Consider the following 47,744-nt stretch of genomic DNA (forward strand, 5'->3'; position numbering starts at 1 on the left):
ACTGTCATGCCCACACCCCGCCGTTCGCGCCGACGGTCACTCCGGACCGGGTTGACACGCCCCGCCCATCGGATGTCTCGGGCCTGGCGGCCCTGTGCTTCGGGTCGGGTTGCCACCGAATGACATGGTTACCAACAGCGAGAGCGACCTACCCGATCGCCACCATCAGGTGTCCCTGGCCTGCCGCAACCGGTCCAACGCGTCGTTGACCAGGCGACCGAGGTTTCCCAGTTCGTACAACATCCGGCGACGTTCGTCGTCCTCCCAAGCCTTGATGGCCGCCCCGAGATCACCCGATCTCCCAGCAGTGATGATGATCTCTTGGCCGTTGACTCGCTTCGTGGCCGCATCGCCCAGGATGACCCAGCCGTACACGATCACGTCCCCCGAGCGGCCAGGACCAGGTCAACTACCTTTTCCGGTTGCTCCTGCCCGACAGCCTGAAGATCAGAACCGTTGCGGATGGACACCAGGTAACACCCTGAGCGCGGCCCTATGGTCACCGTGATATCGCGCCACCCCCGAGGGTCGACCACTGTGAGTTCCGGTGGATACCGCTTCACCCACGTCCGGTAATCAGGTCGGTTGGGCCAGGTAGGGAAGTCAGTATGGTTGCCATAGAGCCCGAGACTGATCGTGCTGTGACGGCAAGCGCGGATGCCATGCTCGGCGAGAAGTCGTTGCACGACAGCCAGAGCCTTGTCCTGGCTTTCCGCTGTAGCGTCGGTGATCACCTCGCCGGACTCGTCGCTACGCCGGTTTTTGCTCTGCTCCTCTGCTTCGCCTTGCGTCACCCTCATAACACCCGTCTTTCCTCTCACCAGCGTGCGCTCTTTGGGTTCCTTATGGTTCCGACCCGTTTCTGAGAGCACCAGCAAGGGCATCGCTTACAGCGATAGAGGTACTAGGGGAGAGATCGCTCATAGCGATACGCTCGTTCGGTGGATGTGCGGACTTTCCCCGAGGCCCTTAAAGCGATCATGGAGCAGCAAGGGTGGACCCAGACCGATCTCGCCCGCGAGCTAGGTGTTTCCCAGGCATGGGTCTCCGAAGTGCCCCGAGGTCAGAAGGACACTGGCATGGCCAAGGCCATCAAGTTACTGGCACGCGTAGGCTGGGAAATACGCATATCTCCCAAAGTGGAGGAGTCCGTGGAACGCAGGGAATTTCTGGCAGCCGCCGCATCCGTTATCTTCGTCCCCTCTACCAGCGCGAATCCCTACCAGGACGCCAATTATGTGAACACACTGGCTACATCGCTTGCCCGTAGTCGGTATGAGCTTGGCGGAATTCCGCTTATGTCGCGTGCGTCAAGCCATATGCAGCACGTTGACCGAGTACTAAAGGACGTCAACGAACGGCCCTTACAAAAAGCAATCTCCGAACTTATGTACCAGGTCACTCTCGTTCTGTATGACGCGGGGAAACTTTCCCAGGCCGACCGGACCGGTGGGATCGCGCTTGACCTCGCACTCCGAGCTCAGGACTTCAAGAGCCAGGCCCGCGCGTACGACAGCCTGAGCCGAGTCAGTCTCTATCGAGGTGACCACGCCCGAGGGGTGACCTACGCCCAGCGAGGATTGCAGGTCCCGGACATCACCAGTAGCCAGCAGGCATCTTTGAACATGAGGCTTGGGCGTTCCCTGGCGCTCATACCAGAGCAGAAAACAGCATCCAGGGACGCGCTCGATCGCGCGCTCAACATCGAAGGACTTTCTCCCTTCGGGGAGGCTGCCTTAGCGGGTGACGTCGGCATAGGACTGAGCCACCTTCGCGAATACCGGGAAGCTGGAACGCTTCTGAACGAAGCAGCCAGCACGATCGGGCAATGGTCGCCACTTTTCCGGGCTCAATACCTGGGGCGGCAGATACAAACGGCAATAAGAGCTTCCGACCCGTCTTTCGCAGCTGACCGGATGAACGAACTGGCGCGAGCACTCCCGTTCGTCGCTTCGGCAAGAGTCAACAAGCGGGTGCATGAAATACTCCGAGCGTCCCTCAAATGGAACGCCACCCCAGAAATACGGCAGGCGCGCGAACACCTGCAATCCATGATTTTCCCCGAAACCCCACCGCCCGCCGCGTGACAACGGGCTTCATTGTGCTGCCTGTTCTTTGGCGATCCTGCGGGCGGTGGCGATGCGTTCCCGAGCCACTTCGGCCCAGAAGGGTTCGCCGTTCCGGTAGCCGCTTCCGGCATAGCGCCACTCGGCCAGGGTGACGGTGCTCCCGTCGGCCGGATCGGGCAACCCGAGGAGCGTCCGAGCTTGCGCGGCGCGGTAGTCGGCACGGGTCCGGCGGAGTTGGCCGAGGGTGGTGGAGTAGTAACGGCTCTTGGTGGAGAAGTGGCCCCGGTAGCCCAGCATGTGAGCCCATTGCCGCAGCGGGATGGATCGGTATTGAGGCAGGCGACTCAGAGCGAAACAGGTGTAGATCATGCGCCGGGCGTGTTCGGTCACGGGCAGCCGGGTGACGTCTGCGACATCTCGGATGCGTCGATCCACCGTGCCCGCCGATTCGGCTCCCTTGGTCGCGTACTTGGCCACGTACGACGCCACCCGCTGATCACTCACGCCGTCCAGATCGGTGGAGACGAAGACCGGCCGCACGTCGAGCTGATCCCCCCAGCGCAGCAGGACCGGAGGCGGAGCATCCGGCGGTTGTTCCGAGGCAGGCACGACGACCTGTTCGGCGGCGTGCCGGATCGCGACGTCCAGCAGTGAGACGGTCACCCAGTCCGGCGGAGGAGATGTAGGACCGTCCGGACCGTCGAGGCGGATCACCGCGTGGAAGTGGACCAGGCCGCGCGCTTGGTACTCGGCGACCTTGGCATACGACAGGCGCAGCACCTCACGCAGATAGGCCCGACGCACACCGAGCAGACGAGCCAGGGCAGCCGGGAGCGCTTGAGTGAAGCGGCGCCACAGCTCTCCGGCGTGAGCGTTCCACAAGACCGCGCCCTGGTAGTCGTAGCAGTCCACACAGAGCGGCTGTCCCACGTGTGAATCCTTACGATCGTGGCGCCTGCCGCAGCCCTCGTGACGGCCGTGAGGGCACATCGGGGAGCCACGGCGGGGACGGCACGGCAACGGCTTACCGTTCTTGCCCGTGCGGTGAGCATGAACCGCGCCGAAGGAGGGGGCGGTGAAGGTGGCGAACACCCGGGGGTGACCGCCTACGTCCTCCGGGACGCCCTTGCCGCCGCGCAGGCCGGAGATGATCAGGTGGTAGGTGTCGTCCTTGTAGACCGCCGAGCAGGCCGCACAGCGCGACGCACGACGGTTACCGCAGGCGGTGAGCAGGAACCCGGTGGGTTCGTCGGCCGTCCGGTAGACGTCGAGGATCTCACCGGTCGCGCCGTCGAAGGTCAGGCGTTCACCGTGCAGGCGGACCGGTTGGGCACAGCCACCCGTGGCGTAGACCATGCGTTGCCACCGGGTGAAGTCCGGCATGGCCGCCCGTTCGAGCGCGGCCCTGATATCGGGTGAGAGATCAGGGATCACGCGCCATCCCTCCCATGCTCGGTGGGAAGCGTGGGCACGGCTGGCACGTCATCCGTGTACTGAAGGCCATGAATAGCGGCGATACGCTGCCATCTCTCGGCAGACCACCGGGGCGATTCGGCGAGTTTGCGCTTGCACCACTCCTCGGCAAGCGCGGCGTACGGTCCCATTTCTTCGGGTACCAGCAGGGGCCTCCTTTCCTCGACGGAAGCCATCCACCACATCCGGAGACGACGAAAGCACCAACGCAGGGCACGCCGAGACAGGTCACGGCGTGTAGAGCGATGGTGCTTTCAGCGAGAGGATCTTGGAGTGTTTGTATGCGACGACTAACAACCGGTGAGCGCTGCCAGGTCTTGCGGCCTACCGCTGGGCCGGGGCCCTCCAGCGGAACGGCTGATCATATTTTTTGCCCGGTGGCTTTCTTGCGCTCGAACTGTCGCGGCCGGTTTCTCGCTTGCTTCGGAGTGATCAGGAGGCTGGGGGAACTGTTCAAGGTCTACCACATATGCAACGGGTAGCAGCAGTTCACGGTTCCCTTTGCGTAGCTTCGCCAGCCGTCCCTGTGAGTCCGTAGACGTCCACAGGAGTCCATAGATGTCCGTCAGTTCGCACCAGGTAGACGCAATGAGTAAGGGATCTGTGCCCCTTCGGTAAGGAGCACAGATCCCTTGACGTTCCAGGACGTCTAGGACGTCTTGACTACCCTTCGCGCCAGACAGGTACGAGAAGATCGGGATTGAACGGCACCCTTCCCAGTCGTCCGCTCGGGAGAACGATCACCGCATGCAGTACTTCGCGAATATGCGCACGCTTCAGTGAGATCGGCATTCCCCCCTCTTCCACGGGAAGGTACCAACGCCGCCGTAGATCGGCGATGTCGATGGATGACCGGCTCTGCCGACGTTCCAAACTAGCCGAGAATTTCGCCTTCTCGGATCTCAGACGTCGAATTTCTTCTTCCAGTCTCGGAAGAACACGAAAATAATGATCGTTTGAGAAATTTCCGGCAATCCATTTGTCGGTCAACTGCTCCAAGCGTTCAAGAGCGTCTTTGTACTCGTTTTCGTGAGGCCACGAAGTGTCTTCGGGTTGAACGAACCGCGCTTCCTCCATCTTGCCGAGAACGAGTTCCGAGATGAAGTAATCCACCACATCCCCCCGGCGTCCTACACCAGAACAACCACCCACGGACGGCGCCTGGCAGACATATCTGAAAGTCTTCCCGTCCGTATAGTTCTTCACTCTCAACCGAGTGTTACAAGCCCGCCCGTCCTCCCTGGGCTTTCCGCACCGCAAGATTCCAGTGAGCAGATACGAGGGGTCACGAAAGTCACGAGGCAGATCACCGATTACGCTTCCCTTCGCGTCAACGAACTTACCGATACGGGCGTCCAGTATCTCTCGAACCGCCATCCACTTCTCGGGAGAGACGATCCTTTCCCACTGGCCGACGACAGGATCCCCGTTCTCGTCCCGCACCAGCTCTTTGTCCAGTTCGCGGTAGCCGCAAATTCGAGGATTCGAGATCACCACTCGAACGCTACTCGGCTTCCAGGGGTTGCCCTGGGTGGTGAGCATCCCTGCCCGGTTCCATTCAACCGCGATAGAGGATAGCGACTGACCCGCGATGAACCTGTCAACAGCATCACTACAGAACTTGGATTCAACGGGGTCGAGGGTGCGCCCGTCCTTCTTCCACCCGAATCGCCTGGGCCCGCCGACCGGAATGCCTTCTTCCGCTCGACGGCGATGAGACTGCCGGGTGCGACGCTGTATTCTCCGTACTTCCTTCTTCGCTTGCACGGCCGCCGTGAGCCCGGATGCTTCGACGTCTTCGTTGTACAGGTCAAGAACTCGATCTTCATCGGCGTAGACGAACCCGTCGTTGTACGTGAAAGCTTCGACGAAACGTTCGTAATCGCCAGGGCGCCGGGTGAGCCGGTCATCCACCCAGACGACGACACCCCGAATCGGAGTTCCGTCGCTCAGTTGCCCCGCGTGGAGCGCCTTCAGCATGGCCTCGAACTCGTCGCGGACAACCGTCACTTTGGATGCTGACTTGTCGTTGTCCGTGAACTCGTGAACTATCGTCCACCCGTGCTTGGCCGCCGTCCTCCGATTGATCTTGTGCTGATCCTTCACCCCGTGCCTGTCACGAGCCTTGTCGGCGGAGATGCGCGCGTACGAGACGACAGGTACATAGCCGGGATCCAGCGGGGCGAGCTTGACCATGACGATCCTCCGGTTGCCCTTGAGCGTATGTTCTAGCACAACTGCTGGATCGGCAACTGGGAGGGCGAGGACTCGCGCAGCTGCTGGCTGCACGAGGACCTGGCCGACTTCAACACCGAGAGCAAGGTCGTCCAGGACTACCTGATCGACGTCTACAACAGGTACATCGACATGGGCGTGGACGGTTTCCGTGTCGACACCGCCGTGCACGTCCCCCGCGTCACCTGGAACCGACGGTTCCTGCCCGCGATCCGCGCGCACGCCACCGCGAGGTTCGGCGCGGCCAAGGCCAAGGACTTCTACGTCTTCGGCGAGGTCGCCGCGTTCGTGCACGACAAGTGGAACCGCGGCTCGGTCAACCACTCGGCGCAGTTCTACACCTGGAAGGAGCGAAAGCAGTACAGCGCCGACGACGTCAAGGCGGCCATCGAGCAGTACGACCACGAGAACCTGATGGGCACCGGGAACCAGCCCGTCAGCACCAACGCCACGCTGAACGGCAACACCTACCACGCGCCCGACCACAGTGCCTTCTCCGGCATGAACGTGATCGACATGCGGATGCACATGAACTTCGGCGAGGCCTCCAACGCCTTCCACAACGGCAAGGACTCCGACGACAGCTACAACGACGCCACCTTCAACACCGTCTACGTCGACTCCCACGACTACGGCCCCAACAAGTCCTCGGTCCGCTTCGACGGCGGCACCGACGCCTGGGCCGAGAACATGAGCCTGATGTGGACCTTCCGCGGCATCCCGACGCTCTACTACGGCTCGGAGATCGAGTTCCAGAGGGGCAAGAGGATCGACTGCGGGCCGACCTGCCCGCTCGCCACCACCGGCCGCGCCTACTACGGCGGCCACCTGGCCGGGTCGGTCACCGCCCCGGACTTCGGCACCGTCTCCGGCGCCACCGGCGCGGTGGCGCAGACCCTGGACAAGCCGCTGGTCAGGCACGTGCAGCGGCTCAACCGGATCCGCCGGGCGATCCCTGCGCTGCAGAAGGGCCAGTACTCCACCGAGGGCGTCTCGGGCGACATGGCCTTCAAACGCCGCTTCACGCAGGGGGCGGTGGACAGCTTCGTGCTGGTCTCGGTCTCCGGCGGGGCCACGTTCACCGGCATCCCGAACGGCACCTACGTCGACGCGGTCACCGGTGACACCAGGGTCGTCACCGGCGGGACGCTGACGATCGCACCCGGCGGCAAGGGCAACCTGAGGGCGTACGTGCTCTCCCTGCCCGGCAACCCGGCCCCCGGCAGGATCGGTGCCGCCGGGCCGTACCTGAAGTAGACCCTTCACCGCTGATCCACCCCGGGCCGTCCCCGGGCCGGAGCGGATCGACCCGGGCCGGTCCGCCCGACCCGGACCGGACCGACCTGGACCGGACCGACCTGGACACCGTCCGGCCGGTCCGGCGGGTCAGCCCAGGCGCCAGACCCGGACGGTGTCGTCGCCGCCGGCGGTGACCGCGACGGGACGTCCCTTCAGGTCGGCCACCGCGGCGCCGAACACGTTGTGGTCGTGGTCCTTGAACGCCTTGCCCGCGCGCTCCCCGGTGTCCAGGTCGTGGACCCGCGCGGTGGAGTCGTTGCTGCCGGAGACCACGACGGTGAGCGAGCCCACCCGGCCGACGGCCAGGGAGTAGACCCAGCCGGTGTGGCTCAGGATCGGCGGGCGCGCCTCACCGCCCCCGGCCGCGTCGTCGATGTGGATCTCCTGCGCGCCGCCCGCGGAGAGCACCACGAGCCTGCCGTCCAGCTCGGCCGTGGTGACGGCCGAGACCTGGCCGCGCTGGACGAGGATCGTCTCACCGGCCCCGCCGCGCAGCGGCCAGCGGCGCACCGTCCCGTCGCCGCCCCCGGTGAACACAACGGGCTCTCCGTCGAGCACGGCGGCCGCCAGGCCGAACACGGGCGCGGTGGAGGCGCGGCGGGTCCTGCCGATCGCGGCCCCGGTCCTCAGGTTCCACACGCGCAGGTTCCCGTTCCGGCCGCCGGTCACCGCGACGGGCTCGCCGTCGAGGTCGGCCACGGTGACCGAGAAGACGCTGCCACCGGTGGCGACGGGCCTGCCGATCGCCTTGCGGCTCGCCAGGTCCCAGCGGCGCAGGGTCCCGTCGTCACCGGCCGACACCGCGACCGCCCTGCCGTCCAGCTCGGTGACCGCGACGGACCGCACCCAGTCGGTGTGCCCGGTGAGCGTGGCCAGCGGCTTGCGGGTGGCCAGGTCCCACAGCCGGACGGTGCGGTCGTTGGCGCCGGAGACGATCACCGGCTCGCCGTCCACCCGGGCGACCTGCACCGTTCCCACGTCGTCGCGGTGGCCGCGCAGCGGGCCGCCGACGGGGGCGCTCTTCCAGTCCCCGGTGATGGCGGTGGGGGTGGCCGCGGGGGACGCGGACCCGACGGGAGAGGGTGAGGCGTCGGCGGACGGGGAGGCGTCCGGCGAGGAGGAACCGTCCGGCGAGGGGGTGCCGGAGGCGGAGACGGTGCCGTCCGGGGAGCCGGACAGCACCACCGGGGTGGGATCGGCGGCTTTCTCCCCGGTCCCGGCCATCAGGGGCGGGAGCACGAAGATCCCGGCGGCCGAGACCACGGCCGCCGAGACGGCGACGGCGGCCCCGATCAGCCACGGGCGCGACCGTGCCGGACCGCCCGGACCGCCCGGCGCGGTCGTCTCCGGGGACCCCGCACCGGGATCACCCGGGGACCTCCACTCCCGGGGGCCGGCGCCCGGTTCGAGCGGGGAGACCCCGGCATGCGAGGGCTGCGGGAACGGCCCGGACGGGGCCGGCGCGGACTGCGCGGGACCGGGCGGGAACGGCGCGTCCGGGGCGGGCTGCGGGAACGGCCGGGACGGCGGGCCGGACGGGGGCGGGGTGCCCTGCGGGGACGGGCCGGCCTGCGGAGGCGCGACGTTCCGCGAGGGCGGTGCGGCCTTCGGGGCCGGGAGCGTCGGGTCCGGGGCGGGCGACGGGGAGGCCACGGCGGACGGCCCGGTGCCCGGGGAGGGCTGGCGGATCAGCCGGAACAGCAGGTCCGAGGCGACCGGCCGGTCGGCGGGCGCCTTGGCCAGGCAGGCCGCCAGCAGCGGCCGCAGTCCCTCGGGGACCTCCGACAGGTCGGGCTCTGCGGTGAGGATGCGGTGCAGCACGGCCGGAATGCTGTCCTGGCCGAACGCCGGGCGGCCGGTGGCGGCGAACACCATCGTCACGGCCCAGCTGAAGACGTCCGAGGGAGCGGCGGCCGGCCGGCCGTGGATCTGCTCGGGCGACATGTAGGTGGGGGTCCCGACCGCGCCGCTGGTCTGGGTGAGCGTGGCGTCGAGCGCCTTGGAGATGCCGAAGTCGATGACGCGCGGGCCGTCGCGGCCGAGCAGCACGTTGGCCGGCTTGAGGTCCCGGTGCACGATGCCGGCCTGGTGGATGGCGACGAGCGCGGTGGCGGTGCTGATCGCGATGCGCTGCAGGGCGGCGCCGTCGCGCGGTCCCTCGTTCTCGACGGCCTGCTGCAGCGACGGTCCCTCGATGAACTCGCTCACCACGTACAGGTGGTCGCCGCTCTCCCCCGCGTCCAGCACCCGGGCGGTGCAGAACTCGGCGATCTGCCGCGCGACGCTGATCTCCCGCTGGAAGCGGGCCCGCGCGACCGGGTCGGCGGCGAACCTCGGGTGCAGCATCTTGATCGCGACGTGCTCACCACCCGGGTCGCGGGCGAGGTAGACCGCACCCTGCCCGCCCTCGCCGAGCCTGGCCTCGATCGCGTACGGACCGAGGTCGGTGGGATCTCCGGGCCGCAACGCCGTGCCGGCCATCGTGCTCCTCCCCCGGCGCGCCCCCGCCCGGATCCGATGGGATCCGCCCGGCGGGTCCCGTGCCCCGCGGTCCGCGGCCGGGGAGCGCGCCACCCCGCGCGACGTCTTCCGCGAAAGAGCATGCCATCACCGGCAAGGTACGCCAAACCACCCACACGTCACCCGTCCCCTTCGGGGGCAGGTGACATGGCGTGCCCGGTGGTGCCGGCCGGTACCGGAGCTGATAGGGAGGATGAACTCACCGACGGAGGTAACACCATGATCTGGTGGCACGTATATCCCCTCGGCTTCCTGGGAGCCGAGGCCGAGGCGCTGCCCGCGTCCGCGGCCCCGGTGCCCCGGCTGGCGAGGCTGGAGCGGTGGCTGGACCACGCGGCCGATCTCGGTTGCGACGGGCTGGCCCTGGGGCCGGTCTTCGCCTCCGAGACCCACGGCTACGACACCGTCGACCACTTCCGCGTCGACCGGCGCCTGGGCACCGAGGCCGACCTGGTCGCGCTCGTCGGCGCGGCCTCCTCCCGGGGGCTCGGCGTGCTGCTCGACGGGGTCTTCAACCACGTGGGCCGGAGTTTCGCAGCGCCGCCGGGCTGGCTGAGCGGCGGCACGTTCGAGGGCCACGACCGGCTCGCCGAGCTCGACCACGGCAACCCCGAGGTCGTCGACCACGTCGCCGGCGTCATGGCGTACTGGCTGGAGCGCGGCATCGCCGGATGGCGGCTGGACGCGGCCTACGCCGTGCCGGTGGAGTTCTGGCGGAAGGTCACCGACCGGCTGCGCCCGCGCTTCCCGGACGCGTGGCTGGTGGGCGAGGTCATCCACGGCGACTACGCCGCGTTCGTGGAGAAGGGCGGCCTCGACTCCGTCACCCAGTACGAGCTGTGGAAGGCGATCCGGAGCTCCCTCAACGACCGCAACCTCTTCGAGCTGGCCTGGGCGCTGGACCGGCACAACACCTTCCTGGAGACGTTCGCGCCGCTGACGTTCGTCGGCAACCACGACGTGACGCGCATCGCCAGCAGGCTCGACGACCCCCGCCACCTCGGGGCCGCCCTGGCGGTCCTGTTCACGGTCGGCGGCGTGCCGTCGGTCTACGCCGGCGACGAGCGGGGCATGCGGGGCGTCAAGGAGGAGCGCGCGGGCGGTGACGACGCGATCCGCCCGGCCTTCCCCGACGACCCGTCCCTGCTGCCCGCCCTGTCGCCCGGCGGCGAGGAGGTCCACCGGCTGCACAGGGAGCTGATCGCCTTCCGGCGGGAACGCCCCTGGCTGGCCAGGGCCCGCACCACGGTCACCGCTCTGACCAACACCGCCCTGTCCTACCGGGTGAGCGACGGCGAGCGGGCGGTGGAGGTGACCGTCGACCTGGAGGACGAGCCGTCCTGGTCCGTGCGGCCCGCCTGAGGGCCCGGCCGCCGAGGCTTCCGGCCCCGTCCGGACTGTGAGATGGTCCGGATCATCACTTCTGCGGGCCGGACGGCCGTCCTGCCGCCGGTCCGCAGGTCCGGTCGGCAAAAGGAGTGACATGTACTTGTTTGTTTCTCGTTTAGGGGGAAGACGGAGCGCACTCACTTTCAGGAAGAGGGCGAAGATGCCTGTTTCACGAGCAGGGCGTGTGGCCGCGGCGGCGATGCTGGCCGGTTCTCTGGCCGCGTGCGGAGGGGTCGGGGCGAACAAGGGACCTGCCGAGGGGAGCAGTGGTTCCGGGGCGTCGTCCCTGACCACCATGGGGTTCGGTCTTCCCGACGAGATCGCCACGGTACGGGTGGACGCCTTCAAGAAGGCGTACCCCAAGGTCAACGTGACGATCAACCAGGGCCAGTTCAACGAGCAGGCGTTCCTGTCGGCGGTGGCCTCGGGCAACCCGCCGGACGTGGTCTACCTGGGCCGCGACCGGATCGGCGGGTACGCCGCCCGCGGGGCCATCCAGCCGCTGGACTCCTGCATCAGCGGCCAGTCGATCGCGACCGACGACTTCTACCCGGCCGCGCAGCGGCAGGTGCGCTTCGCCGACAAGTGGTACGCCATCCCCGAGTTCTACAACTCGATCGTCCTGCTGGTGAACAACAAGGCCGCGCGTGACGCCGGGGTGGACCCGGCGAGCATCGACACCTCCGACTGGGACGGGCTGGCCCGGCTCGCGAAGAAGATGACCCGGATCGAGGACGGCAAGATCGAGCGCTTCGGCTTCTACCCCAAGCTGCCGGAGTTCCTGCCGCTGTGGGCCAAGGCCAACGGCGCGGACCTGCTCAGCGAGGACGGCCGTACCGTCAACCTGGACGACCCGAAGGTCGGCGAGGCGCTGGAGTACGCCACCGGCCTGGTGGAGTCGCAGGGCGGGTGGAAGAAGCTCAAGGCCTTCACCGACACGTTCGACTACTTCGGGGAGGGCAACCCGTTCGCCAAGGACCAGATCGGCGCGATGCTCACCGAGCAGTTCGTGATCAGCGCGATGGCCGGGGTCACCCCGGACGCGGACATCACGGTGGTGCCGTTCAAGGACCGTCAGGGCAAGCCCGTGAACATGGTGGGCGGCAACGCCTGGGTCATCCCCAAGGGCGCGCGCAACGCGGACGCGGCCTGCTCGTGGATCAAGACGATGACCGCGGCCGACACCTGGGTCGCGGCGGCCCGCGCCCGCGCGGACAAGCGCGCCAAGGAGGGGAAGGTCAACATCGGCACCTACACCGGCAACGCCAAGGCCGATGAGGTGATCTTCTCCGAGGTGGTCAAGCCCAGCGGCAAGAAGGCCTACGACGACGCCGTGAAGACCATCCGCGCCGTGCAGGAGGCCGGTTTCGTGGTTCCGCAGTCGGCCGCCGCCGCCGAGTTCAACACCGCCTGGCAGGACGCGGGCACGAACGTGCTGCAGGGGCGGCAGAAGGCGGCCCAGGCCCTGGCGGAGGCGGACGCCAAGGCGCAGAAGGCCATCGACGAGGCGCAGCCGTGAGCCGCCGTCCGGGCACGCCCGCGGGGGGCCGGCCTTGAAAGCCGCGCTCTCCCGCCCGGAGACGCGCTGGGCGTACGTCTTCGTGCTGCCCTGGGTGGTCGGCCTGCTGCTCTTCCAGCTCGGGCCGATGGTCGCCAGCCTGGTGCTGTCGTTCACCGACTACGACCTGATCAGCCCGCCGCGGTTCACCGGCCTGGACAACTACGCCACGATGGCGCAGGACCCCAAGGTCATACGCGCCATCGGCAACACCCTGTTCTACACCGTGCTGCACGTCCCGCTCTCGATCGCGCTGGCCCTGGGGCTGGCGCTGATCCTGAACCGCATCACCGGCCGGGCGGCCGGGGTCTTCCGGACGATCTTCTACCTGCCGTCCATGACCCCCCACGTCGCCGTGGGCGTGCTCTTCCTGTTCCTGCTGAACGGCCAGGTGGGCATGGTCAACCAGTTCCTGGCCCTGTTCGGGGTGCAGGGGCCGCAGTGGACCAGTGACCCGGACTGGATGCTGGCGGGCATCGTGCTGATGTCGCTGTGGAACCTCGGCTCCACCACCATCATCCTGTTCGCCGCGTTGCGCAACGTCCCGGCGGAGCTGAGCGAGGCCGCGATGATCGACGGGGCGAGCACGTGGCAGCGGTTCCGGTCGATCACCCTGCCGATGATCGGCGGGGCGCTGTTCTTCGTGGTGATCGTCAACACGATCGCCTCGCTGCAGATGTTCGACCAGGTCTACACGATGTACTTCGGCAACACGCAGGCCCAGAACTCCTCGGGCGACGCCGCCCTGTTCTACGTGATCTACCTTTTCCAGCAGGCCTTCCAGTACCTGCACATGGGTTACGCCTCCGCGCTGGCCTGGGTGCTGTTCCTGGTCATCGCGATCATCACGGTGATCCAGGTGAAGGTGGGCAACCGGCTGGTGTACTACGAGGCCGAGGAGCGCAGCCGATGACCACCCTGCAACAGGCGCCCCCCGCAGCCGAGCCGGCCGCGCCGGCGCCCGACGACGCCGGCAGGCCGACCCGGAGGATCTTCTTCCTGATCGTGCTGGCCGTCGCCTCGGCGATCCTGATCTACCCGTTCGTCTGGCTGGTCTCGGCGTCGCTGAAACCGCGCGACCGGACGTTCAGCGACCCGTTCCTGCCCTGGCCGTCGCCGTTCCAGCCGGAGAACTACATCTCGGTCTGGGACGCCGCGCCGATGCTGACGTGGCTGGTGAACACCCTGGTCGTGGGCGTCGTCGCCGCCCTGGCGGTGACGCTGTCGAGCGCGTTCGTCGCGTTCGGCTTCGCCTACTTCCGCTTCCCCGGCCGGGGCCTGCTGTTCGCGAGCGTGCTGGGCACGATGATGCTGCCCGGCGCGGTCACGCTGGTCCCGACGTACCTGATCTGGAACTCGGTGGGGCTGACCGGCACGCAGGTGCCGCTCTGGGCGGCCAACCTGTTCGGCTCGGCGTTCTACATCTTCCTGCTGCGCCAGTTCCTGCTGGGCGTGCCCCGGTACGTCTTCGAGGCGGCGCGCGTGGACGGCGCCTCGTACCTGGACCTGTTCTGGCGGATCGCGCTCCCCCTGTCGCGGCCGGCGCTGATCATCGCGTTCGTCTTCGAGCTCAAGGCGAGCTGGTTCGACCTGATGAAACCGCTGATCTACCTGCAGGACCCGGCGCTCTACACGCTGCCGAGAGGGTTGAAGGCGGTGGTCGACCAGTTCTACCAGGGGGGCGACCCCAAGTGGGAGATCGTGCTGGCCGCCAGCGTGATCACCACGCTGCCGCTGATCGCGATCTTCTTCCTGGGTCAGCGGTACTTCCTGCAGGGCATCGCCACGACCGGCCAGCGAGGGTGAGACCCGGTCCCCGCCCCGCGGGGACCGGCATCCGGGCGGGATCTCCCTCGGCCCCCGCGCTCCGGGCCGCGCGCGGGGACCGTGCCCCCCCTCCGCCCGGAGGGAACCGGTCCGCCCGGAGGGGACCCGTCTGCTCGGAGGGGACCCGTCCGCTCGGAGGGAACCGGTCCGCCCGGAGGGGACCCGTCTGCTCGGAGGGGACCCGTCCGCTCGGAGGGAGCCGGCCTCGGACGCGCGTCGGGCGGCTCCACCGTCACGGTGGAGCCGCCCGAGGCGGCCGGTCGCGTGCCGGGCGGCGGTCGCCCACCGCCCCGGCGCGCCGGGCAGTCGCCGGTGAGCGTCAGTCGCTGGTCAGCGCGTCGAGGAGGTCGCCGACCGGCGCGTCCGGCAGGGCACGGGCCACGTCGGCCAGCGCCACCATCCCGATGAGCGTGTGACCGTCGATCACCGGCAGGCGGCGCACCTTGTGCGAGGCCATCGTGCGCAGGATCTCCCGGGCGTCGTCGTCGGCACCGATGGTGACGGGCTTGCCCTCGCCCAGCTCGCCGGCCAGACAGCTCTTGGGGTCCTTGCCCTTGGCGAGCACCTTCACCACGATGTCCCGGTCGGTGAGCATGCCCTGGAGACGGTCGTCGGAGCCGCAGATCGGCAACGAGCCGACGTCCAGACGGGCCATCTTCTCGGCCGCCTCAAGTACGGTCTCCTCGGCCTGCACGCATTCGGCGCCCGCGGTCATGATCTCTCGTGCGGTGGACATGGTCGCTCCTTTCTCTCGCTCCCCCGCCCTGACGGGCGGCTGTGACGGGTTCGCCTACCCGTGCTTCCGACCCCGACACATCGGCGGTGAAGGCGTGAACGAACGATCACCTACGGTTTGACGACGCCCGCGGAACCGGCCGTGCCCCGCCCCTGGTACGGGGGCATGACGTGTCGCCGGGACGCGGGAGCCCGTCCCGGTCTCGTGTCTCAGGGGACCTGGAAACCGGCTTTCGTCAGCACGTCCCGGCCCTGTCGCGACAGCACCAGGTCGACGAACCGCCCGGCCGCCTCGGGAGCGGCCGCGGAGGAGAGCGCGGCGACCGGATAGTCGTTGACCGCTTTCTCCGCCCCGGGGAAGTCGATGCCCCTGACCCTGCCCGCGGCCGCCAGGACGTCGGTCCTGTAGACCAGGGCGGCGTCGACCTCGCCGAGCTCGACCTTGGTCAGGGTGGCCTTGACGTCCTGTTCCAGGGTGACCGGGGTGACCGTGAGACCGGCGGCGTCCAGGACCTTGGCCGCGGCGGCTCCGCAGGGCACCTGCTCGGCGCACAGGGCGACCTTCACCTTCGGGTCGGCGAGGTCCGCCAGCTCGTCGACCCCGGCCGGATCATCGGCGGGGACGGCGATCTGCAGGCGGTTGCGCGCGAACGTGACCGGGGGCGCGGCGGTCGGCGAGGCGTCGGTGACGGTCTTCATCGTGGCCGGGCTGGCGGCGGCGAAGACGTCGGCCGGGGCGCCCTGGACGACCTGCTGGGCGAGGGTGGCACTGGAGCCGAAGTTGAAGCGCACCGTCGTCCCCGGGTGCGCGGCCTCGAAGGCCCTGCCCAGCTCGGTGAACGTCCCGGTCAGCGACGCGGCGGCGAACACCGTCAGCGTCGTGGCACCGTCCCCCGAGGGGGCGGCCGGGTCACCGGCGCCGCAGCCCGCCGCACCGGCGGCCAGGGCGAGGGCGAGCGGTGCCGCGAGCGCCCATCGGGCGAGACGCCCGGCCGTCACGCGGCCTCGTCGATCCGGAACGTCGTCACGAACCACCACGATACCGTCGCAGATTCCGGAGGGGAAAGGCGAACTCCATGGCAATCATGATGGGATAGGTCCTTTTCCCATCGCACCTGAGGATCGCGTCGAGGTCAGGGCCCCGGGCATCCTTCGACGCTCGTCCGGCACCCGGGCCGGCACCCCGGACCGACAGACCGACACCCCGGACCGGCACCCCGGACCGGCACCCCGGACCGGCACCCCGGACCGGCACCCTGGACCGGCACCGTCAGCGACCACAGGCCGGTGACGATCCGCCCGCCCGCCCGGCGGCCGGGCCGCAGCAGGCGTCCCCGCGCCAGGCCTCGCGGCCTTCCTTGACCGCCACGGCCGCGATCACCAGGGCCGCGACCGGATCCGCCCACCACCAGCCGAACAGGCTGTTGGCGGCCAGGCCCACCAGCAGGACCGCCGACAGGTAGGTGCACAGCAGCGTCTGCCGGGAGTCGGCCACCGCCGAGAGCGACCCGAGTTCGCGACCGGCCCGGCGCTGGGCGTACGACAGCAGCGGCATGATCGCCAGGCTGAGCGCGGCCAGGATCAGCCCGGGTGTGGAGTGCCCGGCCTGGTCGGCGCCGAGCAGGGCCCGGACGGCCTCGACGCCGACGTAGGCGGCCAGCGCGAAGAACGAGAACGCGATGACGCGCAGCGCGGCCCTCTCCCGCCTCTCGTGGTCCGCGGCGGAGAACTGCCAGGCCACCGCGGTGGCCGAGGCGACCTCCACGACGGAGTCCAGGCCGAAGCCGATCAGCGCGGACGACGAGGCCAGGGTGCCGGCGGTGATGGCGACGGCCGCCTCGACGACGTTGTAGGTGATGGTCGCGGCCACCAGCAGCCGGATGCGCCGGGTCAGCACGGCGCGGCGGGCCGGGGCGGGGCCGAGGGAGAGGGTGGCCATCAGCAGCAGCCCTGCCGCCCGGCGTCGGCGCAGGTGCGCTCGGCGTCGGCGGCCACCGCGACGACGGCGGTGCGCAGGTCGTCCAGGGCGTGGCCGAGCCGGGCGTCGGCCAGCTCGTAGCGGGTGCGCCGGCCCACGGGGACGGCCACGACCAGGCCGCAGTCGCGCAGGCAGGCCAGGTGGTTGGACAGGCGGGTGCGGGAGATGCCCAGCACCTCGGCCAGCTCGGCCGGGTGGGCGGGGGCCTGGCGCAGGGCCAGCAGGATGCGGCAGCGGATCGGATCGGCCAGCGCGCGTCCGAACCGTACGAGCACCTCGATCTCGGGGGCGAGCGTCAGCATGACCGCATGGTACATGGAATCCTGAATTCAGGAAATCCTGTACATCGATTCCGATCGCCGAAGGGACCGGCGGCGGCCGGAGCCCGCCCCAGGGACGACCGGCATCGAACGGGCCCGCCCTGCGAGGTGACCGGCACCAGGCCGGGAACCCCCTCCCCCGCACGATCCCGGACGGTCCCGCACGGTCCCGCACGGTCCCGGACGACTCCAGGACGACTCCAGGACGGTTCTGGTCGACTCCCGGACGGATCACGGTCGTGGTTCGCGGTCGCCTCTCTCCGCCGCCGCCACCTTCGCGGCCGCGTCGCGGAGCAACCCGGGGGCCAGCAGGCGATGGACGGCGGACAGCGGGGGCCACACGACCCGGCCCAGGGGCAGGTCGTAGCGCACGAAGGTCGCCAGCGACACCCCGCCGTCGGCCACCCGTACGAGAAGGTTGCCGCTCAGGAACCAGGAGGCGGCCTCAAGGCGGACCCAGTCGTCGCCGCGCCCGCCGATCCGCCATCCGGCCACCGTGTCCGGCGACCGCCTCCGGTCGAGCCGGAGGCCGAGGAAGCCGCGCCAGATCAGCAGCTCGGTGGCATCGGGGACGTCGCCGAACATCGCCCGGGCCCAGCGCTCCGGCGTCGCCTCCACGGTCGTGGCCAGGACGAAGTGGTCGGCATAGTTGAAATCGGGTAACGAGCTGAGAGCTTGGACGGATGCGGGGACGTCACGCGTCCCCATGACACTGCCGACGACCATCTCACGGTCTCCATTCACATATACGCCACCGTATAAAATGAGGGTAACCCCGTTTATACGGTGGCGTATATATCGCCTAGAGGTGAGGTGGGACACATCGTGGGAGCGACGCGCACACCCCGTGACAGGTGGGTCGAGGAGGGGCTGCGCGCCCTGGCCGACGGCGGCCCGGACGCCGTCCGCGTCGAGACGCTGGCGAAGAGGCTCGGCGTCACCAAGGGCGGGTTCTACGGGTTCTTCGCCGACCGCGCCGCGCTGCTGACGGAGATGCTGGACACCTGGGAACGGGAGAGCACCGACGAGGTGATCGACCGTATCGAGCGCGAGGGGGGCGACCCGAAGACCAAGATCTACCGCGCGGGCGTCCTGACCTTCTCCGACGACCGCCTGCTGCCCATCGACCTCGCGATCCGGGACTGGGCCCGGCGCGACGAGGCGGTCGCCGAGCGCCTGCGGAGGGTGGACGACCGGCGCATGGCGCTGCTGCGCGAGCTGATCGGCACCTTCTGCTCCGACCCCGACGAGGTCGAGGCCCGCAGCCTGCTGGCCTTCTGCGTGGCGATCGGCGAGCACTTCCTCGCCGCCGGCCACGGCGACCGGACCCGGGCCCAGGTCCTCGCCCGCGCCGCCGACCTGCTGCTCGACCGCCCCGGCGAGCACCGCGGCCGCTGACCGGGACGCGCCTGCCCAGGGCCCCGCGTGACCGGCCCCCGGCGACCGCGGTTGACCTCGAGTCCGGTTGAGGTTGCATCCTGAGGCCGATACCGGCCGAACAGGGGAGAACGTCGTGCGCGCGGTGTGGTTGAAGGAGTTCGGCGGGCCCGAGGTGCTCGTACCGGGGGACGCCCCCGATCCCGTCCCGGGGCCGGGACAGGTGCTGATCGACGTGGCCTACGCCAACATCACCTTCGTGGAGACCCAGTTCCGGTCGGGCGGCCCGGCGCCGTTCACACCGGAGCCGCCGATGATCCCGGGCAACGGCGTCGGGGGCGTCGTCGTGGCGGCCGGTGAGGGCGTCGGCCCCGAGCTGGTCGGCCGCCGGGTGGTGACCTCCACGGGCGGCTCCGGCGGTTACGCCGAGCGGGCCGCGGTGGACGCCGCCGGGCTCTTCGCCGTTCCCGACGGCCTGGCACTGGACGACGCGGTCGCGATCCTGGCCGACGGGCGTACCGCGACCATGATGATCCGCGCGACCGCCCCACGCCCGGGGGAACGGGTGCTGGTCGAGGCGGCGGCCGGAGGTGTGGGTTCCCTCCTGGTGCAGCTCGCCGCGGCGGCGGGCGCCACCGTCGTCGCGGCGGCCGGGGGCCCGCGCAAGACCGGGGTGGCCCGCGACCTGGGCGCCGACGAGGTGGTGGACTACACGGTTCCGGGCTGGACCGACGGGATCGCCCCCGTCGACGTCGTCCTCGACGGGGTGGGCGGGGACATCGCCCGGGCCGCCTTCGAGCTGCTGGGCCCGGGCGGGCGGATGGTCAGCTTCGGGCTGGCGAGCGGGGAGCGGGCCGGCATCGGGGAGGAGGCCGCGGCCGCGCGCGGCGTCACGCTCGTCCAGGCGAGGTTCACCCCTCCGCTCATGCGCGAGTGCACCGAGAGCGCCCTCGCCGAGGCCGCGGCCGGACGGCTGAGGCCGCTGATCGGGCAGCGCTTCCCCCTCGACCGGGCCGCCGACGCGCACGCCGCCATCGAGTCGCGCGCGAGCGTCGGCAAGACCCTGCTCGAGGTGCGCTGACCGCCCGGGACCGGGACGATCCCGCCGTCGCCCACCGTCGCTCACTGTCGACCGGTGCCGTTCAGCGCAGGACGACACCGGACGACGCGGGACGGGACGACAGCGGGACCGCCTTCGGCCGCTCACGGGGCCGCGACCGAAGGTTCAGATGACCGATGCACTTTTGTAGTAGATGATCGTCCTTCGGTGGCTATGATCACTTCTTGGTAGATATGACCGGACGGTGGGCAGGCAACCGGTCAGTGAGCCGAATCGGCGTCCGAGCAGCCGGTTTCTCGGCGACGGGGGAAGGAGCCCGCTCCGGTGGGAAAACTTGATCTGAATCGTGAGGCGCTGGCCAAGCTGCGCGTCGCGGTGAACACCCAAGGGGGAAGGCTCGCCGCCGTCGGCGACGACTTCCCGGCAAAGGGCGGCGCGAGCTCGTCGATCTTCGGGACCCTGGCCGGCGCCCAGGAACTGGCCGCCGCGATCGGCCGGGTCGAAGCGCACGCGGACGGCGAGCTGGGAACGGTGAAGAGCCGCCTCGACGGCGTCGAGCGGGCCCTCGACACGATCGAGAGCAACGTGACCGCGGCCGAGCGGGACACCACGAGCAGCCTTCCGGCCATATGAGCGCCGTGGACGCCGTGGCGGCACTGCCCGGGGGGCAGGCCCTGGCCGCGCTGGCGAAGAAGACCGACGGAGACCCCGGTGCGATCCGCGCGATCGCCGCCCGGTGGCGCAAGGCGGCCGGCTCGTCCACCGAGCCGTTCGCGCTCCTCAACAAGGCGGTCAAGCAGGTCGACACCGCCTGGAAGGGCGCCTCGGCCGACGCCTTCGTGGCGTACATGCGGCGGTACGACAGCGCGGGCACCTCCCTGCGGGAGGCGCTGGGCGACTGCGCGACCTCCCTGGACACCGCCGCCGGTGCCGTCGAGACGGCGAAGTCGAACGCCGAGCGCGTCTGCGGCGAGCTGGTGGCCTGGGTCGCGGAGTACCGGCGCGTCAACCCGCACGCCACCGAGGCACAGCTCCAGCCCGGTATCGGCCAGCAGGTCCAGGCGGCGACGTCCCTCGTGCAGGGGTACGTCGACTCGGCCGAGACGGCGCTGTCCACCGCGCGGGGCGAGATCGAGAAGCACCTCGGCGACACCACGCTGTTCTCCGCCATCCCGGCCGCGGGCGACCAGGGCTTCGTCCCCGGCCCCGGGCACACCACCCGGTGGGTGCCGGTGCCCGAGGACGAGTTCCGCACTACCACGCTCGCCGGTACGGAGAACGGCTCGCAGGGCGGTAACGGCAGCGGCAGCGGTAGCGGCGGGCAGGGAAGCTGGCAGGGCAACGGCGGCGGATCGTCGTCCGGCGGTTACGGCGGAGGCGGCGTCGGCGGAGGCGGTGGTGGCGGTGGTGGTCAGGCGATCCCGTACACGGTCACCGGCAACGGCACCGGAGCCGACATCGTGGCCGCCGCCAGGAGCCACCTCGGCAAGCCCTACGTCTGGGGCGCCGACGGGCCCAACGCGTTCGACTGCAGCGGCCTGGTGCACGTCTCGATGAACGAGGCGGGAATCAAGATCGGGGACAACACCGCCGCCGGGTACCAGGCGAGCGGACAGCCGATCACCGGCCCTCCGCAGCCGGGCGACATCGTCTTCTTCGGCAACCCGGCGACCCACTGCGCCATCTACATCGGTGACGGCAAGATGATCGCCGCCCCGCAGACGGGCGACGTCGTCAAGGTCCAGACGGTGGCCGGCGCGTCGCCCATCAGCTACCGGCGCTTCGCATGAGCGCCCGTACGGGACGCGCACGACCTCGCAGGAGACCCGCGCGGCTGCGCACGGGGCCCGCACGACGATGACCGACATGAACGCCGTGGCCGCACTGCCCGGCGGTCAGGCGCTGGTGAACCTCGCCGACAAGGCCAAGGGGGACCCGGCCGCGATCCGGGCGATCGCGGCCCGCTGGCGCAGGGCCGCCCCCGGGGTGGTCGCACCGCTCGACGCCCTCGGCTCGGCCGTCACCGGCGTGGACGCGGCGTGGAACGGCTCCTCGGCCGACGCCTTCGTGGCGTACATGCGCAGGTACGGCCGCGCGGGTGACGCGTTGCACGACGCGCTCACCGGCTGCGCCACCTCGCTGGAGACGGCCGCGGGCGCGGTCGAGACGGCGAGGAGGCACATCGGCCAGGTCTGCGACGACCTGCTGGCCTGGGTCGCGGAGTACCGGCGGGTCAACCCGCACGCCACCGAGGCACAGCTCCGGCCCGGCATCGGCCGGCAGGTCCAGGCGGCGACGTCCCTCGCGCAGGGGCACGTCGACACGGCGGAGACCGCGCTGGCCACGGCCGCCGGTGAACTCGGCGAGCACCTCGGCGAGGCCGTCCCCGGTTTCGCCGGGATACCCGCGGCGGGCGACGAGAAGTTCGTCCCCGGCCCCGGGCACACCACCCGGTGGACGCCGGTGCCCGCGGACCAGATCAGCCCCGCGCTGCACACCGGGGGCGGCGGCTCGTCACCCGGTGGCCCGTCCATCGGTGGAGGCGGTGGAGGCGGAGGCGAGAACGCCGGGGGCACCGGGAGCGCCGGTGGCGGGGGCGGTGGCGGCTACGGGCCCAGCGGGGCCCCGCCGCCGGGCGGTGGACCGGCGCCCGAGGGCAGGGTCGCCGAGTGGATCCACCAGGCGGTCGAGATCCTCAAGGCCCAGGGCCTCCCGGCCGAGAAGATGAACGTCGACGACATCTGGATGATCATCAAGCACGAGTCGGGCGGGGACCCGCACGCCATCAACCTCTGGGACTCCAACGCGGCGGCCGGGCACCCGTCCAAGGGCCTGATGCAGACGATCGACCCGACGTTCTCCCGCTGGGCGCTCCCCGGGCACGGCGACATCTACAACCCGGTGGACAACATCATCGCCGGGGTGCGGTACGCGATCGAGCGGTACGGGTCGGTGTCCAACGTGCCCGGGGTGGTGGGCAACAAGAACGGGTCGGGGTACGTCGGCTACTGAGCCACCGCGTCTCGCGACCACTGAGCCACCGCGTCTCACGACCCGGCCGGGACGCCGGCGAACCGGACGGCCCTCCCGTGCCGGGGAGCTCAGGCCGGGAAGAACCGGGCCGGGGAGCCCGGACGGGGCGGAGGCCGTGTCGCCGGCACGGACCGGGGTCCGGCTACGGTGTCCGGGTGCAGGCGGTCATCGCGGCTTTCGTCCCCATATGGTTCATCGGTGCCCTCGGCTGGCTGGCCGCCCGGTCCGGACGGGTGGGGCCCCGGGTCCAGGAGGCGCTGACGGCGTTCGCGTTCACCGTCGCGATGCCCGCCGTGCTGTTCACCACGCTCAGCCGTACCCCGCTCGACCGGATCCAGCCCGGCCCGCTCCTCGCATTCGCGATCAGCACCTTCACCGTCGGCCTGCTCGCGTTCGCGCTGTTCCGTGGCGGACCGTCCGACCGGGTGATCGGCGCGATGTCCTCGGCCTACGTCAACGCCGGGAACCTCGGCATCCCCGTCGGCCTGTACGTCCTGAACGACGCGACGTTCGTGGTGTCGGTCCTGATGTTCCAGGTCCTGCTGGTCTCTCCGCTGATCTTCCTGGGCCTCGGGGCCGGGGGCTCGTCCTTCCTCGCCCCGCTGCGGACACCGGTCGTGGTGGCCTCGTTCCTCGGCCTGGGCATGTCGGCCCTCGGACTGCGCCTGCCCGATCTCGCGCTGAGGCCCCTGGAGATCCTCGGAGGCGCCGCGGTGCCCCTGGCGCTGTTCTCCCTGGGCATGTCGCTGAACGGCTCGGCCGTCTCCTGGCGCACGACCGGGCCCGCGGTGGTCCTCAAACTCCTCGCCCAGCCGCTGGTGGCCTTCCTGGCCGGGCGTTTCCTGCTGCGCCTCGACGGCCCGGCCCTCTTCGCGGCCGTCCTGTTCGCCGGGCTTCCCACCGCCCAAAATACGTATGTCTACGCCGCCGAGTACGGCCGTCCCACCGAGCTGCCCCGCGACGCCATCCTCGTCTCCAGCGTCCTGTCCCTGGGCACCCTGTCCGTCATCGCCCTCCTGGGAGCCCGCTGACCCCGCGACCCGTGCCGCACCGGCCTGCCAGGGCACCGCTAGAGCTCGCGCAGCGGGAGGCGTACCCGGAAGGTGGCGCCGGTTCCGGGGCGGGAGTGGACCGACACCTCGCCGCCGTGCGCCTTCACCACCGCCTCGACGATCGACAGCCCGAGGCCGGCTCCTCCACCGCCGGTGCCGATCCCGCGTCCCTGGTCCACCCTGTGGAAGCGCTGGAAGACCAGAGCCGCGTGCTCCTCGTCCACCCCCGGCCCCTGGTCGGTGACCTCCACCACCGCCCGGCCGTCCGCCACCGCGACGCGTACGGCCGCCGGTGACCCGGCGGCGGTGTGGTGCAGCACGTTGGCCAGGAGATTGCCCATCACCTGGCGGAGCCGGGCGACGTCACCGGTCACCCAGACCGGTCCGTCGTGGTCCAGCGACAACGGCCGATCGGGATCGACGGCCAGGGTGTCGGCCACCGCGTCGGCGGCCAGCTCGGTCAGCTCGACCGGTGCGCGGTCCAGCGGGCGGCCCTGGTCGAGGCGGGCCAGGAGGAGCAGCTCGTCCACCAGCGCCCCCATCCTCGTCGCCTCGCCCTCGATCCGGGTCATCGCCTTCTCCAGGTCGTCCTGGCGTACGGAGGCGCCGCGCCGGAACAGCTCCGCGTAGCCTCGGATGGTGGCGACGGGGGTGCGCAGCTCGTGCGAGGCGTCGGCGACGAAACGGCGCAGCCGCTCCTCCGACGCCTGCCGCTCCTGGAAGGCGTCCTCGATCTGGCCGAGCATCGCGTTGAGCGCGTCCCCGAGCCGTCCGACCTCGGTGCCCGGCGGAGCCGTCTCGATCCGCCGTCCGAGGTCGCCCGCGCCGATCGCCGCCGCGGTCTCGACGATGCGGTCCAGCGGGCGCAGGCCGCGCCGGATCAGCCAGGCGGCCAGCACGGTCAGGCAGGCCAGCCCGACCCCGGAGGTGCCGATCAGCACGAACGCCACCCGTTCGGACAGCTCGTCGCTGGCGGCCACGAGCCGCCGCGTGTCGCCCAGGGCGAGCAGGCGCGAGTCGCCGGGGCCCCGCCAGTCCTGGACGGCGCCGAACGTCGCCCCGGCGACCAGGCCCAGCGCCAGGGCCAGCAGGCCGACCACGGTGGCGACCAGGCGGGCTCGCAGCGACATCAGTCCCCCCTGGGCAGGCGCAGGACGTACCCGACGCGGGGCACGGTGTGGATGAGGGGCGGATCGACCATGTCCACCTTGCGGCGCAGGTAGCTGATGTAGGTCTGGACCACGCCGTCGTTGCCGCCGAAGTCGTACTCCCAGACGTGGTCCAGGATCTGCCGCTTGGTCATCACCCGGCCGGCGTTGGCCGTCAGGAAGCGCAACAGCTTGAACTCGGTCGGGGTCAGGTCCAGCAGGGTCCCGCCCCGTCGCACCTCGTAGGCGTCCTCGTCGATGACGAGGTCCTGGAAGCCCAGCCGGCCCCTGCCGGGCTCGGCCCGGCTGGTGCGGCGCAGCACCGCGCGGATCCGGGCGATCAGCTCCTCCAGGCTGAACGGCTTGGTGACATAGTCGTCGCCGCCCACCCTCAACCCGGCGATCTTGTCCTCGGTCGCGTCCCGGGCGGTGAGGAACACGACGGGGACCTCCGCCCCGGTCGCCCGGATCCTGCGGCACACCTCGGTGCCGGGCACGTCCGGCAGCATCACGTCCAGCACGACGAGGTCCGGGCCGAACGAGCCGGTCATGGCGACCGCCGCCGCGCCGGTGGCGGCGACGGTCGTGTCGAACCCCTCGTACCTCAGGGCGGTCGCGACGAGATCGGCGAGAAAGGGTTCGTCGTCCACGACGAGGATGCGGCTCACCTGTCCAGTCTGACCGGTTCGGACCGGAGGATCCCGTCCTCCCCGGCGATTCACAGAAGCGTCTAAGAACGGCCCCACCGCGACTGAAGATCGTTTCGCTCCACTGGGCGTCATGGAGAAACTCTCGGCCTTCGTCCTGCGGCACAGGGGACCGGTCGCCCTGCTGGCGCTGCTGGCCTTCCTCGTCGGCCTGGGCGCCACCCCCATCGCCGTCCAACGCCTCTCCGAGGAGTACGCCCACCCGGGCATGCCCGCCTTCGACGCCAATCAGGAGATCGTCCGGATCTACGGCAACGGCGGCTACCAGCGGCCCTTCGTCCCCGTCGTCGTCCTGCCCGAGGGACGGCGCGCCGACACCGACAGGGGCGCGATCGGCCGCGCCTACGCCGCGATCACCGCGAGGCTGCCCCGGGCCCGCGTCGTGTCCTACGCCGACACCGGTGACCCGCGACTGGTCGGCACCGACGGGCGGACCACGTTCGGCCTCGTGTACCCCGGCACCTACTCCGACGGCAGCCCGCCGGGCGGCGGGCTGGGTGAGACACCCGACGAGAGCCCGGTCATCGTGGCGGCCATGACCCCGCACCTGCCGCCCGGCAGCACGGTGCACGTCACCGGGCTCGACACGCTCGCTCCGAGCGTGGACGCGGGTGGCGTGGACGTACCCGCCAAGATCGGCATCGGCGTGCTCGCCGCGGTGGTCGTGCTGTTCCTGGTGTTCCGCTCGATGCTCGCGCTCGTCCCCGTTCTCGTCGCCGTTCTGTCGATCTTCGTGTCGTTCATCGTGATCCTCCTGCTCACGCTCGTGACGACGGTGCACGACGTGGCCCTGACCACCATGCCGCTGCTCGGCCTGGGCATCGCGGTCGACTACTCGCTCCTGCTGGTCGCCCGCTGGCGGGAGGAGCAGGCCGCCGGCCACCGCGGAGACGAGGCGGTGCACCGTGCCATGGCGGGCGCCGGCCGCGCGGTGCTGTTCAGCGGCGCGGCGGTCGCGGTCGGGCTGGTGACCATGGTGGTGCTGCCCGTGCCGTTCCTGCGCAGCCTGGGCATCGCCGGCATGATCATCGCAGCGGTGAGCGTGGCCGTGACACTGACCGTGCTCCCGGTCCTGCTCGCGCTCAACGGCCGATGGCTGGACCGCCGGGCCGCGACGGACCGGCGCTTCGCCCGCGAAGCCGACGCCGGGCGGGCCTGGTCGGCCTGGGCACGCGGCGTCGTACGGTGGCGCCGGCCCGCGGCACTGCTCTCCGGCGGTCTGCTGCTGGCCCTGTCGCTGACCGCGCTCGGCGTCGACCTGGGCCTGCCGGAGAGCCGGAATCTGCGCACGTCCGGGCCTGGCCACCAGGGCCTGACCGCGCTCGCCCGGGCGGGTGTCCCGGCAGGGGCGATCACCCCGTTCGACGTCCTGGTCACCGGTGATCCGGCCGCCGCCGCCGAACGCATCGGACGTGTGGAGGGCGTGGCCACGGTGCTCGCACCACGGACGCCCGCGTGGCGACGCGACGGGACCGCGGTCGTCGCGGTGCTGCCCGTGGCCGAGAACGGCACCCCGGCCGGCGAGGCCACCGTCACCCGTGTCCGCGCCGCCGCCGGGAACGACGTCCGCGTGGGCGGGAACGCGGCGCAGAGCATGGATTTCCAGAGCCACGCCTACGGCGCGTTCCCGTGGATGCTGGGCCTGATCGCGCTGGTCACCTTCGTGATGCTGGCGCGGGCGTTCCGGTCGCTGCTGCTGCCGCTCAAGGCGATCGCGCTCAACCTGCTCTCGCTCGGCGCGGTGATCGGCGCGATGGTGCTGCTGTGGCAGTTCGGCTGGGGCACCCGGGAGATCCTGGACGTTCGGCCCACCGGCTCGATCGGTGAGTTCGTCCCGCTGACGATCTTCGCCTTCCTGTACGGGCTCAGCATGGACTACGAGGTGTTCATCCTGGCCCGGATGCGCGAGGAGTACGACAGGACCGGCGACACCCACCGGGCGGTCGTCGCGGGCGTCGGCCGCACCGGACGGCTGGTGACCTCGGCGGCGCTGATCCTCTTCATCTCGTTCGCGGCCCTGGCCATGACCCCGGAGCTGGACGTCAAGGTCTTCGCCAGCGGCCTGGCGCTCGGGATCCTCCTGGACGCCACCCTCGTACGCGGCGTCCTGGTCCCCGCGGTCGTGGCGATGATGGGCCCGTGGAACTGGTGGCTGCCCGGCTGGACGGCCCGCCTCCTGCGTGTCGCTCCCTCGCCGCTGCGGGAGGAGGCCCCCGATCGCGTCCCGCGGCCGGTCGGCTGACGCACCGGCACAGCCGCGGACGGATCCGGCAAGGTCCTACGGGGCGGGGACCTCGGGGTCGGCGGCACCGCTCCTGCGGAGCCGCCGCATCTTTCCGGTGGCGATCACCTCGACCACGACCTGGTAGAAGCCGGCGACCGACTCGCCCTCCTCCAGACCGCCGCGGAACTGCTTCTCCACCTTCGAGAACGGGAAGATCGTGCTGCCCTCGGGGAGGACCACGCCCCATCCGTGATCGTCCGACCAGTCCCAGCGACCCCCGGTGGCGGCGACGATGCACTCGCCCAGGAACGAGCCGAGCACGCTGATCATCCCGCGGGACCCCTCCGGGTCGAAGCCCGGCCGGGACCGCTGCCGCTCGATGAAGCCCTCGACCCACTCGACGGACTCCCGGTTCAGGCCGAAGTCCACGTCGCTCACCGGCCCGAGCTCCTCGATGGCGAGGTCGACGTTCTCCTTGATTCGCGAAAGCTCCTCTGCACCCACCCGAGGATGATCGCACCGGCCGTGACCCCGGGCAACGCGATATCCGCTCAGGCGCCGCCGGGCGGCTCCACCAGCCGGACGATCTCGCGGGGACGTGATTCGCGCTCGTCGTAGGCGATGTCCAGCTCCGCCGCCTGTACGGCGGTGAACGAGGCGGCGAACGCCTCCTCGGACTCCCACCGCACGAACGAGACGACCGCGTCGTCGGCGTCGTCGGTCAGCCAGCACTCGGCCGAGAGGCATCCCGGCCCGCGCCGGAACTCCTCGGCGACCCGGCGGACGCGTGCGATGAACGCGTCGCGGTGGGCGGCGTGCGGATAGTGGTTCGCCAGCATGGCGACCTTCATGAGGATCTCCTTCGCGTCTCCCGGCACCGGGGCGTGTCCCGGATCGGGCGATCTTCTATGTTGAGCAACATAGATTATGATTGTTAGCACAGAAGGAGGTGGCGTGACAACGCGACGAGAGCGGACCAGTCACGAGAGCCGCGAGCTGATCCTCACGGCGGCGTCGGAGCTGTTCGCCGAGAAGGGCTACAAGCGGACCACGTTCGTCGACGTGGCCGAGCGGTCCGGGATCAGCAGGGGTTCGATCCCCTGGCACTTCGACAGCAAGGAGGGCCTGCTGCTGGCGGTGTTCGAACGCGCGGCGGCCCTGATCCGCACCGGCCTGACCGAGGCCCCGCAGGAGACCGGGGACGGGCCCGACCGCCTGACGCGGAGCGCCGACGCCCTGTTCTCGCTCCCCGCCACCAGGCTCTTCGTCACGCTCCTGGCGGAGGCGCTGGAGCCGGACTCCCCCATCCGCGACCGCTACGTCGAGCTCCACGACACGCTGCGCGACCACTGCAGGCGGGGGCTGGAACGGATGCCGCTGCCGGACGGGACGTCCGCCGAGGCGCTGGCCGTCGCGGTCATCGGCGCCGGGATCGGCGTCCACCAGCAGTGGCTCCTCGCCCCCGACCGGGTCGATCCCCGCGCGGCCCTGGCCGCGCTGCGCGCGCTGCTGGCGGGAACGGGGCCCGCGGCCGGGAGGTGAACGGGCTCCGCCTCCACCCGCGCCGGGGAACGGGCCCCCTCGGTGGGCAAGGGTGTCGCGTGCACGGTGACGAGGGCCGGGACGGCCGGTGCCCGCCGTCCCGCCGAGTGGCGGGGCGGCGGGCACCGGGTCGCTACGGGGTGGCCCTGTCGGGGCGGTCGGAGATGCGGATGGCGTTGAGGACGGTGTCGCCGGACCGCTCGGCGAAGCGCACGTTGAGCTGGCCGTCGGTGACCTTCACCGTGTACTGGCGGGTGGTGGCGGTGTGGGCGCCGGTCTCCAGGGCCAGGTCCAGCGCGGGGACGGCGAGCTGCCCTTCGACGATGACGTCGAAGACGCGCTGGCCCTCCCTCTTGCCCCGGGTCTCGGCGAAGCCCAGCTCGACGGTGTAGGTGCCGGCCGGTACCTGGTCGAACCGGTACTCCAGCATCCCCTCGCGGACGCTCCTGAACAGCGCCTGCTCGGTGGTGCCGGTGATCGCCTTGCTCGTGGTGTTCGTCCTGGTGGAGGTGCCCACGTAGCCGTGGCCTCCCGCGGCGTACCTGCGGTCGGCGCTCCAGCGGTCGCCGACGGCGTCGACGACGTCCCTGGTGCCGCCCACCTCGACGGCGACCCGGTGCCGGGGCACCACGAGGGTGACGACGATCTCGATCTGCGGGTTGCGGCCGCTGGCCGAGCGGACCAGCAGCTTCCCGGTCCGTACGGTGCCCGGCTGGGCGCCCGCGCTGGAGGCGGTCACCGTCAGCGTCTGCGAGCCGCCCGTGACGAGCCGGCCGGAGACCGGTGTCACGCTCAGCCAGTCCTGGGCGGGCTGGGTCACCACGGTGTAGTCCGTGGCGACGCCCAGGTTGGACAGCTCGACGGTGCCCGACCTGGTCGTCTCCGCCGGCTGCACCAGGGTCAGCTCCGCGGCCGAGGCCGTCACCCGGCCGGTGGCCAGGGCGGTGTCGGCCCGGGTGACGGCCCCGGCGGTGACGGTGACCTCCTGGGTGAAGGTCCCGTAGTTCTCCTTGGAGATCTCGATCCGGTGGTCGCCCATCGGGACCTGCCCGAGGAACGTGCCGTCGGCGGCGGTGGTGAGGGTCACCAGGTCGCCCACCTCGACCGTCGCGCCCGCCAGCGGCCTGCCGTCGTTGGCGTCGGTGACGGTGCCGGTCAGCAGGCCGTGCCGGCTGGTGGAGAAGGTCAGGCTCTGGCCGTCGGACAGGGCGGCGGCGTTGAAGGAGTACTGCAGCGCGTCGGTGCCGGTCGCGTTCTCGACGCCGATCGTGGCGCCGATCCCGGCGTCGCGCTCACTGTCGACGCTGTCGTAGCGGTAGCCGATCGAGCCGTTCTCGCCGAGCAGCGCCGAGAACGAGATGCGCTGGGCGGCGTCGGCGTAGAACCGGGCGTTGCGCCACTCCAGGACGAAGGTGCGGTTCGGCGCGGTGCCGAGGGTCGCGGTGTAGACGCCGGACTGGTCGTCCAGCACGAGGTCGTCCCAGAAGGGGTAGATCGCCGCGTTGGGGGCGGCGGAGGCGGGCAGGGTCACGTTGCCCGCCAGGGCGGTGCTGGGGGCGAAGGTCAGGAACCCGTTGCTGCTGACCCAGCCGGCCGTGTACCCGGTGCCGTAGAGGGGGAAGGTGAACGGCAGCGTGATCGGCTGGATCGCGTCGTCGCCGGTGAGCGTCGTCCTGACGGTGCCCGCGACGTACGGCTCGGCGCCGGCCGCGCAGGTGTAACCGAAGGAGTCGGTACGGCGCGGCAGGTCGGCGTCCCTGGTCAGGTCCCCGTTCACGGTGACCGGCACGGTGAGGGCGTCCGCGCACCGCGAGCGCGGGGTGAACCTCAGCTCGTGGTCGCCGTCCGGCAGCGTGAGCCGGTAGCGTCCGGCGGCGTCGGTGACCCCGGTGACCGCGGTGCCCACCGCGGTCACGGTGACGCCCTGCTCGGGCGTGCCCGAGGAGGTGACCGTCCCCGACACCGTGCCCGAGGGCAGCGCCGTCAGCGACACGTCCCGGGTGACCGTCCGGTCCGCCACGACCGTGACGGTCGCGGTGGCGTCCTCGTAGCCGAACCGCTCCACGGTGAGCCGGTAGTCGCCCTCGGGCAGGCGGGGCAGGGTGTACGTGCCGTCCTGCGCGGTGGCGACGCCGCGGTTCAGCGGCCCGGTGACGGCGACGGCCGCCCCGGCCACCGGCGAGCCGCCGGTCGTCACGGTGCCCGCCAGCGTGCCGACGGCCCCGTCCGGAGCGGCCTGGACCGCCGCGAACGCGTCCAGGCGGCCCTCGCCCCAGACGTTGTTGTCGGCCGCGGTGCCGCCGCAGCGGGTGTCGTCGACGTCGATCGCGGTCCGGTCGAGCAGTTCCCGCGTGGCCGCGACGTCGCCCAGCAGGCCCGGGGAGGCCGACCACATCAGCGCCACGGTGGCGGCCAGGTGCGGGGCGGCCATCGACGTGCCGGAGAAGACGTCGTAGCCGCCGCCGGCCACCGAGGAGCGCACGTCGACGCCGGGGGCCGCGAGGTTGGGCTTGATCTCACCGCCCTCGCCGGAGCCGCGGGTGGAGAAGGTGGCGATCGCGTTGTTCACGTCGAACGCGCCGGCGCTGTAGCTGGAGACGTACTGTCCTGGCGAGCCGCTGGAGGTGCAGCCCGCGTTCGTGAGGTTGCCGTTGGAGAAGACGGGGAAGATGCCCGCCGCGACCCACGCCTCCACGGTCTCCCTGTACCAGGGGTCGAAGCCGCTGCCGCCCCAGGAGTTGTTGACGATGTGCGGCGCCAGGTCGGGGCGGGGGTCGTCGCCGTTCAGGTCGGTGGGCGCGAGCACCCACTGCCCGGCGGCGAGCAGCGAGGCGTCGGAGCAGGTGTTGGTCTCACACCCCTTGGCCGCGATCCACGTCGCGCCCGGGGCGACGCCGATGCCGCCGCCGTCGCCGTCGCCGCCGCCGCCGCCCACCATGGTGCCCATGGTGTGGGTGCCGTGGTCGTTGTTGTCGCACGGCGCGGTGCCGGCGCAGATCCCCGCGGGGTCGAACCAGTTGTGGGCGTGGTCGACGGTGCCGTCGGCCTTCTTCCCGCGGTACCGGGCGGCCAGCGCGGGGTGGTCGAACTGCACGCCGCTGTCGATGTTGGCCACGACGATGCCCTCGCCGCGCACGCCCAGGTCGCTCCAGACCCCGGGGGCGTTGACCCGGTCGATGTTCCACTCGACCGCGTCGACCCTCGCCGTCTGCCGGCCGGGCAGCGGCTTGGGCAGGGCCGCGACCCGGCCGGGCTCGATCCGGTCGACCTCGGGCCGTTTCGCGATCTCCTCGGCCAGCTTGGAGCCTCCGGTCACCCGGATGGCGTTGGCGATCCAGAACGGCGTGAAGTCGGCGCTCTCGGCGGTCAGGAGCCTGCGCAGGCCCGCCTGGGAGGACTCGGCCAGCTCGGTCTTGGCGCGGTAGACCTGCGCCGCCTTCTCTGCCCTGGTCCTCGCCCTGCGGGCCGCGCCGAGGTCGGCGCCGGCCTTCAGGCGTACCCAGAAGGTGGCCTTGTCGTCGGCCGCCAGGTCGACCAGGACGGTCTTGTGGATCTTGTCGGGTTCGGGGGCGGCCTGGGCCACGCCGTGGGGGAGGACGAGCGCGAGCGCGGTGACGGTCCCGATCAGGATCGATCGCCAGCGTCGGGGGGTGTTTGACACGCGGTCTCCTTCACGCCGGACGGGAGTCTCCCGCCCGGCAGGGCGACGCGGGATGCACATGATCTTTACAACCCACGTGGAGAATCCTGAATAGATCATGTGAAGTTTTCAAGCTTTCGGACGCTTAAGACGCCATATGTCATGAGAATTAACATGAACGAACCAGGCCAGAACGGGGTCCGGCGTCCCCCGGTCCCTGCCGGAGCGCCCCCGCCGGATCCGTGGCGGGACGTCGCGGGGGTTACAAGGTGTCGCGGCGTGTGGGTTCACCGGATCACCCGGACGCGGGAGTATTGGCGATGTGAACCGCACCGCTGCTGTACGCCTGGGAGTGTTCCTGCTGGCCGCCGTCGCGCTCGTGGCGGTGCTGCTCGCCCTGCTGCCGCCGTCCTCCTCCGGCCGGGGGCCCGCTATCGGCGCCGACGGCGCGAAGGGCGCGCCGGCCCCGGCCTTCACGGTACGCAAACTCGGTGAGCGCGACCACGAGCTGACCGTCGCCTCCGCCGCGCTGGGCCGCGAGGGCAGGGTCCGGGTGCTGCTGCCCGAGGGGTGGACGCCCGGCTCGGGGCCGTGGCCGCTGCTGTACCTGCTGAACGGCTGCTGCCAGAGCGACTACGCCGCCTGGATCACCAGGGGGGACGCCGCGCGGCTCACCTCCGGCCACCGGGCGATCGTGGCCGTCCCCGAGAGCGGTGCCGTCGGCTTCTACTCCGACTGGCGCGAGGGCCCCGGCTGGGAGACCTTCCACCTCACCGAGGTCAGGCGGATCCTGGAGCGCGACTACGGCGCCGGCGACCGGCGGGCGGTGGCCGGGCTGTCCATGGGCGGATTCGGCGCCATGTCGTACGCGGCCCGCCACCCGGGCATGTTCCAGGCGGCGGCCTCCTTCTCCGGCGTGCTGCACACCCGCGACGGCAACGGCGGCGTCGACTGGCTGCTGGAACGCAACGGCGAGCACTCCGTGAGGCTCTGGGGCCCGCCGCAGGACCCCGAATGGGCCGCCCACAACCCGGCCGACCTCACCGGCGAGCTGCGCGAGGTACGGCTCTTCGTCTCCTGCGGTGACGGCTCCCCCGGCCCGCTGGACGCCCCCTCCACCGGCCGGGACGAGGGCGAGGCCGCCCTGCTCGGCCAGTCCGTGACCTTCGCCGAGCGGGCCAGGGCGAGCGGGGCCGAGGTGACCACCGACTTCTACGGCCCCGGCACGCACACCTGGCCGTACTGGCGGCGCGGCCTGGAACGCGCCCTGCCGATGCTCATGGACACCATCGGCGCCACCGTCTGAGGACGTCCCCGTGGCGGGCGCCCTCGCGGGGCCGTCCGCGGACCGCGCCGGCGACCGGGACGCGGAAAGTTAATACGGGCGACTTTGGGCGTTCAGCTCGGGCACCCCTGTCCGGTCACCCTCGTGGCTAGGTTCCTTTGACATCCCCGAACCGGGGCGTTTCGCCGTATGTCATGAGGAGCCACCTTGCGAGTCCTGGCCGTTGTCCCCGCCCGTGGAGGTTCGGTGGGCGTTCCCCTGAAGAACCTGGCCGCGGTGGGCGGCAGTCCCCTGGTGGCCCGTGCGGTGCGGGCCTGCGTGCGCGCCGAGCTGATCGACGAGGTCGTGGTCAGCACCGACCACCGCGGCATCGCCGAGGCCGCCCGCGAGGCCGGGGCGACCGTGATCGACCGGCCGGACGAGCTGAGCGGCGCCACCGCCTCCAGCGAGTCCGCCGTGCTGCACGTGCTCGACCACCTCCCCGAGACCCCCGACGTGGTCGTCCTGGTGCAGTGCACGAGCGCGTTCATCGACCCCGCCGACCTGGACTCGGCGATCACCCGGGTCCTGGACGGCGACGCCGACGTGGTGTTCTCCGGGCTGGAGACGCACGAGTTCCTGTGGAGCGCCGCCGGCGACGGGGTCAACCACGACCCCGCCCACCGCCCGCGCCGCCAGGACCGCGAGCCGCACTTCCGCGAGACCGGCGCGTTCTACGTGATGCGCGCCCAGGGACTGCGCGAGCAGGGTCACCGCTTCTTCGGCGCCGTCGCCGTGCAGCCGGTCTCCCCCCACCACGCCATCGAGGTGGACACCCCCGAGGACCTGGAGATCGTCCGGGCGCTGGCGCCGTTCGTGGACCGGCCCGAGCCGATCGACGTGGACGCGGTGATCACCGACTTCGACGGCGTGCACACCGACGACCGCGCCTACGTCGACCAGGACGGTCGCGAGATGGTCGCGGTCAGCCGCTCCGACGGCATGGGGATCTCGCTGCTGCGCCGCTCCGGCGTCAAGCTGATGATCATGTCCACCGAGCACAACCCGGTGGTCGCCGCCCGCGCCCGCAAGCTCGGCGTGCCCGTCCTGCAGGGCCTGACCGACAAGCGGACCGTGCTGCGCGACTGGCTGGCCATCGAGGGCATCGACCCGTCCCGCGTCGCCTACGTCGGCAACGACGTCAACGACCTGGGCCCGATGAGCGACGTCGGCTGGCCGATCACCGTCCCCGACGCCCACCCCCGGGTCCGCGCCGCCGCCAGGACCGTGCTGACCAGGCCCGGCGGGGCCGGAGCCGTACGCGAGCTGTGCGACCGCGTCCTGGCCGCCCGCCCGGTGGACCAGGTCGAGCTCGCCGGCGCTCCCCGGGCCGAGCTGCGGCTCACCCCGAACGCCAGGCCCGTCCAGATCGGTGAGGCGCTGGTCGGCGCCGGGCAGCCGGTCTACATGATCGCCGAGATCGGCATCAACCACAACGGCGACGTGGAGATCGCGCGCCGGCTCATCGACGTGGCGGCCGAGGCGGGCTGCCAGGCGGTCAAGTTCCAGAAGCGCACCCCGGAGATCTGCGTGCCGCTGGAGCAGCGCGACCAGATCCGGCAGACGCCCTGGGGCGAGATGACCTACCTGGAGTACAAGATCAGGACCGAGTTCGGCCTGAAGGAGTACAGCCAGATCGCCGAGCACTGCCGGGAGCGCGGCCTGGACTGGTTCGCCTCGCCGTGGGACGTGCCGTCGGTGGAGTTCCTGGAGAACATGGACGTGGTCACCCACAAGGTCGCCTCGGCCAGCGTGACCGACGTGGACCTGCTCCGCGCGCTCGCCTCCACCGGCAAGCCGATCATCCTGTCCACCGGCATGTCAACGCTGGAGGAGATCGACCGGGCCGTGGAGATCCTCGGCACCTCCAAGCTGGTGCTGATGCACGCCACCTCCACCTACCCCCTCCCCCCGGAGGAGGCCAACCTCCGCACGATCGTCACCCTCCAGGAGCGGTACGGCGTGCCGGTCGGCTACTCGGGCCACGAGCGCGGCCTGCAGATCTCCCTCGCGGCGGTGACGCTGGGCGCGGTGACCGTGGAGCGGCACATCACGCTGGACCGCACCATGTGGGGTTCCGACCACGCCGCCTCGCTGGAGCCGGCCGGGCTGGAGCACCTGGTCCGCGACATCCGGATCATCGAGACCGCGCTGGGCGACGGGGTCAAGCGGGTGTTCCCGGGCGAGGAGGCCCCGCGGGCGCGGCTGCGGCGGGTGGCTGTGTAGAAGGCGACGCTGCGCGTCGCGGTGAGACCGCTCGGATCCGGCTCCTTCCCTCGTCGGGAGGAATCGTTCGTTCCTCACGATTCCTCCCTCCTCGGTCCAGTCGCCGGCGCGGCCTCACGGGGAAGTCCCTGGGGAGGGGGGCGGGGCGGTCGCCGGGGGGCGGGGAGACCGGGGCGTTGCCTGGGGGGTCGGTGTCGGAAGGGGTGGGGTTCGAAATGGAGAGAATTAGTTGATCACGTTGTCCGTGGTCGTCCCGGTGCGGGACGCGGAGCTCTACATCGGTGACGCGCTGACCTCGCTGGTCGGGAACGCGCGCCGGGACTTCGAGTTCATCGTGGTGGACGACGGATCGGTGGACGAGACCGGGCAGATCATCGAGGACTTCAGTGCCGACCTGCCCGGTCTGACGGTGGTGCACAACGACGCGCCGGTGGGGCTGGCCGACGCCCGCAACCTCGGGCTCTCCCTGGCCTCGGGCCGCTATGTGACGTTCATGGACGGCGACGACTGGCTGGCGCCGGGGTACCTGGCGGACCTGGTGGCGGCGATCGAGCGGCTGCGCTGCGACTTCGTCCGGGTCGACCACGTGCAGGTGGAGGGGCGCAAACGGGTGATCCACCGGGCGCCGCTCGCCGTGCGGGAGACGGTGCTCAAGCCGCGTGACCACATCCTGCCCGCCCGCTCGAAGACCATGGTCGACTACCCGTACGCCTGGGCGGGGATCTACCGCCGGGACCTGGGCGATCTGCTGACCTTCCCCGGGCACCTGCACACCGCCGAGGACAGGCCGTGGATCTGGCGGCTGCACCGGCTCGCGGGCTCGTTCGCGGTGGTCTCCCTGACCGGGGTGTTCTACCGGCGGCTGGTCGCGGGCTCGCTCACCCAGACCGGCGACGCCAGGCAGCTGCACTTCTTCGACGCCTTCGACGTGGTCTTCGCCGAGACGGAGGAGGAGTTCATGCCCAAGGCGGTGCGTACCTTCCGCGCGCTGCTCACCCACCACCTGGAGCTGGGCGAGCGCTTCTCCCCCGAGCTCCGCGCCCGCTTCGCCGAGCGTGGCGCCGCGACCCTGCGGCGGCTCCCCGCCGACCTGCTCGCCGAGAGCCGCCTGGATCCGGAACGCGACCAGGTCCTGCGAAGCCTCCTGGAGGGCCGATGACCCAGCTGTTCTACGCCTCGACCCTGTTCGGCGCGATGACGCTGGCGGCGGCGATCGACGACGGCCGCTTCGGCCCCCGCTCCCGCCGCAGGATCCTGCTGGTCTCCAACAACGCGGCGATCCCGGAGATCACCCCGGCCCTGGACGAGACGCCGGCCTTCGCCGCGCTGCGCCCGCGTTTCGACGAGATCCACTCGTGGAACCGGATCGTGGCCCCGCTGCACCCCTCGGACTGGAAGGCCCGCGTCGTCGAGGTGCCGATGCTGAGCCGCCTGCTCGGCTCGTACCTGTCGCTGGACGACGGGGTGGACGAGCTGGTCCTGGAGTCCATCGCGGTCCCCCCGGCCAGGACCGTGGCCGGGCTGGTCAGGGACTGTCCCGTCTCGGTCTACTCCGACGGCCTGATGAGTTACGGCCCGACCCGTGACCCGCTGCCGCTGGAGATCGCCGGGAGGGTCACCCGCCTGCTCCACCTCGACCTGGTCCCGGACCTGACGCCACTGCTGCTGTCGGAGTACGGGGTGAGCACCGAGATCGTCCCGGACCGGGCCTTCCTCGACGTGGTCGGCGCGCAGGCCGGTGGCGCGTCCTCGGGCCGGGCGATGATCCTCGGCCAGTACCTCTCCGCCCTCGACATCCTCACTCCCGCCGAGGAGGCGGGGCTGCACGCCGACATGCTGCGCGGCCTGGCCGCCCGCGGGTTCCGGAGCGTGCTGTTCAAGCCCCACCCGGCCGCCGGACGGCAGCACGCCCGGCGGCTGCGCGAGACCGCCGTCGAGCTGGGCGTCGAGCTGGAGGTGGTCGCGGAGACCGTTCCGGCCGAGTCGTGCTTCGCCGCGTCCCGGCCCGAGCTCGTGGTCGGCTGCTTCTCCACCGCGCTGATCACCGCCGGGCGCTACTTCGGGCTCCCGGTGGCGACGATGGGCGGCGAGTCGGTCCTGGAGCGGCTCATCCCGTACGAGAACAGCAACCGGATCCCGGTGACGATCACCGACGCGCTGCTGCCGCGCCTGTCGGTGGACGGCTCGCTGGAGAACCCACCGGCCGTGGACCTTCCCGCGCTGGTCGGCGCGGTCGGGTACTGCATGCAGAGCGAGGCCTACCCGGGCCTGCGCGAGACGGCCGCCACCTACCTGCGGGCGTACGGCTCGGCCCGTTACTTCAAGAACCGGCGGCTGGCCTCCCTGGACCTGCTGCCCTCCGCCCCGGGCACCGCGCGGCGGGGAAGGTCTCCGCTGGGCAGGCTCCGGGGCCGTCTGTCGAGGGCGTTCCCGTCCTGATCTCCCGGATTCCGATCCACCTCCCGGATTCCGGCCTCCCGGGTCCCGACCTCCCGGGTTCCGGTCTCCAGGGTTCAGGTCTCCGGGACGGGAGGGCGGGGGCCGGGGCGGGTCAGCCGGTGCCGGCCGGCTCGGCCGCGACGTACGGGAAGCGGTCGGCGCGCGTGTCCGCGAACTCCCCGGGGGTCAGCCCGGTGCTCGTCGCCGCGTTCAGCACCAGGGAGAACATGACCTCGGCGGCGTTGTCCGCGAGGCCACGGCCGTTGTGCCCGGCGAACCCGAAGGCGGCCGGGGTGCCCGTCCGGTAGGGCAGCAGGTCGGGGAGCAGGTGATGGGCCACGGACCTGCCGTAGGCGACCGGGTCGCCCGGGGCGCCGTTCGCCGCGGCGACCGCGGCCACGAGGCGCGCGATGTTCTCGCTCTCGGCCCCCATCTCGTCGGCGGGGTGGACCCGGTTCGCCGCACCGGCCCGCTCGCCGTCGTCGGGACGGAAGATCGGCCACATCATCGGGCGGCCCTCCCGGTTCACCTGCCACCAGCCGCCCGCGTCGGTGGCCAGCTTCGTGGTGGCCCAGACCCCGATGCGCCGGTCGGTGCCAAGGCGCGGGTCCCGGTCGGCCACCTCCAGCACGATCGAGTGGACGGTCGAGCCGGAGAAGCTGTTCTTGGCCGCGCCCGGCTCCCAGCCCGGCGTCTCGACCCGGGCGCCGTTCCTGACCGCGAGGTTGACCGCGCGGACCTGGGCGAGATCGACGTAGAACGGGTCGAGGGCCCGCCCGGCCCACAGCCGCAGGCCGTCCGGGCCGGAGACGGTCTCACCGGTCCGGCCCTCGGCGAGGAGCTCGCCCGCCGCCCTGTCGTCGCGGGCGCCGTGGCCGGTCAGGACGTGGAGGGTGAGGCCCTGCTCACCGGACGGGGCGGGCTCGCCGAACGCCACCCGGTAGGTGAGCTCCTCGGCCGCCGAGCCGTCCAGGTGGATCTTGAACTCGTAGCGGGCCTCCGGATGGAACCCCGGCCGCGTGCCGGACCCCGACAGGGAGCTGTTCACGTCGAGGACGAAGACGGTCCCGGTCTCGCCGCGGAAGACGTAGTGGTCGGTGATGTCGAGCCGGCCGTCCTGGCGGGCCTGCTCGGAGTCGAGATGGTGCGACATGGGCCCGCCTTTGGATTCCGCCGGTTTCTCCTCAGGGACCCTCACCGTTTTCGGCGCGGACGACACGAGCGCGGACGTTCAAAATCGGCTCAAGCCTGTACGGGGTTCACCGCAGGGCCCGCAGGTAGCGGCGCATCCGGCGCTTGGCCCGGTACCCGGCGCGCAGCACGTTCGGCGGGACCTCCACGCGCATCCGGGCGCGGCGGCGGGCGGCGGCGTACTGGGGGCCGTCCAGCAGGGAGCGGGCCGGGACGAGCCGTCCCGAGCGGGCCTGGCCGACCAGGGAGACCATGCGCGAGATCCAGTCGTCGTCGGCGCCCGGATGGAAGTAGTTGGCCCTGCACCAGGCGTCGTCCGGGTCCAGGAAGCGCCCGGCGGCCAGGTCGTCGAGGGTGCCCAGCAGCCCGCTGTCCTCGAAGACCAGGTTGATCATCTCGGCGTTCACACCGAAGTCGGAGAGCACCAGCAGCGGCACCTTGCCGGCGATGGCCTCCAGCGCGGCGGTCGAGCTGACGGTGACGAACCCGGCCGCGCAGGCCAGGTGCTCGTGCATGGGGCCCGTGGCGAACCGTACGGCGTCGTCCCGCACCCGGCCCTGCTCGACCAGCGACCGCCACAGGCCCATGTAGTGGTAGCGCTCGTTGTGGGTCTGGCGTTCGGTGTCCAGGGCGCGGAGCTTGACGACGACGTCCAGGTCCGGCCGGTGCCGGGCCAGCTCGGCCAGGGCCAGCAGGACGCTCTCGCGCTCCTCCCTGCGCCTGGGCACCTTGGCCTGGGTGGCGAACACCACCCGGTCGCGCGGGCCGACGACGGCGGGCCGCACGGCGGCACCCGTCCCGATCACGGCCCCTGCCCCGGCCTCGATTGCGGCCCCGGCCCCGGTTCCGGTCTCGGTCCTGGTCCCGGTCCTGGTTCCGATTCCGGTTCCCGCGACGGTTCCGGTTCCCGCGACGGCTCCCCCGCCGGGTGCGCCACCGGTGCCGTGCAGGAACGGCAGCCGGGCCAGGCCGACCTGGCCGCCCCCGCCCAGCGCCCGGCCGATCGCCGAGAACTCCTCGACCTCCCGGCCGCTGTGCAGCACGAACAGCTCGCACCCGCTGCGGAACAGCCACGCCTTCTCGGTGGCGGGAATGGAGATGCCGGGCAGTCCCGACGCGAACACCGGCCGGGGCCGCAGCCCGGCCAGCACCTCGGCGACCAGCACGTCCACCACCGGCCCGGTGCAGGCCACCAGTACCACGTCGGGCCTGAACCGTTCGGCGGCCCGGCGCAGCGCGCGGGCCGAGAGCACGGGCGGCTCGGCCGCCGACCCCGCGACGGCTGCCTGGATCTGCGCCGGGGACGGCACGATCGGGGTGCGGATCACCGCCAGCTCCGTCGTGCAGCCCGAGGGCAGCCCCCGCAGCAGGCAGGCCGCCCACTTCAGGTAGGAGTCGGAGTCGGCCACGGCCAGGACCTTCAACGAGAACCTCCAGCCGGGGGTGTCTCCCCCGGTGTCGTACGTGGACAGGGAACGCGGCACCGCAGGCGCTCGCGGGTGGCCGATCCCCGGGCTCCGGGCCGCGGGGATCGTGGCGTCACGGTGTCATCGCGTCACGGCCCGATGGCTCCCGGGCCCGGGCGGGCGGCTCATGGTCCGGCGACCCCGGTGTCGTGATGGGCGAACATCGACAGGTGGGAGCGGAGCGAGGGCGCCGCCTCGGCCGTCCACCACTCGTCGGGCACGTCCACCGTCCGCACGGCCACGCCCCGCGCCGAGAGCAGGATCCGCAGGGAGGTGACCGCGGTCGACGGCAGGCTCAGCACCCGCTGCTCGGCGGCCAGGCCGCGCAGCGTCAGCTCCGCGGGGATGCCGCCGTCGTAGACGGTGATCCCGCGCTGCTCGGCGACCCGGGCCAGGTCGCCCGGGTCCTCGCGGCGGTGCGGGAAGTAGGCCACCGGCCCGTCCGCGCCCAGCCCGGCCAGCCAGGTGAAGTAGTGCTCCCGGTGGATCAGGCCGTTGCGGACCAGCGAGGTGCCCAGGACCACGGTCCGCTCCTGCGGGCGGGGCCTGCGCAGCGGCTGCGAGCGCAGCCAGGCGAAGTCGTGGGTGACCAGCTCGATCCCCCTGGCCCGTACGGCCTTCGCCAGGTCGGGGGCGACGGGCAGCGCGGTGAAGATCGAGAGCCGGCCGGAACGGGCGGCGGCGCGCAGCCGCAGTCCGGCCGCCACGCCCAGGACGGTCCTGAGCCGCCCGGCCCCGCCGCGTGCCCGCAGCAGGGGCGTGCCGGGCCTGCCGGTGATCAGCTCCAGGAGCCTGATCGTGGCCAGGCCGTCGTCGACGATCACGACCCGGCCGGGGGAGGCGGTGAGCCAGCGGAACTGGACCTTGCCGGAGAAGGCGTCGCCCAGCGCCCAGGTGCGTCCCCGGGGCGGCCGGGGCATGTCCGGGCGGGCCTCGGCGAGTTCGAGGCCCTCGGGCAGCCCCAGGCGTCTCAGCTCGCGTCCCGTCACCGCCAGGGGGCGCAGGCCCGCCCTGGGCACGAGGTGGCCGCGGGGGCCGAGCAGCCCCGCGTGATGGGCCTCCACGGCGCAGAGCATCTGCAGCGGAGACTCCACCCAGGCGACGGCCGAACCCTGCTCCCGCGCGTGGTCTCGGCCGTCCTCCACGCCGGGCGATGACCCGTTCACGACCGCCACACCGTAACCCGGTGGCCTTACCGGTCCGGGAACTGCGGGTGAACAGCGGACCACGCGCGCCAACTTGTGATCTTGCGTGGCTTCGCGCGGGGCGCCTGGCCGTTCCGTACACTGCCCGTACCTGAAGATCCACGCCGGGCACCGGCGGGTCGGCCGCGCGGGTCGCAGGGCCGTGCGGGACCGGAGAGGGGCGAGCCATGTGGACGGCCGAGGACGTTCCCGACCTGACCGGCCGCACGGCCGTCGTCACCGGGGCCAGCGGGGGCATCGGCCTGCCGACGGCGCTGGAGCTGGCCAGGCACGGCGCCCGGGTCGTGCTGGCCGCCCGTGACCCCGGGCGGGGCAGGGCCGCGCTGGAGGCCGTCAGGGCCGAGGTGCCGGGGGCCCGGGTGGAGGCGGGGGCGCTCGACCTGGCCGACCTGCGGTCGGTGCGCGCCTTCGCCGAGACCGTCCGCGAGCCGCTGGACCTGCTGATCAACAACGCCGGGGTGGGGCCGATGCCCCGGGGGACGACCGCCGACGGCTTCGAGACCCAGTTCGGCGTCAACCACCTGGGGCACTTCGCGCTGACCGGCCTGCTGATGCCGCGCCTGCTGGCCGCCCCGGCGGCCCGGGTGGTCACGGTCTCCAGCGACGCGCACTCCGTCGGGACGATCGACTTCGACGACCTGGGCCTCGAACGCCGGTACGGCAGGTTCTCCTCCTACGGCCGTTCCAAGCTGGCCAACCTGCTGTTCACCCTGGAGCTGCAGCGCCGCGCCGACGCCTCGGGGGCGACCCTGCTCAGCCTGGCGACCCACCCGGGCACCACCGCGACCGGGATCCTGAAGACGGGCGTGCTGACCCGCCCCCTCAACGCCCTGATGCGCCTGGTGCTGCAACCGGCCACCAAGGGCGCCCTGCCGTCCCTGTACGCCGCCACCTCCCCCGAGGTCACGGGCGGGCAGTACATCGGCCCAGGGCCGAAGGTGCTGCGCCCCTCGGCCCGGGCGACCGACCCGGAGGTGGCGGCGCGGCTGTGGGAGGTGTCGGAGGAGATGACCGGCGTGCGGTTCGGGGAGACCCGGCGGCTGCCGTGAGGGGCCGCCTCCCCGCTTGAACAGGGCATTGAGGAGGTTTTGAGAAGACTTTAGGAAAGATCGTCCGCCTCCCCCGCAGTTTTTACCATCGAAGGCCAGTTCGACAAAGGCGGTAGGTAAAGAGTCGCCCGGGGACCGGCCCTTCCCGTCCCGTGACCACCGGGCCGGACGGCGGGCGGACGCGGACCCGATCTCCGGATCGCCGGGGACACCGGGCTTTCCAGTCACCGCCCCGAAGAGGTCCGGGCGACGGCGAGGGCATGGGACGACCCGCGGGGAGGGTGATCCACTCCCCTCCCGGGGGCGCGGAACGGCATCCTCTACCCCTCTGACCAGGCCCTATCACCATGAGAAGGCAATGTGTCCTGCTTGTAATCGTCTGACCGGATGACGTAGGTTCATCCCGTTCATGGCAAATGTCTGGGTCTACCAAGGTCTGAGCATTGCCGTCACATTGCCCGACCGCGTCTTACCTGGGCGGACCCCCTCCGCCCCCGGTGAGCACGGCCGCCGAATCCGCGAGGTCTGCGGAACCGGGGAACCACGTTCCTGGGGTGAATCAACGCATACGTGCGTCGTAGGGCACTTCCCAGCCCGAACCCGTCAGCTAACCCGGTAGGCGGAATGGAAGCGACGCAAGGAGTCGAACCCCCATATGACCGAGCACCGCTCCACCCCCACCCCCATCATCCCCCGCCTGGCACGAATCGCCCTCGGCGCCTCCATCGCACTGACCGCGGGAGTCATGGGCCCCGCCGCCCAGGCCGACGGCCACGGCGCGCTGAACACCCCGCCCGCCGACACCAAGACCGCCGAGGTCTCCTCGGACTCCGGGTCCGCCAGGACCCCCCTGGAGGTCGTGGCCCAGCGGCTTCCCAAGGTCACGGCCGCGCAGGTGCTGAACCTGGCCGCCCAGCAGATCGGCGTCCGCGAGAACTCCATGGGCGGCGGGACCAAGTTCCACCAGTGGTACATGTCCTCCCCCCGCGCCCAGGAGACCGCCGCCCGCGACGGAGGCAACATCTACGGCTACGCCAACGCCCCCTGGTGCGCGATGTTCGTGTCCTGGGTCGGCGAGATGGCGGGCATCCGGCCCACGATGGGCTGGGACGCCTACACCGTCACCCACGCCAAGTGGTTCGCGCAGAACGGCCACTGGGGCACCACCCCCACCCCCGGCGCCGTCGTCTACTTCGACTGGGAGGGCGGCAAGAGCATCGACGGCATCGACCACGTCGGCTTCGTGAAGCACGACAACGGCGACGGCACGATCACCACGATCGAGGGCAACACCGGCAACGGTAACGTCGAGCAGCTCGTCCGGCCCATGTCCGAGGTCGCCGGCTTCGGCTACCCGGTCTACGCCGGCTGATCCGGCCCCGGCCGGCACCGCGACTCACGCGGCTCACGGACTCACGCGACGGGGTCCGCGCCAGGACCCTGTCAGGGTACGTGTCAGACCCCTCGCACCCCCTCCCCCCTTCCCCCTTCACACCCCCGTCCATCCGCCCGTCGTCCCGGCCAGGCCGGGAGACGGGCCTCGTCATACCTCCGGCGCCCGCCCGTCCCGCACGAGGGCTCCGATCGCGTACGGGCCGGCGTCTCCGGCGTCCCTGCATCTCCGGCGTCTCTGCGTCTCCGGCGTCCTCGCGTCTCCGGCGTCCCCGCGTCCTCCGTGTCTCCCGTGCGGATGCCGTCCCGCGCGCGTGCGGCCGCGCGCCGGGCACGATCACCGCCCGGCCCCGCCACGGGCCGCCGCGGGCCGTCGTGTGCCGCAGCGTGCCGTCACGAGGCGGCGTACGCCGTCACGAGGCCGCGTACACGACCGGACGTCGCGCACGGTCACGCGCGGGGTCCGCCGCGCGGTGGTCCCGTCCGGTGCCGGTTCGTGGTAGGAGCGCGAAATGCCCTGACTGTATGCCCGTGTGATGGGAGCGCTCCCAAAACCCCATATGGGATGTATATCACCATTTAGGCGCCCCAGGACCCTCAAAACGCCTTCCATGTAACGGTTGAGTTTCGGTCTATTGACGTCCTGGTTGCCCATCGTCCACTCTTCGTGGGAGCGCTCCCAAAGCACATTGAGGAAAGACCGCATCGTGAGGCCGCGTTTGTCGGGGACCGGTACGCGATGTCACCTCCCAATGATTCGGGCGACCACCTGAGAGGGGTCCGGAATGTTGAACAACAAGCGGCAGGGCAAGCTGGCCGCCGTAGCGGTCATGGCGGCCACCGCCCTGGCCATCACGTCGTGCGGTTCCAGCGAGCCCGCCAAGCCCGCGGCCGGCGGTTCCTCCGCCGCCGCGGCCGAGCCGGTGACGATCACCGTGCACACCTTCGGAGGTGGCGAGAACTTCGGCTATGACAAGGCCGTGGAGACCTGGAACGCCGCTCACCCGAACATCCAGGTCAAGTACCAGAACCTGACCGACCGGTTCGAGGACGTCTACCTGCCGCAGCTGCTCCAGCGTCTGCAGGCCGGCAGCGGCGCCGCCGACATCATCGCCCTCGACGAGGGCGCGATGGGCCTCATGAAGGCCCGTCCCCAGTTCTTCACGGACCTGGCCCAGTACGGGCTGGACAGCCGCAAGGCCGACTTCCCCGCGGCGAAGTGGGACAACGGCATCAACGCCGACAACAAGCTCTTCGCCCTCGGCACCGACATCGGCGGCATGACCATGTGCTACCGCAAGGACCTGTTCGAGAAGGCGGGCCTGCCCACCGACCGCGAAGAGGTCGGCAAGCTCTGGCCGGACTGGGCCGCCTTCATGGAGGTCGGCAAGAAGTTCCAGGCCGCCAACCCCGGCAAGAGCGACCCCAAGTTCCTCGACGGCCCGAACACGCTCTACAACGTGATCCTGTCGCAGGAGGCGCCGAAGAACGGCAACGTCGCCTACTTCGACAAGCAGAACCAGCTCGTCATCGAGACCAACCCCGCGATCAAGACGTCCTTCGACACGGTGAAGAGCTTCAGCGAGGCGGGCCTGACCGCCAAGCTCGCGTCCTTCACCCCGCCGTGGAACGCCGCCATCAAGAAGGGCGGCTTCGCGACCATGGGCTGCCCGGCCTGGATGCTCGGTGTGGTCTCCGGTGCGGCCGGTGAGGGCAACAAGGGCAAGTGGGACGTCGCGGCGGTGCCCGGCGGTGCCGGCAACTGGGGCGGCTCCTACCTGGCCGTGCCCAAGCAGAGCAAGCACCCCAAGGAGGCCGCCGAGGTCCTGAACTACCTCACCGGCAAGGAGGGCCACGTCATGGCCTTCCAGGAGGCCGCGGCCTTCCCGAGCTCCATCCCGGCTCAGCAGGACCCCGCGGTCGCGGACCTGAAGAACGAGTTCTTCAACGACGCGCCGACCGGCAAGATCTTCGGCGAGTCGGTCAAGGACCTGCTGCCGGTCTTCCTGGGTGAGAAGCACGCCCAGGTCAAGACCTCGGTGGAGAAGGTCCTGGAGGGCATGGACCAGGGTTCGGTCCCCTACGACCAGGCCTGGACCAAGTTCCTCGAGGCCGGCGTCAAGGCAGCGGGCTGATCCCCCTCCCGACCCGCATCGGGGCGGGGGGGGGGGGGGGGGGGGGGGGGGGGGGGGGGGGGGCCGGGGGGGGGGGGGGGGGGGGGGGGGGGGGGGGGGGGGGGGTCTGGGGGGGCGGAGAGGGGGGAGGT

Annotated in this window: 39 protein-coding genes and 1 riboswitch; of the genes, 21 read left to right on the forward strand and 18 right to left on the reverse strand. The window is 71.2% G+C overall.

Annotated elements, in window-relative coordinates; all coding sequences use genetic code 11:
- Positions 1-165 precede the first annotated feature (165 nt).
- Both ACZ6RT_RS32110 and ACZ6RT_RS32115 read right to left on the reverse strand, forming a co-directional pair.
- A complete protein-coding gene (locus ACZ6RT_RS32110) occupies positions 166-375 on the reverse strand; it encodes a hypothetical protein (RefSeq protein ID WP_470157581.1) in 210 nt (69 codons plus the stop codon).
- A 2-nt stretch (positions 376-377) separates the two neighbouring features.
- Positions 378-884: a hypothetical protein gene (locus tag ACZ6RT_RS32115; RefSeq protein WP_470157582.1), complete on the reverse strand. Its 507-nt coding sequence runs from the start codon at positions 882-884 to the stop codon at positions 378-380.
- 57 nt (positions 885-941) lie between these two features.
- Here ACZ6RT_RS32115 and ACZ6RT_RS32120 point away from each other — a divergent pair, with 57 nt between their 5' ends.
- Positions 942-2,087: a helix-turn-helix domain-containing protein gene (locus ACZ6RT_RS32120; RefSeq protein WP_470157583.1), complete on the forward strand. Its 1,146-nt coding sequence runs from the start codon at positions 942-944 to the stop codon at positions 2,085-2,087.
- Positions 2,088-2,096: 9 nt separating this feature from the next.
- Here ACZ6RT_RS32120 and ACZ6RT_RS32125 read toward each other — a convergent pair whose 3' ends face one another.
- Together ACZ6RT_RS32125 and ACZ6RT_RS32130 are read right to left on the reverse strand one after the other, a co-directional pair.
- Positions 2,097-3,503 (reverse strand): replication initiator, encoded by a 1,407-nt coding sequence (locus ACZ6RT_RS32125; RefSeq protein WP_470157585.1) that lies wholly within the window; start codon positions 3,501-3,503, stop codon positions 2,097-2,099.
- A gap of 702 nt (positions 3,504-4,205) precedes the next feature.
- On the reverse strand, positions 4,206-5,948 hold the full coding sequence (locus tag ACZ6RT_RS32130; RefSeq protein WP_470157587.1) for a recombinase family protein: 1,743 nt from the start codon (positions 5,946-5,948) through the stop codon (positions 4,206-4,208).
- On the opposite strand from ACZ6RT_RS32130, the gene ACZ6RT_RS32135 reads away from it, so the two are divergent.
- The gene (locus tag ACZ6RT_RS32135) at positions 5,838-7,034 is read left to right on the forward strand and encodes an alpha-amylase family glycosyl hydrolase (RefSeq protein ID WP_470157643.1); all 1,197 of its coding nucleotides are present in this window, start codon (positions 5,838-5,840) and stop codon (positions 7,032-7,034) included. The genes ACZ6RT_RS32130 and ACZ6RT_RS32135 overlap by 111 nt on opposite strands.
- 129 nt (positions 7,035-7,163) lie before the next feature.
- Here the strand turns inward: ACZ6RT_RS32135 and ACZ6RT_RS32140 are convergent, their stop codons facing one another.
- Positions 7,164-9,557, reverse strand: coding sequence for a WD40 repeat domain-containing serine/threonine protein kinase (locus tag ACZ6RT_RS32140; protein ID WP_470157588.1), 2,394 nt, complete (start codon positions 9,555-9,557; stop codon positions 7,164-7,166).
- A gap of 258 nt (positions 9,558-9,815) precedes the next feature.
- On the opposite strand from ACZ6RT_RS32140, the gene ACZ6RT_RS32145 reads away from it, so the two are divergent.
- The 4 genes from ACZ6RT_RS32145 to ACZ6RT_RS32160 all read left to right on the forward strand — a co-directional run bounded on the left by ACZ6RT_RS32145 (position 9,816) and on the right by ACZ6RT_RS32160 (position 14,349).
- Positions 9,816-10,958: an alpha-amylase family glycosyl hydrolase gene (locus ACZ6RT_RS32145; RefSeq protein ID WP_470157590.1), complete on the forward strand. Its 1,143-nt coding sequence runs from the start codon at positions 9,816-9,818 to the stop codon at positions 10,956-10,958.
- A 187-nt stretch (positions 10,959-11,145) separates the two neighbouring features.
- Entirely contained in the window at positions 11,146-12,504 is a 1,359-nt protein-coding gene (locus tag ACZ6RT_RS32150; protein WP_399189345.1) for an ABC transporter substrate-binding protein, read from the forward strand.
- A 34-nt stretch (positions 12,505-12,538) separates the two neighbouring features.
- Positions 12,539-13,456, forward strand: coding sequence for a carbohydrate ABC transporter permease (locus ACZ6RT_RS32155; protein ID WP_470157592.1), 918 nt, complete (start codon positions 12,539-12,541; stop codon positions 13,454-13,456).
- The gene (locus tag ACZ6RT_RS32160; protein WP_399189349.1) at positions 13,453-14,349 is read left to right on the forward strand and encodes a carbohydrate ABC transporter permease; all 897 of its coding nucleotides are present in this window, start codon (positions 13,453-13,455) and stop codon (positions 14,347-14,349) included. Before ACZ6RT_RS32155 ends, ACZ6RT_RS32160 begins: the two co-directional genes overlap by 4 nt.
- 340 nt (positions 14,350-14,689) lie before the next feature.
- On the opposite strand, the gene ACZ6RT_RS32165 is transcribed toward ACZ6RT_RS32160, so the two are convergent.
- The 5 genes from ACZ6RT_RS32165 to ACZ6RT_RS32185 all read right to left on the reverse strand — a co-directional run bounded on the left by ACZ6RT_RS32165 (position 14,690) and on the right by ACZ6RT_RS32185 (position 18,129).
- Complete coding sequence (locus ACZ6RT_RS32165) at positions 14,690-15,106, reverse strand: CBS domain-containing protein (protein WP_344908231.1); 417 nt, start codon at positions 15,104-15,106, stop codon at positions 14,690-14,692.
- Positions 15,107-15,315: 209 nt separating this feature from the next.
- Entirely contained in the window at positions 15,316-16,104 is a 789-nt protein-coding gene (modA, locus tag ACZ6RT_RS32170) for a molybdate ABC transporter substrate-binding protein (RefSeq protein ID WP_470157594.1), read from the reverse strand.
- Positions 16,105-16,375: 271 nt separating this feature from the next.
- Positions 16,376-17,044, reverse strand: coding sequence for a cation efflux transmembrane domain-containing protein (locus ACZ6RT_RS32175; RefSeq protein ID WP_470157596.1), 669 nt, complete (start codon positions 17,042-17,044; stop codon positions 16,376-16,378).
- Positions 17,044-17,385: an ArsR/SmtB family transcription factor gene (locus ACZ6RT_RS32180; protein ID WP_399189355.1), complete on the reverse strand. Its 342-nt coding sequence runs from the start codon at positions 17,383-17,385 to the stop codon at positions 17,044-17,046. The genes ACZ6RT_RS32175 and ACZ6RT_RS32180 overlap by 1 nt, the downstream gene beginning before the upstream one ends.
- 249 nt (positions 17,386-17,634) lie before the next feature.
- The gene (locus ACZ6RT_RS32185; protein WP_470157598.1) at positions 17,635-18,129 is read right to left on the reverse strand and encodes a hypothetical protein; all 495 of its coding nucleotides are present in this window, start codon (positions 18,127-18,129) and stop codon (positions 17,635-17,637) included.
- A gap of 99 nt (positions 18,130-18,228) precedes the next feature.
- Here ACZ6RT_RS32185 and ACZ6RT_RS32190 point away from each other — a divergent pair, with 99 nt between their 5' ends.
- The 6 genes from ACZ6RT_RS32190 to ACZ6RT_RS32215 all read left to right on the forward strand — a co-directional run bounded on the left by ACZ6RT_RS32190 (position 18,229) and on the right by ACZ6RT_RS32215 (position 23,904).
- Positions 18,229-18,801, forward strand: coding sequence for a TetR/AcrR family transcriptional regulator (locus ACZ6RT_RS32190; RefSeq protein WP_470157600.1), 573 nt, complete (start codon positions 18,229-18,231; stop codon positions 18,799-18,801).
- 115 nt (positions 18,802-18,916) lie between these two features.
- Positions 18,917-19,861, forward strand: a complete 945-nt coding sequence (locus ACZ6RT_RS32195) for a zinc-binding dehydrogenase (protein WP_470157601.1) — start codon at positions 18,917-18,919, stop codon at positions 19,859-19,861.
- 303 nt (positions 19,862-20,164) lie between these two features.
- Positions 20,165-20,473, forward strand: coding sequence for a hypothetical protein (locus ACZ6RT_RS32200; RefSeq protein WP_399189363.1), 309 nt, complete (start codon positions 20,165-20,167; stop codon positions 20,471-20,473).
- Positions 20,470-21,630, forward strand: coding sequence for a bifunctional WXG100 family type VII secretion target/C40 family peptidase (locus ACZ6RT_RS32205; protein ID WP_470157603.1), 1,161 nt, complete (start codon positions 20,470-20,472; stop codon positions 21,628-21,630). Before ACZ6RT_RS32200 ends, ACZ6RT_RS32205 begins: the two co-directional genes overlap by 4 nt.
- 76 nt (positions 21,631-21,706) lie before the next feature.
- Positions 21,707-22,852 (forward strand): WXG100 family type VII secretion target, encoded by a 1,146-nt coding sequence (locus tag ACZ6RT_RS32210; protein ID WP_470157604.1) that lies wholly within the window; start codon positions 21,707-21,709, stop codon positions 22,850-22,852.
- Between the two features lie 176 nt (positions 22,853-23,028).
- Positions 23,029-23,904, forward strand: coding sequence for an AEC family transporter (locus tag ACZ6RT_RS32215; protein WP_470157606.1), 876 nt, complete (start codon positions 23,029-23,031; stop codon positions 23,902-23,904).
- 38 nt (positions 23,905-23,942) lie between these two features.
- On the opposite strand, the gene ACZ6RT_RS32220 is transcribed toward ACZ6RT_RS32215, so the two are convergent.
- Both ACZ6RT_RS32220 and ACZ6RT_RS32225 read right to left on the reverse strand, forming a co-directional pair.
- Complete coding sequence (locus ACZ6RT_RS32220; RefSeq protein WP_399189371.1) at positions 23,943-25,055, reverse strand: sensor histidine kinase; 1,113 nt, start codon at positions 25,053-25,055, stop codon at positions 23,943-23,945.
- Positions 25,055-25,741 (reverse strand): response regulator transcription factor, encoded by a 687-nt coding sequence (locus tag ACZ6RT_RS32225; protein ID WP_399189373.1) that lies wholly within the window; start codon positions 25,739-25,741, stop codon positions 25,055-25,057. Before ACZ6RT_RS32225 ends, ACZ6RT_RS32220 begins: the two co-directional genes overlap by 1 nt.
- Positions 25,742-25,853: 112 nt before the next feature.
- Here ACZ6RT_RS32225 and ACZ6RT_RS32230 point away from each other — a divergent pair, with 112 nt between their 5' ends.
- Positions 25,854-28,022 (forward strand): MMPL family transporter, encoded by a 2,169-nt coding sequence (locus ACZ6RT_RS32230; protein WP_470157608.1) that lies wholly within the window; start codon positions 25,854-25,856, stop codon positions 28,020-28,022.
- A 36-nt stretch (positions 28,023-28,058) separates the two neighbouring features.
- Here ACZ6RT_RS32230 and ACZ6RT_RS32235 read toward each other — a convergent pair whose 3' ends face one another.
- Together ACZ6RT_RS32235 and ACZ6RT_RS32240 are read right to left on the reverse strand one after the other, a co-directional pair.
- On the reverse strand, positions 28,059-28,508 hold the full coding sequence (locus ACZ6RT_RS32235) for a hypothetical protein (protein WP_470157610.1): 450 nt from the start codon (positions 28,506-28,508) through the stop codon (positions 28,059-28,061).
- 47 nt (positions 28,509-28,555) lie between these two features.
- Positions 28,556-28,855: an antibiotic biosynthesis monooxygenase family protein gene (locus tag ACZ6RT_RS32240; protein ID WP_399189379.1), complete on the reverse strand. Its 300-nt coding sequence runs from the start codon at positions 28,853-28,855 to the stop codon at positions 28,556-28,558.
- Positions 28,856-28,958: 103 nt separating this feature from the next.
- Between ACZ6RT_RS32240 and ACZ6RT_RS32245 the strand changes: the two genes are divergently transcribed.
- Positions 28,959-29,546, forward strand: a complete 588-nt coding sequence (locus tag ACZ6RT_RS32245) for a TetR family transcriptional regulator (RefSeq protein WP_470157611.1) — start codon at positions 28,959-28,961, stop codon at positions 29,544-29,546.
- 133 nt (positions 29,547-29,679) lie between these two features.
- Here the strand turns inward: ACZ6RT_RS32245 and ACZ6RT_RS32250 are convergent, their stop codons facing one another.
- On the reverse strand, positions 29,680-33,207 hold the full coding sequence (locus ACZ6RT_RS32250) for a S8 family serine peptidase (RefSeq protein WP_470157612.1): 3,528 nt from the start codon (positions 33,205-33,207) through the stop codon (positions 29,680-29,682).
- A 301-nt stretch (positions 33,208-33,508) separates the two neighbouring features.
- On the opposite strand from ACZ6RT_RS32250, the gene ACZ6RT_RS32255 reads away from it, so the two are divergent.
- The 4 genes from ACZ6RT_RS32255 to ACZ6RT_RS32270 all read left to right on the forward strand — a co-directional run bounded on the left by ACZ6RT_RS32255 (position 33,509) and on the right by ACZ6RT_RS32270 (position 39,175).
- On the forward strand, positions 33,509-34,492 hold the full coding sequence (locus ACZ6RT_RS32255; RefSeq protein WP_399189385.1) for an alpha/beta hydrolase: 984 nt from the start codon (positions 33,509-33,511) through the stop codon (positions 34,490-34,492).
- 186 nt (positions 34,493-34,678) lie between these two features.
- Positions 34,679-36,736: an N-acetylneuraminate synthase family protein gene (locus ACZ6RT_RS32260; protein ID WP_399189387.1), complete on the forward strand. Its 2,058-nt coding sequence runs from the start codon at positions 34,679-34,681 to the stop codon at positions 36,734-36,736.
- A 229-nt stretch (positions 36,737-36,965) separates the two neighbouring features.
- The gene (locus ACZ6RT_RS32265) at positions 36,966-37,895 is read left to right on the forward strand and encodes a glycosyltransferase family 2 protein (protein WP_399189389.1); all 930 of its coding nucleotides are present in this window, start codon (positions 36,966-36,968) and stop codon (positions 37,893-37,895) included.
- Positions 37,892-39,175, forward strand: coding sequence for a polysialyltransferase family glycosyltransferase (locus tag ACZ6RT_RS32270; RefSeq protein ID WP_470157614.1), 1,284 nt, complete (start codon positions 37,892-37,894; stop codon positions 39,173-39,175). The genes ACZ6RT_RS32265 and ACZ6RT_RS32270 overlap by 4 nt, the downstream gene beginning before the upstream one ends.
- Positions 39,176-39,287: 112 nt before the next feature.
- Here ACZ6RT_RS32270 and ACZ6RT_RS32275 read toward each other — a convergent pair whose 3' ends face one another.
- The 3 genes from ACZ6RT_RS32275 to ACZ6RT_RS32285 form a co-directional block, all read right to left on the reverse strand.
- Positions 39,288-40,328 (reverse strand): DUF4331 family protein, encoded by a 1,041-nt coding sequence (locus ACZ6RT_RS32275; protein ID WP_399189393.1) that lies wholly within the window; start codon positions 40,326-40,328, stop codon positions 39,288-39,290.
- Positions 40,329-40,434: 106 nt separating this feature from the next.
- Positions 40,435-41,850 carry a DUF6716 putative glycosyltransferase gene (locus ACZ6RT_RS32280; RefSeq protein ID WP_470157615.1) on the reverse strand — a complete coding sequence of 472 codons (1,416 nt, stop codon included), beginning with the start codon at positions 41,848-41,850 and terminating at the stop codon, positions 40,435-40,437.
- A gap of 107 nt (positions 41,851-41,957) precedes the next feature.
- A complete protein-coding gene (locus tag ACZ6RT_RS32285; protein ID WP_399189397.1) occupies positions 41,958-42,998 on the reverse strand; it encodes a hypothetical protein in 1,041 nt (346 codons plus the stop codon).
- A gap of 206 nt (positions 42,999-43,204) precedes the next feature.
- Here ACZ6RT_RS32285 and ACZ6RT_RS32290 point away from each other — a divergent pair, with 206 nt between their 5' ends.
- The 3 genes from ACZ6RT_RS32290 (at position 43,205) to ACZ6RT_RS32300 (ending at position 47,613) form a co-directional block, all read left to right on the forward strand.
- Complete coding sequence (locus ACZ6RT_RS32290) at positions 43,205-44,086, forward strand: oxidoreductase (RefSeq protein ID WP_470157616.1); 882 nt, start codon at positions 43,205-43,207, stop codon at positions 44,084-44,086.
- A gap of 498 nt (positions 44,087-44,584) precedes the next feature.
- Positions 44,585-44,723: riboswitch (cyclic di-AMP (ydaO/yuaA leader) on the forward strand.
- Between the two features lie 18 nt (positions 44,724-44,741).
- Positions 44,742-45,458 carry a CHAP domain-containing protein gene (locus ACZ6RT_RS32295; protein WP_399189401.1) on the forward strand — a complete coding sequence of 239 codons (717 nt, stop codon included), beginning with the start codon at positions 44,742-44,744 and terminating at the stop codon, positions 45,456-45,458.
- A gap of 805 nt (positions 45,459-46,263) precedes the next feature.
- Positions 46,264-47,613, forward strand: coding sequence for an ABC transporter substrate-binding protein (locus tag ACZ6RT_RS32300; RefSeq protein WP_470157618.1), 1,350 nt, complete (start codon positions 46,264-46,266; stop codon positions 47,611-47,613).
- The last annotated feature ends 131 nt before the right edge of the window (positions 47,614-47,744 follow it).

The sequence above is a fragment of the Streptosporangium sp. NPDC050148 genome (genome assembly GCF_055586505.1).

What these genes read in the sequence shown, in the direction of transcription:
- ACZ6RT_RS32115 (WP_470157582.1), bottom strand. Translation starts at nt 884, where the DNA reads ATGCCCTTGCTGGTGCTCTCAGAAACGGGTCGGAACCATAAGGAACCC.
- ACZ6RT_RS32140 (WP_470157588.1), bottom strand. Translation starts at nt 9,557, where the DNA reads ATGGCCGGCACGGCGTTGCGGCCCGGAGATCCCACCGACCTCGGTCCG.
- ACZ6RT_RS32145 (WP_470157590.1), top strand. Translation starts at nt 9,816, where the DNA reads ATGATCTGGTGGCACGTATATCCCCTCGGCTTCCTGGGAGCCGAGGCC.
- ACZ6RT_RS32150 (WP_399189345.1), top strand. Translation starts at nt 11,146, where the DNA reads ATGCCTGTTTCACGAGCAGGGCGTGTGGCCGCGGCGGCGATGCTGGCC.
- ACZ6RT_RS32160 (WP_399189349.1), top strand. Translation starts at nt 13,453, where the DNA reads ATGACCACCCTGCAACAGGCGCCCCCCGCAGCCGAGCCGGCCGCGCCG.
- ACZ6RT_RS32165 (WP_344908231.1), bottom strand. Translation starts at nt 15,106, where the DNA reads ATGTCCACCGCACGAGAGATCATGACCGCGGGCGCCGAATGCGTGCAG.
- ACZ6RT_RS32175 (WP_470157596.1), bottom strand. Translation starts at nt 17,044, where the DNA reads ATGGCCACCCTCTCCCTCGGCCCCGCCCCGGCCCGCCGCGCCGTGCTG.
- ACZ6RT_RS32180 (WP_399189355.1), bottom strand. Translation starts at nt 17,385, where the DNA reads ATGCTGACGCTCGCCCCCGAGATCGAGGTGCTCGTACGGTTCGGACGC.
- ACZ6RT_RS32185 (WP_470157598.1), bottom strand. Translation starts at nt 18,129, where the DNA reads ATGGTCGTCGGCAGTGTCATGGGGACGCGTGACGTCCCCGCATCCGTC.
- ACZ6RT_RS32205 (WP_470157603.1), top strand. Translation starts at nt 20,470, where the DNA reads ATGAGCGCCGTGGACGCCGTGGCGGCACTGCCCGGGGGGCAGGCCCTG.
- ACZ6RT_RS32210 (WP_470157604.1), top strand. Translation starts at nt 21,707, where the DNA reads ATGAACGCCGTGGCCGCACTGCCCGGCGGTCAGGCGCTGGTGAACCTC.
- ACZ6RT_RS32220 (WP_399189371.1), bottom strand. Translation starts at nt 25,055, where the DNA reads ATGTCGCTGCGAGCCCGCCTGGTCGCCACCGTGGTCGGCCTGCTGGCC.
- ACZ6RT_RS32230 (WP_470157608.1), top strand. Translation starts at nt 25,854, where the DNA reads ATGGAGAAACTCTCGGCCTTCGTCCTGCGGCACAGGGGACCGGTCGCC.
- ACZ6RT_RS32240 (WP_399189379.1), bottom strand. Translation starts at nt 28,855, where the DNA reads ATGAAGGTCGCCATGCTGGCGAACCACTATCCGCACGCCGCCCACCGC.
- ACZ6RT_RS32270 (WP_470157614.1), top strand. Translation starts at nt 37,892, where the DNA reads ATGACCCAGCTGTTCTACGCCTCGACCCTGTTCGGCGCGATGACGCTG.
- ACZ6RT_RS32275 (WP_399189393.1), bottom strand. Translation starts at nt 40,328, where the DNA reads ATGTCGCACCATCTCGACTCCGAGCAGGCCCGCCAGGACGGCCGGCTC.
- ACZ6RT_RS32290 (WP_470157616.1), top strand. Translation starts at nt 43,205, where the DNA reads ATGTGGACGGCCGAGGACGTTCCCGACCTGACCGGCCGCACGGCCGTC.
- ACZ6RT_RS32295 (WP_399189401.1), top strand. Translation starts at nt 44,742, where the DNA reads ATGACCGAGCACCGCTCCACCCCCACCCCCATCATCCCCCGCCTGGCA.
- ACZ6RT_RS32300 (WP_470157618.1), top strand. Translation starts at nt 46,264, where the DNA reads ATGTTGAACAACAAGCGGCAGGGCAAGCTGGCCGCCGTAGCGGTCATG.